The sequence below is a fragment of the Mycetocola sp. TRD_SC_2 genome, from assembly GCF_055361225.1.
Genome location: NZ_CM143954.1, coordinates 57672 through 111822, shown reverse-complemented (window position 1 = coordinate 111822; position 54151 = coordinate 57672). Strand labels below are relative to the sequence as shown.

At 66.7% G+C, this 54151-nt stretch carries 60 protein-coding genes; 29 read left to right on the top strand and 31 right to left on the bottom strand.

Annotated elements, in window-relative coordinates:
* Positions 1-87 precede the first annotated feature (87 nt).
* The 4 genes from ACWA1Q_RS00620 to ACWA1Q_RS00605 form a co-directional block, all read right to left on the bottom strand.
* The gene (locus ACWA1Q_RS00620) at positions 88-915 is read right to left on the bottom strand and encodes an SDR family oxidoreductase (protein ID WP_463758680.1); all 828 of its coding nucleotides are present in this window, start codon (positions 913-915) and stop codon (positions 88-90) included.
* 157 nt (positions 916-1072) lie between these two features.
* On the bottom strand, positions 1073-1846 hold the full coding sequence (locus tag ACWA1Q_RS00615) for an enoyl-CoA hydratase/isomerase family protein (RefSeq protein ID WP_463758678.1): 774 nt from the start codon (positions 1844-1846) through the stop codon (positions 1073-1075).
* A gap of 84 nt (positions 1847-1930) precedes the next feature.
* The gene (locus ACWA1Q_RS00610) at positions 1931-2695 is read right to left on the bottom strand and encodes a 3-hydroxyacyl-CoA dehydrogenase (RefSeq protein ID WP_463758677.1); all 765 of its coding nucleotides are present in this window, start codon (positions 2693-2695) and stop codon (positions 1931-1933) included.
* 145 nt (positions 2696-2840) lie between these two features.
* Positions 2841-4034, bottom strand: coding sequence for a thiolase family protein (locus ACWA1Q_RS00605; RefSeq protein ID WP_463758675.1), 1194 nt, complete (start codon positions 4032-4034; stop codon positions 2841-2843).
* A 132-nt stretch (positions 4035-4166) separates the two neighbouring features.
* Here ACWA1Q_RS00605 and ACWA1Q_RS00600 point away from each other — a divergent pair, with 132 nt between their 5' ends.
* Together ACWA1Q_RS00600 and trhO are read left to right on the top strand one after the other, a co-directional pair.
* Complete coding sequence (locus tag ACWA1Q_RS00600; protein ID WP_463758673.1) at positions 4167-4730, top strand: dihydrofolate reductase family protein; 564 nt, start codon at positions 4167-4169, stop codon at positions 4728-4730.
* Between the two features lie 66 nt (positions 4731-4796).
* Positions 4797-5702 (top strand): oxygen-dependent tRNA uridine(34) hydroxylase TrhO, encoded by a 906-nt coding sequence (gene trhO, locus ACWA1Q_RS00595; protein ID WP_463758671.1) that lies wholly within the window; start codon positions 4797-4799, stop codon positions 5700-5702.
* Positions 5703-5711: 9 nt separating this feature from the next.
* Here the strand turns inward: trhO and ACWA1Q_RS00590 are convergent, their stop codons facing one another.
* Positions 5712-5963 (bottom strand): hypothetical protein, encoded by a 252-nt coding sequence (locus ACWA1Q_RS00590; protein WP_463758670.1) that lies wholly within the window; start codon positions 5961-5963, stop codon positions 5712-5714.
* Positions 5964-6305: 342 nt separating this feature from the next.
* On the opposite strand from ACWA1Q_RS00590, the gene ACWA1Q_RS00585 reads away from it, so the two are divergent.
* Positions 6306-6593 carry a hypothetical protein gene (locus tag ACWA1Q_RS00585; protein ID WP_463758668.1) on the top strand — a complete coding sequence of 96 codons (288 nt, stop codon included), beginning with the start codon at positions 6306-6308 and terminating at the stop codon, positions 6591-6593.
* A gap of 16 nt (positions 6594-6609) precedes the next feature.
* Here ACWA1Q_RS00585 and ACWA1Q_RS00580 read toward each other — a convergent pair whose 3' ends face one another.
* Entirely contained in the window at positions 6610-7335 is a 726-nt protein-coding gene (locus tag ACWA1Q_RS00580) for an SAM-dependent methyltransferase (protein WP_463758667.1), read from the bottom strand.
* 41 nt (positions 7336-7376) lie between these two features.
* Between ACWA1Q_RS00580 and ACWA1Q_RS00575 the strand changes: the two genes are divergently transcribed.
* Together ACWA1Q_RS00575 and acuI are read left to right on the top strand one after the other, a co-directional pair.
* Positions 7377-7997, top strand: a complete 621-nt coding sequence (locus tag ACWA1Q_RS00575; RefSeq protein WP_463758666.1) for a helix-turn-helix domain-containing protein — start codon at positions 7377-7379, stop codon at positions 7995-7997.
* Complete coding sequence (gene acuI / locus ACWA1Q_RS00570) at positions 7994-9004, top strand: acrylyl-CoA reductase (NADPH) (RefSeq protein ID WP_463758664.1); 1011 nt, start codon at positions 7994-7996, stop codon at positions 9002-9004. The genes ACWA1Q_RS00575 and acuI overlap by 4 nt, the downstream gene beginning before the upstream one ends.
* 25 nt (positions 9005-9029) lie before the next feature.
* Here acuI and ACWA1Q_RS00565 read toward each other — a convergent pair whose 3' ends face one another.
* The 13 genes from ACWA1Q_RS00565 to ACWA1Q_RS00505 form a co-directional block, all read right to left on the bottom strand.
* Positions 9030-9833 (bottom strand): hypothetical protein, encoded by an 804-nt coding sequence (locus tag ACWA1Q_RS00565; protein WP_463758663.1) that lies wholly within the window; start codon positions 9831-9833, stop codon positions 9030-9032.
* Between the two features lie 101 nt (positions 9834-9934).
* Positions 9935-11266: a glutamate-1-semialdehyde 2,1-aminomutase gene (gene hemL, locus ACWA1Q_RS00560; protein ID WP_463758661.1), complete on the bottom strand. Its 1332-nt coding sequence runs from the start codon at positions 11264-11266 to the stop codon at positions 9935-9937.
* Complete coding sequence (hemB, locus tag ACWA1Q_RS00555) at positions 11254-12180, bottom strand: porphobilinogen synthase (protein WP_463760891.1); 927 nt, start codon at positions 12178-12180, stop codon at positions 11254-11256. The genes hemL and hemB overlap by 13 nt, the downstream gene beginning before the upstream one ends.
* 101 nt (positions 12181-12281) lie before the next feature.
* Positions 12282-13076 carry a uroporphyrinogen-III synthase gene (locus tag ACWA1Q_RS00550; protein ID WP_463758660.1) on the bottom strand — a complete coding sequence of 265 codons (795 nt, stop codon included), beginning with the start codon at positions 13074-13076 and terminating at the stop codon, positions 12282-12284.
* 11 nt (positions 13077-13087) lie between these two features.
* Positions 13088-14047 (bottom strand): hydroxymethylbilane synthase, encoded by a 960-nt coding sequence (gene hemC / locus ACWA1Q_RS00545; protein ID WP_463758659.1) that lies wholly within the window; start codon positions 14045-14047, stop codon positions 13088-13090.
* Positions 14044-15225: a ferrochelatase gene (locus ACWA1Q_RS00540; protein ID WP_463758657.1), complete on the bottom strand. Its 1182-nt coding sequence runs from the start codon at positions 15223-15225 to the stop codon at positions 14044-14046. The genes hemC and ACWA1Q_RS00540 overlap by 4 nt, the downstream gene beginning before the upstream one ends.
* Positions 15222-15944 carry a hydrogen peroxide-dependent heme synthase gene (gene hemQ, locus ACWA1Q_RS00535; RefSeq protein ID WP_463758656.1) on the bottom strand — a complete coding sequence of 241 codons (723 nt, stop codon included), beginning with the start codon at positions 15942-15944 and terminating at the stop codon, positions 15222-15224. The genes ACWA1Q_RS00540 and hemQ overlap by 4 nt, the downstream gene beginning before the upstream one ends.
* 332 nt (positions 15945-16276) lie before the next feature.
* Positions 16277-16516 (bottom strand): DUF3618 domain-containing protein, encoded by a 240-nt coding sequence (locus tag ACWA1Q_RS00530; protein WP_463758655.1) that lies wholly within the window; start codon positions 16514-16516, stop codon positions 16277-16279.
* Positions 16503-16916, bottom strand: a complete 414-nt coding sequence (locus ACWA1Q_RS00525) for a phage holin family protein (RefSeq protein ID WP_463758653.1) — start codon at positions 16914-16916, stop codon at positions 16503-16505. Before ACWA1Q_RS00525 ends, ACWA1Q_RS00530 begins: the two co-directional genes overlap by 14 nt.
* A gap of 18 nt (positions 16917-16934) precedes the next feature.
* Positions 16935-17291, bottom strand: coding sequence for a hypothetical protein (locus tag ACWA1Q_RS00520; RefSeq protein ID WP_463758652.1), 357 nt, complete (start codon positions 17289-17291; stop codon positions 16935-16937).
* A gap of 44 nt (positions 17292-17335) precedes the next feature.
* Positions 17336-18964, bottom strand: coding sequence for a protoporphyrinogen/coproporphyrinogen oxidase (locus tag ACWA1Q_RS00515; RefSeq protein WP_463758650.1), 1629 nt, complete (start codon positions 18962-18964; stop codon positions 17336-17338).
* Complete coding sequence (hemE, locus tag ACWA1Q_RS00510) at positions 18961-20076, bottom strand: uroporphyrinogen decarboxylase (protein WP_463758648.1); 1116 nt, start codon at positions 20074-20076, stop codon at positions 18961-18963. The genes ACWA1Q_RS00515 and hemE overlap by 4 nt, the downstream gene beginning before the upstream one ends.
* A gap of 75 nt (positions 20077-20151) precedes the next feature.
* Entirely contained in the window at positions 20152-20577 is a 426-nt protein-coding gene (locus ACWA1Q_RS00505; RefSeq protein ID WP_463758646.1) for a hypothetical protein, read from the bottom strand.
* 99 nt (positions 20578-20676) lie between these two features.
* On the opposite strand from ACWA1Q_RS00505, the gene ACWA1Q_RS00500 reads away from it, so the two are divergent.
* Positions 20677-22152, top strand: a complete 1476-nt coding sequence (locus tag ACWA1Q_RS00500) for an SDR family oxidoreductase (protein WP_463758644.1) — start codon at positions 20677-20679, stop codon at positions 22150-22152.
* Between the two features lie 10 nt (positions 22153-22162).
* Here the strand turns inward: ACWA1Q_RS00500 and ACWA1Q_RS00495 are convergent, their stop codons facing one another.
* Positions 22163-22762, bottom strand: a complete 600-nt coding sequence (locus ACWA1Q_RS00495; RefSeq protein WP_463758643.1) for a thermonuclease family protein — start codon at positions 22760-22762, stop codon at positions 22163-22165.
* A gap of 31 nt (positions 22763-22793) precedes the next feature.
* Positions 22794-23339: a MarR family winged helix-turn-helix transcriptional regulator gene (locus ACWA1Q_RS00490; RefSeq protein ID WP_463758641.1), complete on the bottom strand. Its 546-nt coding sequence runs from the start codon at positions 23337-23339 to the stop codon at positions 22794-22796.
* Between the two features lie 72 nt (positions 23340-23411).
* Here ACWA1Q_RS00490 and idi point away from each other — a divergent pair, with 72 nt between their 5' ends.
* The 8 genes from idi (at position 23412) to ACWA1Q_RS00450 (ending at position 30443) form a co-directional block, all read left to right on the top strand.
* Positions 23412-23969, top strand: coding sequence for an isopentenyl-diphosphate Delta-isomerase (idi, locus tag ACWA1Q_RS00485; RefSeq protein WP_463758640.1), 558 nt, complete (start codon positions 23412-23414; stop codon positions 23967-23969).
* Positions 23966-25036 (top strand): polyprenyl synthetase family protein, encoded by a 1071-nt coding sequence (locus tag ACWA1Q_RS00480; protein WP_463758639.1) that lies wholly within the window; start codon positions 23966-23968, stop codon positions 25034-25036. The genes idi and ACWA1Q_RS00480 overlap by 4 nt, the downstream gene beginning before the upstream one ends.
* Positions 25036-25920 (top strand): phytoene/squalene synthase family protein, encoded by an 885-nt coding sequence (locus ACWA1Q_RS00475; RefSeq protein WP_463760889.1) that lies wholly within the window; start codon positions 25036-25038, stop codon positions 25918-25920. The genes ACWA1Q_RS00480 and ACWA1Q_RS00475 overlap by 1 nt, the downstream gene beginning before the upstream one ends.
* Positions 25917-27491, top strand: a complete 1575-nt coding sequence (gene crtI / locus ACWA1Q_RS00470; protein ID WP_463758637.1) for a phytoene desaturase family protein — start codon at positions 25917-25919, stop codon at positions 27489-27491. Before ACWA1Q_RS00475 ends, crtI begins: the two co-directional genes overlap by 4 nt.
* Entirely contained in the window at positions 27488-27814 is a 327-nt protein-coding gene (locus ACWA1Q_RS00465) for a lycopene cyclase domain-containing protein (protein WP_463758636.1), read from the top strand. The genes crtI and ACWA1Q_RS00465 overlap by 4 nt, the downstream gene beginning before the upstream one ends.
* Entirely contained in the window at positions 27811-28140 is a 330-nt protein-coding gene (locus tag ACWA1Q_RS00460) for a lycopene cyclase domain-containing protein (RefSeq protein WP_463758635.1), read from the top strand. The genes ACWA1Q_RS00465 and ACWA1Q_RS00460 overlap by 4 nt, the downstream gene beginning before the upstream one ends.
* Positions 28133-29011: a prenyltransferase gene (locus tag ACWA1Q_RS00455; protein ID WP_463758633.1), complete on the top strand. Its 879-nt coding sequence runs from the start codon at positions 28133-28135 to the stop codon at positions 29009-29011. The genes ACWA1Q_RS00460 and ACWA1Q_RS00455 overlap by 8 nt, the downstream gene beginning before the upstream one ends.
* A 106-nt stretch (positions 29012-29117) precedes the next feature.
* A complete protein-coding gene (locus ACWA1Q_RS00450; protein ID WP_463758632.1) occupies positions 29118-30443 on the top strand; it encodes a glutamyl-tRNA reductase in 1326 nt (441 codons plus the stop codon).
* Between the two features lie 203 nt (positions 30444-30646).
* Here ACWA1Q_RS00450 and ACWA1Q_RS00445 read toward each other — a convergent pair whose 3' ends face one another.
* The 3 genes from ACWA1Q_RS00445 to ACWA1Q_RS00435 all read right to left on the bottom strand — a co-directional run bounded on the left by ACWA1Q_RS00445 (position 30647) and on the right by ACWA1Q_RS00435 (position 32858).
* Entirely contained in the window at positions 30647-31045 is a 399-nt protein-coding gene (locus tag ACWA1Q_RS00445) for a DUF4190 domain-containing protein (RefSeq protein WP_463758631.1), read from the bottom strand.
* A gap of 118 nt (positions 31046-31163) precedes the next feature.
* A complete protein-coding gene (locus ACWA1Q_RS00440; protein WP_463758630.1) occupies positions 31164-31364 on the bottom strand; it encodes a hypothetical protein in 201 nt (66 codons plus the stop codon).
* Between the two features lie 108 nt (positions 31365-31472).
* Positions 31473-32858, bottom strand: coding sequence for a glycine--tRNA ligase (locus ACWA1Q_RS00435; protein WP_463758628.1), 1386 nt, complete (start codon positions 32856-32858; stop codon positions 31473-31475).
* A 187-nt stretch (positions 32859-33045) separates the two neighbouring features.
* Here ACWA1Q_RS00435 and ACWA1Q_RS00430 point away from each other — a divergent pair, with 187 nt between their 5' ends.
* From ACWA1Q_RS00430 to ACWA1Q_RS00420, 3 genes are read left to right on the top strand one after another with little or no spacing between them, the layout of a single operon-like run.
* Entirely contained in the window at positions 33046-33795 is a 750-nt protein-coding gene (locus tag ACWA1Q_RS00430) for an alpha/beta fold hydrolase (protein ID WP_463758626.1), read from the top strand.
* A complete protein-coding gene (locus ACWA1Q_RS00425) occupies positions 33792-34571 on the top strand; it encodes an esterase/lipase family protein (RefSeq protein ID WP_463758625.1) in 780 nt (259 codons plus the stop codon). The genes ACWA1Q_RS00430 and ACWA1Q_RS00425 overlap by 4 nt, the downstream gene beginning before the upstream one ends.
* Positions 34568-34975, top strand: coding sequence for an NUDIX hydrolase (locus ACWA1Q_RS00420; protein WP_463758623.1), 408 nt, complete (start codon positions 34568-34570; stop codon positions 34973-34975). The genes ACWA1Q_RS00425 and ACWA1Q_RS00420 overlap by 4 nt, the downstream gene beginning before the upstream one ends.
* A gap of 130 nt (positions 34976-35105) precedes the next feature.
* Here ACWA1Q_RS00420 and ACWA1Q_RS00415 read toward each other — a convergent pair whose 3' ends face one another.
* The gene (locus ACWA1Q_RS00415) at positions 35106-35507 is read right to left on the bottom strand and encodes a VOC family protein (RefSeq protein ID WP_463758622.1); all 402 of its coding nucleotides are present in this window, start codon (positions 35505-35507) and stop codon (positions 35106-35108) included.
* A gap of 95 nt (positions 35508-35602) precedes the next feature.
* Between ACWA1Q_RS00415 and ACWA1Q_RS00410 the strand changes: the two genes are divergently transcribed.
* Entirely contained in the window at positions 35603-35992 is a 390-nt protein-coding gene (locus ACWA1Q_RS00410) for an HNH endonuclease (RefSeq protein ID WP_463758620.1), read from the top strand.
* 114 nt (positions 35993-36106) lie between these two features.
* Here ACWA1Q_RS00410 and ACWA1Q_RS00405 read toward each other — a convergent pair whose 3' ends face one another.
* The 5 genes from ACWA1Q_RS00405 to ACWA1Q_RS00385 all read right to left on the bottom strand — a co-directional run bounded on the left by ACWA1Q_RS00405 (position 36107) and on the right by ACWA1Q_RS00385 (position 42266).
* A complete protein-coding gene (locus ACWA1Q_RS00405; protein ID WP_463758618.1) occupies positions 36107-37033 on the bottom strand; it encodes a serine hydrolase in 927 nt (308 codons plus the stop codon).
* Positions 37034-37205: 172 nt separating this feature from the next.
* Positions 37206-39242 carry a M13 family metallopeptidase gene (locus tag ACWA1Q_RS00400; protein WP_463758616.1) on the bottom strand — a complete coding sequence of 679 codons (2037 nt, stop codon included), beginning with the start codon at positions 39240-39242 and terminating at the stop codon, positions 37206-37208.
* 45 nt (positions 39243-39287) lie between these two features.
* Positions 39288-40901 (bottom strand): ABC transporter permease, encoded by a 1614-nt coding sequence (locus tag ACWA1Q_RS00395; RefSeq protein ID WP_463758615.1) that lies wholly within the window; start codon positions 40899-40901, stop codon positions 39288-39290.
* Positions 40898-41854 (bottom strand): ABC transporter ATP-binding protein, encoded by a 957-nt coding sequence (locus ACWA1Q_RS00390; RefSeq protein WP_463758613.1) that lies wholly within the window; start codon positions 41852-41854, stop codon positions 40898-40900. Before ACWA1Q_RS00390 ends, ACWA1Q_RS00395 begins: the two co-directional genes overlap by 4 nt.
* Positions 41855-41897: 43 nt before the next feature.
* Positions 41898-42266, bottom strand: coding sequence for a VOC family protein (locus ACWA1Q_RS00385; RefSeq protein WP_463758612.1), 369 nt, complete (start codon positions 42264-42266; stop codon positions 41898-41900).
* A gap of 177 nt (positions 42267-42443) precedes the next feature.
* On the opposite strand from ACWA1Q_RS00385, the gene ACWA1Q_RS00380 reads away from it, so the two are divergent.
* The 9 genes from ACWA1Q_RS00380 (at position 42444) to ACWA1Q_RS00340 (ending at position 50914) form a co-directional block, all read left to right on the top strand.
* Positions 42444-43757 (top strand): MATE family efflux transporter, encoded by a 1314-nt coding sequence (locus ACWA1Q_RS00380; protein ID WP_463758610.1) that lies wholly within the window; start codon positions 42444-42446, stop codon positions 43755-43757.
* Between the two features lie 21 nt (positions 43758-43778).
* Entirely contained in the window at positions 43779-44339 is a 561-nt protein-coding gene (locus ACWA1Q_RS00375) for an RBBP9/YdeN family alpha/beta hydrolase (RefSeq protein ID WP_463758608.1), read from the top strand.
* A gap of 128 nt (positions 44340-44467) precedes the next feature.
* The gene (locus ACWA1Q_RS00370) at positions 44468-45364 is read left to right on the top strand and encodes a glucose 1-dehydrogenase (protein WP_463758606.1); all 897 of its coding nucleotides are present in this window, start codon (positions 44468-44470) and stop codon (positions 45362-45364) included.
* 177 nt (positions 45365-45541) lie between these two features.
* Positions 45542-46453 carry an ABC transporter ATP-binding protein gene (locus tag ACWA1Q_RS00365; protein ID WP_463758604.1) on the top strand — a complete coding sequence of 304 codons (912 nt, stop codon included), beginning with the start codon at positions 45542-45544 and terminating at the stop codon, positions 46451-46453.
* Positions 46446-47318 carry an ABC transporter permease gene (locus ACWA1Q_RS00360; RefSeq protein ID WP_463758603.1) on the top strand — a complete coding sequence of 291 codons (873 nt, stop codon included), beginning with the start codon at positions 46446-46448 and terminating at the stop codon, positions 47316-47318. Before ACWA1Q_RS00365 ends, ACWA1Q_RS00360 begins: the two co-directional genes overlap by 8 nt.
* Positions 47319-47365: 47 nt before the next feature.
* Complete coding sequence (locus ACWA1Q_RS00355; RefSeq protein ID WP_463758601.1) at positions 47366-48544, top strand: sensor histidine kinase; 1179 nt, start codon at positions 47366-47368, stop codon at positions 48542-48544.
* Positions 48541-49188: a response regulator gene (locus ACWA1Q_RS00350; protein ID WP_463758600.1), complete on the top strand. Its 648-nt coding sequence runs from the start codon at positions 48541-48543 to the stop codon at positions 49186-49188. Before ACWA1Q_RS00355 ends, ACWA1Q_RS00350 begins: the two co-directional genes overlap by 4 nt.
* Positions 49189-49214: 26 nt before the next feature.
* Positions 49215-49781 (top strand): GNAT family N-acetyltransferase, encoded by a 567-nt coding sequence (locus ACWA1Q_RS00345; protein WP_463758599.1) that lies wholly within the window; start codon positions 49215-49217, stop codon positions 49779-49781.
* Between the two features lie 173 nt (positions 49782-49954).
* Positions 49955-50914, top strand: a complete 960-nt coding sequence (locus ACWA1Q_RS00340) for an FUSC family protein (RefSeq protein WP_463758597.1) — start codon at positions 49955-49957, stop codon at positions 50912-50914.
* A 6-nt stretch (positions 50915-50920) separates the two neighbouring features.
* Here ACWA1Q_RS00340 and ACWA1Q_RS00335 read toward each other — a convergent pair whose 3' ends face one another.
* The gene (locus ACWA1Q_RS00335; protein WP_463758596.1) at positions 50921-51997 is read right to left on the bottom strand and encodes a LacI family DNA-binding transcriptional regulator; all 1077 of its coding nucleotides are present in this window, start codon (positions 51995-51997) and stop codon (positions 50921-50923) included.
* Positions 51998-52129: 132 nt separating this feature from the next.
* Between ACWA1Q_RS00335 and ACWA1Q_RS00330 the strand changes: the two genes are divergently transcribed.
* Together ACWA1Q_RS00330 and nucS are read left to right on the top strand one after the other, a co-directional pair.
* Positions 52130-53380, top strand: coding sequence for an MFS transporter (locus tag ACWA1Q_RS00330; RefSeq protein ID WP_463758595.1), 1251 nt, complete (start codon positions 52130-52132; stop codon positions 53378-53380).
* A 53-nt stretch (positions 53381-53433) separates the two neighbouring features.
* Positions 53434-54129: an endonuclease NucS gene (gene nucS / locus ACWA1Q_RS00325; RefSeq protein WP_463758594.1), complete on the top strand. Its 696-nt coding sequence runs from the start codon at positions 53434-53436 to the stop codon at positions 54127-54129.
* Positions 54130-54151 lie beyond the last annotated feature (22 nt).

Here is a 54151-nt window from a genome sequence, read left to right as displayed (position 1 = left end):
GACGGAATTACCCGGTACGTCGCGTGAAGCTGACCGGACCGAGTGAAAACGCTGCGAGCGGATGCCGCGGGTTGCGTCCGCGGGCCGCTACAGGAAGATGTCCGGGAACAGGTCCTCTTCGGCAACGCCGGGTGAGTACTGCGAGAAGTCGGTCACCCCGGCGGCGATCAGAACGTCTTCGACGATGAGGGATTGGCCCGTGTACTCGCGTGCCGGTTTGACGAGGACTTCGTAGGCGGCATCCGCGTAGATCTCCGGGGTGCGGCTCTTCGCGAGAAGCGCCTCGCCGCCGAGGATGTTGCCGACCGCGGCCGTCTTGATCGTCGTGCGCGGCCACAGGGTGTTGGCGGCGATGCCGTCGCGGGCGAATTCGGCGGCGAAACCGAGCGTCGCCATCGACATGCCGTATTTGGCGAGGGTGTAGCCGGTGTGCGCGCCGAGCCACTTCGGGTCGAGGTTGATCGGCGGGCTCAGCGACAGGATGTGCGCATTGTCGGCCTGCTTGAGGTGCGGGATCGCGGCGCGCGAGAGCATGAACGTTCCGCGCATGTTGACGTCCTGCATGAGGTCGAAGCGCTTCGGCTCGAGCTCGAGGGTGCGAGCGAGGCTGATGACGCTCGCGTTGTTGACGACGATGTCGATGCCGCCGAATGTGTCGACGGCCTGGGCGACGGCGTCGGCGATGGACGCGTCGTCGCGAACGTCTCCGACAACGGCGAGCGCCTGGCCGCCGGCGTCGCGAACCGCGTCAGCCGCGGTGTGGATGGTGCCCTCGAGACGCGGGTCCGGGGTGTCGGTCTTGGCGAGCATCACAATGTTGGCGCCGTCGCGTGCGGCGCGGAGGGCGATGGCGAGGCCGATACCTCGGCTCCCGCCGGACATCAGGATGGTCTTGCCTGCGAGTGGTGCTGTCATGGGTCTCTTTCGTTTCGAGTTTCGGGGGCGGATGCCGCGGGGCCGGGTGCGTATTCACTTGTCGCGGACGAATTCACCCGGCGTAGCGCGTGTTTCGGTCCGGAGTGGGTGAATCCGCGCGGCTGGCGGGCTTGGCGGCGGGGGCGACGAGCGGATGCTAGCGGCGGGCCGAGCGGGCGACGAACGCGGCGATGCGGGCCCTGGCGTCATCGGTTCCCGCTGCTCGGGCGATGGTGCGGGCTTCGTCGTCGTACGAGGTCGCGAGCTCGCGGCGGACGCCGGAGCGGAGCAGCCGCTTCGCCTGCCCGAAGGCCGCGGTCGCACCGGTGAGCCAGCGTTCCGCGACCGCGCGAGCGCGGGCATCCGTCTCACCGGGAGCGGTGACCTCGGTGATGAGGCCCCAGTCGAGCGCTTCGGCGGCGGTGAGTGAGGTGTCGCTGAGGGTGAGCTGCAGCGCACGGCGCAGGCCGACGGCTTCGGGGAGGAGCGTCGAGACGCCGCAGTCAGGGGTGAGGCCGATGTCGGCATACTTCGAGACGAAGCGGGCGTTCTCGGAGGCGACGATGTAGTCGGCGACGAGCATGAAGCCGAGACCACCGCCGGCGACAGCGCCCTGAACGGCGGCCACGATTGGCTTCGGCGTCGCGGTGAGAATCTGGTGCCCCTCGTGGATGACGTCGGCAAGCTCGCCGATGGTGGCGGAGGTCTCGCCGTCCATCGCGCTCATCTCGGCGACGTCGCCGCCCGCACAGAATGCTGGCCCGGCGGCATCGAAGAGCACCGCGCGGATGTCGTCGCGGTCGGAAACCTGACGCGCGATGTCGAGCCAGGCGTTGGCGGCGTCGTCGTTGATCGCGTTGAGCCTGGCAGGGCGGTTGAGAGTGATGTGGGCGAGGCCGTCGTCGACGGTGAAGAGGATGCTGTCGGTCATGCGGTTCCTTTGATTGAAAGTTGAGAGGTGCTGCGGGTATCCGCCGGGGCTTCAGCCCGGAAGTGATGACTCGGCGAGCATGAGCTACTTCGGCGCCATCCTGATGGCGCCGTCGAGGCGGATCGTTTCACCGTTGAGGTACGAGTTCTCGGCGATGTGCTGCACGAGCGCCGCGTACTCCTCCGGGCGGCCGAGGCGCGAGGGGAACGGCACCTGCTCGCCGAGCGAGTCCTGCGCCGCCTGCGGAAGGCCCTTGAGCATCGGGGTTTCCATGATTCCCGGCGCGATGGTGGCAACGCGGATGCCGTGCCGCGCGAGTTCACGCGCAAGCGGGAGCGTCATGGCAGCGACGCCGCCCTTCGACGCGGCGTAGGCGGGCTGGCCGATCTGCCCGTCGAACGCGGCCACGCTGGCGGTGTTGACGATCACGCCCCGCTCACCGTCGGCGTCCGGCTCGGATTCCGCCATCGCGGCGGCGGCGAGCCGCACGACGTTGAAGGTTCCGACCAGGTTCACCTGGAGCACGCGGCTGAAGGTGTCGAGGGGCAGGATGCCGTCGCGACCGAGAACCTTGCCCGGTGTGGCAACGCCGGCACAATTGACGACGATGCGGAGGGGAGCCAGCGCGACAGCCGCGTCGACGGCTGTCTGAATCTCTTTCTCGTTCGACACATCGGCCGGAACGAAACGGGCGTTCTCGCCCAGCCGCGCCGCGGCATCCGCCCCGGGAGACGAGGGCAGGTCGACGATCACGACCGAGACTCCCGCCGCTGCGAGCCGGGTGGCCGTGGCGTTGCCGAGCCCTGAGGCGCCACCGGTGATGAGGGCGGATGCTCCGTCAAGCTTCATTGCTGGATCCTCTCGGTCCTGAGTGGGTGTGCTGCGAGCCTAGGGGTGCCAGCTGCTGCACTCCACCCGCGTTGTCGGCGGCGACGCTCCGCGGCGGCGTTGCCTCACCGGCGCGTTGTGCCGTCCCTACAACGCCGGGACTCGATCAGATCCGCTCGATCAGGGTGGCGTTGGCCATGCCGCCGCCCTCGCACATGGTCTGCAGGCCGTAGCGCCCGCCGCCCGTCGTGAGCGCGTTGACGAGGGTCGCGAGGATGCGGGTTCCGGATGCTCCGAGCGGGTGGCCGAGCGCGATTGCGCCGCCCCACGGGTTGAGCCTCGAGGCGTCGACGTCGAACTCGCGCTGCCACGCGAGGGGCACAGACGCGAATGCTTCGTTGACCTCGAACACGTCGATGTCGTCGATCGGAACCCCGGTGCGCTCGAGCAGGCGGCGGGTCGCGGGGATGACGCCGGTGAGCATCTCGATCGGGTCGCTGCCGACCTGGGCGAAGCCAACGAAGCGCGCGAGCGGCGTGAGACCGAGCTGCTCGGCCTTTTCCTCGCTCATGATGAGCGCGGCGGATGCGCCGTCCGTGAGCGGCGACGCGTTGCCCGCGGTGATGTTCCAGCCGATCTCGGGAAAGCGCTCGGCATACTCGTCGGTGCGGAAAGCGGGCGACACCCCCGCGAGTCCGTCGGCGGTGGTGCCACGGCGCACCGTTTCATCGACCCCGAAGCGGGCGCTGTTGCCGTCAGCGCCGGGCACAGTGATCGGGACGACTTCGGGCAGGAACAGTCCGCGATCGATGGCGGATGCCGCGCGGCGGTGTGACTGCGCGGCGTACGCGTCGAGTTCGCCCCGGCTGAGCTTCCAGCGTGCGGCGATGAGCTCGGCCGAGATGCCCTGGTGAACGAGCCCATCGGGGTACCGTTCGCGCATTCCCGGGCCGTAGGCATCCTCACCGAGTGTGGCGTAACCGATCGGCTGGCGACTCATCTGCTCGACCCCGCACGCGATCACGATGTCACTCGTGCCGGCGAGAATCGCCTGCGCCGCGAATTGCGCCGCCTGCTGGCTCGATCCACACTGCCGATCGACCGTCGTGCCGGGAACGCTTTCGGGAAAACCGGCGGCGAGCACGGCGTTGCGGGCGATGTTGACCGATTGCCGGCCGGCCTGGGTGACGCAGCCGGCGATGACGTCATCGATCAGGGCGGGGTCGATCCCGGTGCGCTCGACGAGATGCTGGAGCGTCTGGGCAAGGAGGTCGACCGGGTGGATCTCGCTCAGTCCCCCGCCGGGTTTCCCCCGTCCGGATGGCGTACGGATGGCGTCGATGATGACAGCGCGTGACATGGTGCTCCGATCGGTCGGTTCACGTCGAGCGTACGACGGATGCCTGAACCCGGCCACCGGCATCCCCCCTTCCGTCTCCCGCTCGCTGGTGGCAGCGTGGGGAACGCTCAGAACGGTGAGAGGAGACATTTCATGGGCAGGATTCTCGTGCAGCAACTCGTTACGCTGGATGGGTTCGCGGCGGACTCCGCCGGAAACCTCGACTTCTTCGAGTCGGTTTCGGACTGGAGCGAAGCGGATGCCGACCAGTTGCGGTCGCTCGATTCGATCTCGGTGATGGCGCTCGGGAGCACGACGTACCGAATGTTCGCGAGCTATTGGCCGACGGACCAGTCACGCGACGAACTCATCGCTGACAGGCTCAACAGTCTCGACAAGGTCGTGTTCTCCCGCTCGCTCGATGAAGCGCCGTGGGGCGATTATTCACCGGCGACGATCGTCGCCGGGGATGCCGCGACAACGCTTCGCAGGATCGCCGACGACGCCACGGGTGACGTCATCGTCTGGGGCAGCCTGTCACTCGCCGACCAGTTGTTCCGGGAGGGTGGCGTCGACGAGGTGTGGCTGCAGATCTGTCCCGTCCTCCTCGGGGAAGGCCGGCGCCTGTTCCCTGACGGGTTCGCGTCGAAGCTCGACCTCGTCGAGAGCACGGCGTATGACTCGGGGCTCCTCCGCGTGAGCTACGCGCTGGCCTGATCTTCGGTGCCCGGCATGCCGCGCAGGCCGGGCGAGCATTCAGCCGGCTGGCCTAAAATGGGGATCGTGGCCATCTCGAAGATCCTTCTCTATTACGTCTTCACGCCACTTGCCGACCCCGATGCGATTCGGCTGTGGCAGCGTGACCTCGCCGAATCCCTCAACCTGCGGGGGCGCATCCTGCTCTCGAAGGACGGCCTCAACGGCACGATCGGCGGCGAACTGGGCGCCGTGAAGAAGTACCTGCGCAAGACGCGCGAGTACCCGGCGTTCAAGAACCTCGACGTGAAATGGTCGGAGGGCACGGGTCTCGACGCGAACGGAGCGAGCCTCGATTTTCCGCGGCTCGTCGTGAAGGTTCGCGACGAAATCGTTTCGTTCGGTGCACCAGGCGAGCTTCGAGTCGATGATGCCGGTGTCGTCGGTGGCGGCATGAAGCTCCAGCCGGACGAACTGCACGAGCTCGTCGCCGAGCGCGGAGACGACGTGGTGTTTTTCGACGGACGTAACGCTTTCGAGGCCGAGATCGGCCGGTTCAAGGATGCCGTGGTGCCGGATGTCTCAAACACGCGCGAATTTGTCGCCGAGCTCGAGAGCGGAAAGTATGACCACCTCAAGGACAAGCCGGTCGTCACGTACTGCACCGGCGGCATCCGTTGCGAGGTTCTCTCCGGATTGATGAAGAGCCGCGGTTTCGGTGAGGTGTACCAGCTCGACGGCGGGGTCGTCCGCTACGGCGAGACGTTCGGTGACGACGGCCTCTGGGAGGGTTCGCTCTACGTCTTCGACAACCGCATGTCGATGGACTTCTCCGACCACGCTGCCGTCATCGGCTCGTGCGCGATCTGTGGTGTGCCGTCGAAGCACATGCAGAACTGTGCGGATGCCTCCTGCCGCACCCAGCTGGTTCTGTGTGAAACGCACGCGACCGCGGCGCCCCTCTGTGGGACACACGCGGCCGTCGCGGAGTAGCGGAGCTGTCTAGCCGTCGGTGCGACCGTCGATCTGGTCGTTGAGGATCTCGTCAGCCGCGTCGGGATCGGCGTCGTCGGTGTTGTAGTGCTCCTTGAGCACTTCGTTGTCGCCTTCGTAGTCCGATCCGCGCACGCCCGGTGAGGAGACGATGTCTTCGCTGTAACCCTGCTCGACGAACTGGGCGTCGACGACCTCCGGTGTTGCGGCGAGGCCGTCAGGAAGTGCGTTCTTGGGTGAGCCGTTCTCGATGTCACTCATGGTGTTCCTCTCGTTGCGGTCCTCCGACGGTAGTTCCGCCGCCGAGCCGTCGGCAAGGCCCTTGCGCCCCGCGCGCCGCGCCTGCAACGAAGACGCAAAACAGGAGATCGCACGTTTAGCAGGAGAGAATCCCCGAAAGCATCCTGTAAATCGTGCAATCTCCTGTAAACCCGCCGGCCGCTGTGTGCCGAGGGTGTGGTCGGGCGCCTGGCTGAGGCGGGCGACGGCATCGAGTGCCCAGGGTGTGGTCGGGCGCCCATGGGCGCGGGTGCTCGATGCCGCCGCGCGCCGTCGTATCGAATCGCCGCCCGCCGTTGTTCGACCCCCCGATACAGTTGCTGCATGAAACGCATCGACTACTACGGCCGCTCCTTCACCGTCTCGGATACCTACGCCGATGCCCTCGTTGGTCACATCAACCACCTGATCATCTCGGGTCTCCCCCAGGGCCAGTTCTTCACCATGCGGTGTTACACAACGGACCCGACCGAGGTCGTCGAGGTGACCGCCCAGCTCGTCGCGGGTGTGCCGCTGCTCGTCTACCCCGCGGATGCCGCCTTCGACGGCGCCGACGAGATCGTCGACGACCCCGACACGATCGCACACCTCACGGCGTACAAAACGGTCTGACCGCCGAAGCGCCCGGTTACCGCTCCCGCCGCACCCGGACCACGGTGTCCTGGATCGCCAGGTCCGTGCCGTCCTTCCACGGAACCGTGCGGTCGTAGAGTCCATCGGTTTCGATCACCCAGCCGTCCGGCAGCTCGAGCGCCGCGAGTACCTCGGCGGTGGACGGCAGCGGCGGACCGTGTTGCTCGTGCTCGCCCAGCTCGGAGCCGGGCGGGAAAGCCGCGTGCCCGACGATGAGCAGTCGCCCGCCGGGTGCGACGGCCGAGGCCGCCCGCCGCAGGATCTCCTCACGCTCGAGCTCGACCGGGGAGTGGAAGAACGCGGCGGTCACGAGGTCGTATTCCGCAGACGGATGCCACGTGGCCAGGTCCGCCTGCACCCACTCGATCCGATCGGTGAGCCCTCGCTCCGTCGCCCTCTCCGCGGCGACGGCGAGCGCGTTCGCCGAGATATCGATTGCTGTGACGCGCCAGCCCTGAGCCGCGAGCCACAGAGCATCCGCCCCCTCGCCACTTCCGAGTTCGAGAGCGGTTCCCGGCGTCAGACCGGTCACTTCGTGCTCGACGGCCGCGTTCACGCGACCGCTCCAGATCTGCCCACTCTCACCTCGGTGGGTGACATATCGTGCCTCCCAGAACTCGGCCGGGTCGGAGCTGTCTGCTGCGCCGGTGTCGTGGACGTTGTGTTCGGGCGCTCCATGGACGTGAGCTGCTGCGCCGGAGGAATGGTCGTGGGAAGTCATGACTCAAGCGTGCCCGGATGCTACCGTAAGAGCAACTATCGATGCCGAATCAGCAAGAACGGAACGCCGTGCAGAACGACTCTCTCACCCTCATCGGTCCGCGGCTCAAGAGCTGGCGTGAAAAGCGCAGCATGACGCTCGCGGAGCTGTCTGAAACCACGGGCATCTCGTCGAGCACCCTCTCCCGGCTCGAGGCGGGCAAACGTGCCCCCAATCTCGAGCTCGTCGTGCCCATCGCCCGGGCCCTGCGGCTCGAACTCGACGACATCGTGCCGCGCACGGCGCTCGACCCGCGGGTGTCGCGCACGACCAAGCGCGTCGGGGAGATCCAGTACGAGACGCTGTCGCCCGAGTCGAGCCCGGTGCAGACCTACAAGGTGACGTTCCCGGCGAACCCCGCCGGAGTCGCCGCGGTTCCCGACCCGAAGGTGCATGACGGCCACGAGTGGCTCTACGTGCTTTCAGGCCGCCTGCGGCTGGTGCTCGGCGAGCAGGAAGTCACGCTCGGCCCAGGCGAAGCTGCCGAGTTCGACACGCGCATCCCGCACTGGCTCTCCGCCACGGGCGCTGGCCCGGTCGAGATGCTGTCGATCTTCAGCAAGGAGGGCAAGCGCATCCACCTCCGTGCCCGCCCAGCCGCCACCCCTCGGCTGGACGCATGACAACGACGTTCTCGGCCTGGCAGGTATCGAAACAGGCGGATGCCTCCGGTAAAGAAACGCAGACGGCGGCCCTTCGCGAACTGAGCGACGACGACCTCATGCCCGGCGACACCGTCGTTTCGGTGTTGTATTCGAGCATCAACTACAAGGACGGGCTCGCGTTGTGCGGCCGGCCGGGAGTGGTCCGCAACTGGCCGCTCATCCCCGGTATCGACCTTGTCGGAACCGTCGAGTCGTCGGAATCCGGCGCGTGGTCGGCCGAAGACGTCGTGCTGCTCAACGGTGCAGGTATCGGCGAGGGCCACGATGGTGGGCTCGCGCAGCGGGCTCGCGTCGACGGCGACTTCCTCGTCCGGGTGCCCGATGCGCTCGGGGCCAAGAAGGCCGCGGCGATCGGCACGGCGGGCTTCACCGCGATGCTCTCCGTCCTTGCCGTCGAAAAACACGGCGTTACGCCTGCGGACGGACCGGTGCTCGTGACCGGCGCCGCCGGCGGTGTCGGCTCGGTTGCCGTCGCGCTGCTCTCGCGGCTCGGTTTCGAGGTCGTCGCCTCGACCGGCCGAGGAGAGAAGGAGGGCGAGTACCTGCGCGCACTCGGCGCCTCAGAGGTGATCGACCGCTCGACCCTGTCCGAACCGGGAAAGCCGATGCAGTCCCAGCGCTACGCCGCTGTTGTCGACGCCGTCGGAAGCCACACCCTCGTCAACGCGATCGCCCAGCTCAAATACGGTGGCGTCGCCACCGCGTGCGGGCTGGCCCAGGGCGCCGATCTCCCGGCAACGGTCCTTCCGTTCATCCTCCGTGGTGTCAGCCTCGCCGGCATCAACTCCGTCGACGCCCCGCTGCCCGTTCGCCAGGAAGCGTGGGACCGGCTCGCCCGCGATCTCGACGTCGGATTGCTCGACTCGATGACCGAGGAGATTCCGCTCGCTGCTGCTCAGGAGCGGGCAGAGAGCATCCTCGACGGTGGCGTTCGCGGCAGGACCGTCGTCGACGTTCACGCCTGAGGAACCGAGCGCCCGCTGACGCGGATCAGACGGTGTCCGGCTGATCCGTTGTCGGGTCGGCTGCTGGCTTTGCGGGGTCAGCAGCGTCAGTCTGCGGCTCGACAGGCGGTACTGTCGGAGCACGCGGCGTCTTCGCCGTTGGAGCCTTGGGCTCTTTCACCGACTTCGTGGGTTTGGGCGCTGGCGGCCGCACGGACTTCGCGGGTGCCTCCGGCTTCTGCTCGGCCGGCGAGACAACCGCCTCATCGGCGACCTTCGCCGCAGCAGCTTTGGCCGCAGCAGCCTTGGTCGGCGTCTTGCGGGGCGCACGAGCTTTGGCCGCTGCCACGGCGGTGTCCGGGGTGACGACGGCGAGGCCCTCTGTGGGAGATGTCGTACCAGCGCCGGCTGGAGCGTCAGCATCCGTCTTCGGGGTCCGCTTGGGCTTGGGCATCACCTGCGGCGTCGCCTTACGAACGCGCGGTGACTTCTTCGCCGGCTTGACGTCGACCTGGAGCTTCGAGACGAGTTCCATGCCGTGCTTCGTCGTGATGATGAGGCGCGAGAACTCCTCGTCGGCGACGTCGATGACGACGGACGGTTTCGTGCCCTTGAGCACGAGGAAGTCCTTGCCTCCGTGGAACTTCCACTGCCCGACCGCGAGCGTCAGGGGGATCGCGGTTCCTGGCGCACGGATCCCACGCACCCAGATCCACGGATCATCGGTGAGCGTGGCGGAGCGGATCGACGAACGCGGCACCACGATGTTCTCCCGTCGCAGCGACAGGGTCTTTTCAGCGGTCGACAGAATCACTTCAAGACGGTCGGGATGCAGCAGGAGTCGAGCCATCCCCCTAGTCTGCCGGGAACCGATCGGAAAACCGGTGGTGACACCTCACAAAGACATAACGTCCCCGTTGGAATCGGTTCGACCATCAGGCAGTTCGCCGATCAAACCGGCTTCGTCGCCCCGGCTGCGGCGCGAGCGGCCGCGGGAAGAACGTCGACGATTTGCGAGATCACGTTCTCGTCGTGCGCGGCGGAAACGAACCACGCCTCGAAGACGCTCGGCGGCAGAGACACCCCGCCATCGAGCATGGCGTGGAAGAACGGGGCATAGCGCCACGCCTCCTGCGCCTGCGCTTCGGCGTAGTTGCGTGGGCGCTCCTCGGCGAACATGAAGCTGAACAGGTTACCCGCACGCTGCACGACATGGGCGACACCCTCGTGGGTCAAGGCATCGGACACGGCACTCGACAGTACGGCGGATACCTCGTCGAGGCGCGCGTATACGGCAGGGGTGGCGCGCTCGAGGGTTGCTATTCCGGCGGCGACGGCGACGGGGTTACCGCTCAGCGTTCCGGCCTGGTACACCGGACCGGCCGGCGCGAGGAAGTCCATGACGTCCGCACGCCCACCCAATGCCGCGAGCGGCATACCTCCACCGATGACCTTGCCAAAGGTGAAGAGGTCGGGGGTGTAGACCGGGCCGTCGGCGAGCGAGAGGCCCCAGAAACCGGAAGGGCTGACGCGGAAGCCCGTGAGCACCTCGTCGAGAATGACGAGTGCGCCGTGCTCGTGCGCGAGCTCGGTGAGCGCCGCGTTGAAGCCGCGATCCGGTGCGAGCACACCCATGTTGGCCGCGGCGGCCTCGGTGACCACGGCCGCGATCTGGTCGCCACGCTCGGCGAACACGGCGCGCAGGGCGTCGAGGTCGTTGTACGGCAGAACGAGCGTCTGTGCGGCGATGGCAGCCGGGACACCCGCGGAGGCCGGCATGGCGAGCGTCGCGAGCCCCGAGCCGGCCTCGGCGAGAAGTCCGTCGGAGTGACCGTGGTAGTGCCCGGCGAACTTGACGAGCAGGTCCCGACCCGTGAAACCACGGGCGAGACGGATCGCCGTCATGGTGGCTTCGGTACCCGTGGAGACAAGCCGCAGCTTCTCGATCGGAGCGACGCCGACAGCAGAGACGCGCTCTTTGACTAGTTCGGCCAGTTCAGTTTCCCCGGGTGTCGATGCGCCGAAGGACAGTCCCCGGGTGGCGGCGTCCTGGACAGCCCGCACCACGTCGGGGTGGGCGTGACCGAGGATCGCGGGACCCCACGAGCCGACGAGATCCAGATATTCGGTGCCGTCGGCATCCGTCACCGTCGCTCCCGACGCCTTCACGAGGAAGCGGGGAGTACCGCCGACAGAGCCGAACGCGCGCACCGGCGAGTTCACCCCACCGGGAATGGAGAGCTTGGCGCGGTCGAAGAGGTCGTCGTTGTTCATTTGAGCCATCCTGCCAGTTCTGTCGCCCAGTAGGTCAGAACGGTGTCGGCACCGGCCCTCCTGATGCTGATCACCGACTCCTCGATCGCGCGGCGACGATCGATCCAGCCGTTTGCCGCCGCTGCCTCGACCATCGCGTACTCGCCGGAGACCTGGTATGCCCAGACAGGAATGTCGCTCATCGCCGCGACATCGGCGAGCACGTCGAGGTAGCTGCCCGCCGGCTTCACCATGACGATGTCCGCGCCCTCGGACATGTCGAGGGTGGACTCACGCATTCCCTCGCGCCGGTTGCCGGGGTCGAGCTGGTAACTCCGTCGGTCTCCGGAGAGCTGCGAGTCGACGGCTTCACGGAATGGTCCGTAGAACGCTGATGCGTACTTTGCAGAGTAGGCGAGGATCGCGGTATCGACGAAACCCTCTTCGTCGAGAGCCGAGCGAACGGCGTCGACCTGGCCGTCCATCATGCCGCTGAGACCCAATATGCTCGATCCGGCATCCGCCTGGACCAGCGCCATGTCGACGTACCGCTCAAGTGTGGCGTCATTGTCGACCCGTCCGCGATCGTCGAGGACGCCGCAGTGGCCGTGGTCGGTGAACTCATCGAGGCACAGGTCGGTCTGAACGACGAGTGCGTCGCCGACTTCGGCGGCGACGGCGGCCGTCGCCACGTTCAGGATGCCGCGGGGATCCGTTGCCTGCGAGCCCGTGGCGTCGCGGACGGCGGGAACACCGAAGAGCATGACCCCACCGACACCCGCTTCTGCAGCTTCGGCTGCGGCCCGCTTGAGCGAGTCGAGGGTGTGCTGAGACACACCGGGCATCGAACTGATCGGTACGGCCTCGTCGACACCCTCGCGGACGAAGAGTGGAAGGACGAGTTCGGCCGGATGCAGCCGCGTCTCAGAAACGAGGCGGCGCATGGCGGGAGTCTGGCGGAGACGGCGGGGACGAATCACAGGTACGTTCACCCGTTCAGCCTACGCTCCGGCGGCTGAACCCCTGCCGAGCGTCAGGAGCGCCGTCAGTTGCTGGGGGCTCCCGGTGCACGGCCCGCCTCAACGAGCGCGACCATGCTGTCGAGCAGGGCCGACACGGTCTGGTGGCGGGAGACGACGTGGACAGCGAGACCGAAGCCGGCGGCATCCTTCGCTGTTCGTGGACCAATGGCCGCGACGAGGGTCGACGAGGGAAGTTCGCCGAACTGGTCGACGACTTGCTGCGCCACGCTGCCGCTTGTGACGACGATGCCGTTGATGCGTCCTGACCGGACGTCGGTGATGATCTTCTCTGAGACCGGCTCACCGATGGTCCGGTAGGCGACAACGGATTCGACGTCATGACCTGCGGCGATCAGGCCCTGGGTGAGCAGGGGTTTGGCGATCTCGGAGCGGAGGGTGAGGAAGCGCTTGGGCTTGGGTTCCAGCTGGGTGAGCTCGGAGAGCATCCCCTTCGCCGAGTTGTCTTTGGCCGGCACGAGATCAACCCGGTAACCGACGGCCTGAAGTGCGGTCGCCGTGGTCTCGCCGACAGCGGCAACGCGCGTGCGCTCGGGGATGGTGACGCCCTGCGAGTACATGACGTCGACGGTGGTCGCGCTCGTGACGGTGAGCCAGTCGAAGGCGCCGTCCGCGAGCGCCGCGAGCGCCGTCGTGAGGCGTGCCGGGTCTGCCGTTGGCGCGAAGTTGATCATCGGGGCGACGACGGGAGTCGCTCCCCGAGCACGCAGGTCCGCAGCGACGCTGTCACCCCAGGGTCCACCGCGCGGCACAAGAATGCGCCAGCCTTTCAGCGGTTTCGACGGAGCGGGTGTGGACATTGTGACTGCCTTCAGTTCTGCCTGAGGGGCGCGAGCGTTGCTGCGCCCTGGGCGAGGAGGTCGTCGGCGAGGGTGTTACCGACGGACTCTGCCGTTGCTGTGTTCTCGTGTCGGGTGGCGGCCGCGAAAACGGCCTTTCGAGTGAGCCTGAGCGTACCGGATCCGTCGGGTGCGTAAACGGCGCCGGTGACACTGACTCCTTCTGGGGTGACGATAGCCGTCGCACCGATGGGTGCGGCGCAACCGGCCTCGAGCCGCGCAAGGATGGCACGCTCGGCGGTCACGGCTGTGCGGGTCTCTGGGTGCTCGATCGCGTCGAGCGCTGCAAGGATGTCGCCGAAACGCGCTGGGTCGTCGAAGATCGCGGTACGGACTTCGATCGCGAGCGCACCCTGGGCAGGAGCGGTCGGCCAGTCGTCGAGGTCGAAGTAATCGGTGACGGCGTCGAGTCGGCCGAGGCGACCGAGGCCGGCCGCGGCGAGGACGACGGCGTCGAGCTCGCCGGAGGTGACGAATCCGAGTCGCGTCTCGACGTTGCCACGGATATCGAGAACCGTGAGGTCCGGGCGAACAGCGGCGAGCTGGGCGGCACGACGCGGTGACCCTGTTCCCACCCGGGCGCCATCAGGAAGCGCCGAGAGGGTGAGGCCATCACGCGCGCACAGGACGTCGCGCGCGTCAGCGCGCGCGGGAACAGCGCCGACCCTCAAGCCGGCATAGGCGGCGGTCGGGAGATCCTTCATCGAGTGCACGACGAGGTCGCATTCGCCGCGAAGGAGGAATTCGCGAAGCGCCGACGCGAACACACCGGTTCCGCCGAGGCTCGACAGCGACTCACGCGATATATCTCCGTGGGTGGTGACGGGAACGAGTTCCGTCTCCACTCCGGTCGCCGCCGTGATGGCGCGCGCAATGTCCCCGGTCTGGGCCATCGCAAGTGCGCTGCCCCTGGTACCGATGAGAAGGGTCATGGCTGCAGCCCGGACAGCGCCGGTTTGAATCCCAGACGCACGTTCTCACAGCAGCCGGGGCGGCACACGTCGTACCAGGGCCCAAGGTCGGTCATCGCCGGACGTTCCTCGACCGGAACACCGTCGCGCCGTTCGAGCACGAGGTCGATGAGTCCGGTGACGTAGGCCGCGTGAGTTCCCGGGGTAGGCACACGAACCGAGTAGAGCTTGTTCTCCTCCGCCGATTCCGTCGCCTCGTTGTCGAGGTCCCAGAGCACTTCCATGTGGTCGCTCACAAAACCGAGCGGAACAATGACGACGGCACGGATGCCACGGCCCGGCAATTCCGCGATGGCATCATTGATGTCCGGCTCGAGCCACGGCATGCTCGGGGGGCCTGACCGCGACTGGTAGACGAGCTGCCAGGCGAGTTCACCATCGAGGGCGAGTTCACGCTTCACCGATTCGATGACGACCTCGGCGACGGCACGGTGCTGGGCGGCGTACGCGCCACCCTCACCGAAGCCGCGTTCTGCGGGGCCGGACTTGGCGGCATCCGTTGACGGAATGGAGTGCGTCGAGAAGAGGATCTCGACCTCGGAGAAGAGATCGATGCCCGGATTGTCAGCGAGGACCTTCTTGAGGCCGTCACGCACACCGTCGATGAACGGCGTGACGAAACCGGGGTGGTCGAAGAACTGGCGCACCTTGTCGATCGCGATGTGCCCGAACAGGCTTGTCTCGTCGAGGGCGATCGCGAAGTCCTCGCGATACTGGCGGCAGCTCGAGTACGACGAGTACGCGCTCGTGGCGATCGCAATGAGCTTGGTGTAGCCGCGTTCGTTGGCCTCGACGAGCGCGTCACGCAGGTACGGGTCCCAGTTGCGGTTGCCCCAGAGCACGGGAAGGTCGATGCCGCGCGCCGCAAGCTCGGCCTCCATGGCGGCCTTGAGCTGCCGGTTCTGGTCGTTGATCGGGCTCACGCCGCCGAAGTGGCGGTAGTGGTGGGCGACCTCTTCGAGGCGCTCCTCCGGGATGCCACGCCCACGCGTGACGTTGCGCAGGAACGGGATGACGTCGTCCTGTCCCTCTGGTCCGCCGAAGCCGGCGAGCAGGATCGCGTCGTACGCGACCGGTTCAACGATGTGCGGTTCGCCGGATGCCGCGGCTTCCGTCGCGCCGAGAACTGCGTCACTCACTGCAGGACCTCCGGGATATCGGTTGTTGGGATACGTCGACCCGTGTAGAACGGGACTTCCTCGCGGACGTGCCTGCGGGCATCCGTCGCCCGGAGATCACGCATGAGGTCGACGAGCTCGAGGAGGTCGTCAGATTCGATCGGCAGGATCCACTCGTAGTCGCCGAGCGCGAACGCCGAGACCGTGTTCGCGATCGCGCCGCGGAAGGCTGCCCCCTTGCGGCCGTGGTCGGCGAGCATTTTGCTGCGCTCGTCGTCGGGGAGCAGGTACCACTCGTAGCTGCGCACGAACGGGTAGACGGTGAGCCAGCCCTTGGGCTCGACGCCGCGGAGGAAACCGGGAACGTGGCGCTTGTTGAACTCCGCCTCACGGTGAACACCCATGGCGTTCCAGGTGGGGAGCATCGACCGAAGGATGCTGGTGCGGCGGAGAACCCGGAGGGCACGCTGCAGGCCGTCGGCGGTGTCGCCGTGCAGCCAGATCATGAGGTCGGCGTCCGATCGGAGGCCAGAGACGTCGTAGAAGCCGCGAACGGTCACGCCGTCAGCGGTGATGCGCGAGACGGCGCCGTCGAGCTCGAAGACGGCGTGGTCACTCAGCGGCGCCCGGTGATCGGGGTCGCGGCGCAGGACTGCCCACAGGGCGAATCCGGTCGGGTTCTCTTCAGGTTCGGGATTGTGCAGGGTCGATGGTGCCTCGGCAGAGGCCGGGTGAGTCATACCTAACATCATCACCCTTTCTTGTGCGCTACCCAAATTGCTTTCCCGTGGATGCGAAGCATTCACAGGAAAGCAGATCGCCCTTCGACGAGCTCAGGAACCAGACGGCGGCACGCTTGCCGCGTTGTATCGAAATCAAAGAGGCGAGCTTGCGCGGCATTCACAGCAAGCCCAGAAACGCCGACCAAATTCAGGAGTTCCGGAAGACCGTACGGCGTGTCGCAGGGTTTTGCCCGGCGTGTCGCGAAGATCTCCTGAATTTGGAGTACGTCGGTTAGCAAAGTGCCCGCCGCAACAAGACGAACGGATGCCGCGGGTGGCTCAGCGCGGAGCTAGCGGACGACGATCGCCCGCGTGATCGCCCAGACCGCGGTACCCGCGACAACAGCGACGGCGGCTATTCCGCTGAAGAACGCCGCAGGGTTCTGTCGCTGCAGCCGCGCAGCCTCGACCTTGCCCTGCGAGACAGCCCTCGACACCTTACGGGGAACGTTGAGCTTGTCCTCGATGGCGTTGAGGGTGGAGACGAGTTCCAGCCGGGCGTGCTCGGTCGACGGATTAGTACCGGTCATATTCGCCCTCCCCCTTCACAGCGCGGAGATCCTTTTTAACGCTCTCGATCGGGTTCGGGTCAGCACCGATCTTCTTGAAGAAGCTGAGGGCGATGAGCGCCATGACGACGGCGATCAGCAGGAATGCGACAAACACAATCAGCGCAGCCAGCCACGCGGGCAGAATCAGCGCGAGCGCCAGAATTGCCACGGCGACGAGTGTGCCGATTGCGAAGAACAGGAAGATCAGCGCAAGCACCACAAAAATGGCGCCCTTGCCGGCATAGCTCCCGAGATGGGCAGCCTTGGTCTTGAGCTGGTCGATCTCAGCCTTGATCAGGTTGGTCACCAAAGAAGGAAGGTTCCCGATCAGGGTGGCCAGAGATTCCCGGTTCTTGTCGTTCACGGTGCGATCCGTCATGAAAGAACTCCCGACGTGTTAGTAGGTGGCGCTGGAGGACGAACCGGGCTTAGAGCTCTCCGGCTTGACCTTCTCGACGACGTCGTCGACGGCATCCTTGGTCTTGGCGATCGTCGCGTCGAGCTTCTGCCCGGGCGTTCCGTTGCCACCGATACCGGAGGACACCTTCTTCACTCCGGCGAAGAGCGCCTTGGGCAGCTCGCTCGCGCGGGTCTTGGCGAAGTCTTCGACGAGTTCGACCTTCTGCTGAACGGCGTCGGTCTCCCACACCTTAAGCCAGTTCTTCTTGATCTGCTCGTAGCGCGCACGTCCCGCACGCGATCCGAGTACGTACCCGGTGGCCAGACCGGCTACAAAAATCAGCTTGCCCCTCATGTTCACTCCGTTTCGTCGCGCTTCCAGCTTGTCTAGCGTAGACCCTACGGGGTCGTGATGTCCGGGCTGGCTTTGTCTATACCGGGTCTGGTATGCCCGGCATCTGTTGTTCCCGACGGCCGGTAGGAGGCCGCGACGAGGTGCCGGATGCGACGGGATGCCGCGAGCGCGTCCGGGATGACGGATGCGAGCCCGGTGCCGGCGAGCCAGGCACCGGTGACGTCGAGATTCCCGATTCCGAGTGCGGCAGCGCGCAGCGCTTCAGCGCGTTCCCGCTGTCCGATCGCCGCGCCAGGAAGCGTTCCGTTCCACGCGGTTCGAGCGAAGCCGACCACCGCCGAGTCGTCGAGCGAAATGCCGAGGAGCTCGGCCGCGTCGCGGAGAGCGAGCGCCCTTACCGCGGCGTCGTCGAGGCCGATCGTGGGAGTGGCGGCACCGTGCCTCCCGTAGGAGAGACGGACGACGTGCCGGTGGGCGTACCCGGTGCTGGCTTCGTCTCGGAGCCACTGCCATTTGGCGGAGGAGTGCGTCAGTGCCTTGGCTGTAACGGTCGACCCCGGCGACTCCGCGACGAGCACTCCACTGCCGCGCGGTGCTGCGTCGAGCGCGGGCGCGTCGAGCACAAGGGTGACCAGCTCGATGGCTGGCGCGTCGACCGGGCTCTCCGCGGCGACTTCCGCCGAGAACGGGGAGAGCAACCGGAGCGCTTCGGCCTCTGGCGCAGCGACGATCACGAAATCCGCCTCGAGCAGGGTTCCGTTCTCGAGGACGACCTCCCAACGGGCGGCGGGTGCTTCACCCTCGGCGTCGACCGCGGCAGTCCCGGGCGTGTCGGTCATCGCGTCGTCGGCGGGGACGTCGACGGAGACGTCGTCGGGGCCCACACCGTCAGAGGGAACATTCGCTTCCTCCGCTTCAACGACTCGCGACACCGCGCTGGCACCCGTACCGAGCACCAGGGTTGCGCCCCGATCCGCGAGGTCGGCGGTGAGAGCGGTGACAAGAGTGGACATGCCGCCGCGGAGCCCTTCGACCGCTGAACCCGCTGGTGCGTTGCTGCGGAGGATGGCGACCGCTCCGGAGAGCGACCCGGCTGCAGTGAGCGCCCGGTTGAGCCCGGGAGCGGCACGGGTGACGTCGAGGTCGAACGGATCGGCGGAATACACCCCGCGGGTCACCGGAGCGACGAGGGACTCCAGGACAGCGGATCCCATCCGCCGCCGGACCAGATCGCCGAGGTTGCGTTCGGTACCGATGGTCAGCACCGGGCGGATCCGGTCGAGATACGCGCGAAAAGCCCCGCGCCAGCCGATCACCCGCCGCACGTCGTCAGCGAGGGGGCTCGATGGGATGCCGAGCAGCCCGGCCTTCGGCAGAGGAAGGGAACGTCCGTCTGCCAGGCGAACCCAGGCGCCTGCAGGAACCGGTCGGACGACCGCGTCGGCAAGGCCAAGGTCATCGACGAGTTCCCGCACCGTGCCACCACGGGTGGCGTAGCTCTCGGCACCGGTGTCGACACGGATACCGGCGACGGTTTGGGTGGCAACGGCGCCTCCGGGCGCGTCAGCACGCTCCACAACGGTGACGTGGATTCCGGCCTTCGCGCAGTCCCGCGCCGCGACGAGCCCGGCGATCCCGCCACCGATCACCACAACGGAACGGGGCGTGGTCATTGCGCGTGAACGAACTCGACGAGACGGGTGAGCACGGCGGGATCGGTCTCAGGTGGAACGCCGTGACCGAGGTTGACGACGTGGCTGGGAGCGCTTGCCCCACGCTCGAGAACGTCGCGAACGTGCGCTTCGAGTACTGGCCACGGTGCGGCCAGCAGGGCGGGATCGATGTTGCCCTGAACAGGTACCACTCCACCCAGCCGACGGGACGCCTCGTCGAGCGGCACGCGGTAATCCACCCCGACGACGTCAGCGCCGATGTCATGCATCGCCTTGAGCAGCTCACCGGTGCCAACACCGAAGTGCACGATCGGCACGGTTCGTGTGACGGCGTGCGCACCCGGCTCGACGGGCGCGATGCTGTAGCTGAGGTCCCGCACGTGCTCGAGGGCGCGAGCGGATGCCGGGGCGACGTAACGCACGTAATCGTCGAGTGAGAGCGCGCCCGCCCACGAATCGAACAACTGCGCTGCGGATGCCCCGGCGAGCACCTGGGCGCGGAGGAACCGGCCGGTGACCTCGGCAACCCATTCCATCAGGCGAGCCCAGGCCTCCGGCTCGGCGTGCATGAGGGTACGTGCGTGGATGTGATCCTTCGACGGGCCACCCTCGACGAGATACGCGGCGAGGGTGAACGGAGCGCCGGCGAAACCGATGAGCGGGGTGCGGCCGAGTTCGGCGACGGTGAGCTGCACGGCCTCGATGACCGGAGCGAGGGTTTCGTCGAGAACGGCCGGGTCGAGCGCGACGAGCTCGTCGACGTCTGCCGCCGTCCGGACTGCCTTACCGAGCACGGGCCCCTTGCCGGGAACGATCTCGACCTCGACGCCGACCTGCTTGAGCGGAACGACGATGTCGCTGAAGAAGATGCCCGCATCGACGCCGTGCCTGCGCACCGGCTGCAGGGTGATTTCACTCGCGAGTTCGGGAGTGAGGCACGCGTCGAGCATGGCGTTTCCAACCCGGAGTTCGCGGTACTCGGGCAGCGAGCGTCCGGCCTGCCGCATGAACCACACCGGTGAAACGTCCGGCCGGGTGCCCCCATAGGCGGTGATCAACCGGGAGTCGTGGGTGAGTCCTGCCTCGAGCGGGTGGTTCTGAGAAAGCTGCACCCTCTCATTGTGTCAAAGTCGCGGCGTTCCGGCAGCGGGCGCCGCGAGAACTCGAGTGAGGCGCGGGCAGCCTCGTCAGAGCCGGGTGGCGCCCACGACGATGACGATGATTCCCACCGCTGCGATCAGATACGGCCAGAAGCGCATGGGAACGAAGAAGAAGGTCGAACGTCGTTCCTGCCATATCTGCTGCCCGGTTTCGGGATGCACGACAGGCACCGGTCGATGCGTCACCTTCGATCCGTTGGATTGCGTGGCAGGCTCTGCAAGTTTCTCGTACACGAAGACCGGCTTCGACGCGTCGAGCTTCGGAAGCGCAAATGTGCAGAACGCCCACAGTGCGGCGGCACCGACGAGGAAGGCGGTGCCGATGAAAAAGTTCATCTCGGGGGCGTTCGAGTCGAGTCCGGGTGCCAGCAACCCCTTCAGCAAGAACCCCAGGCCGACGGACAGTCCAAAGAAAACGAAGACGAGAATGCCCCAACGGCTCCAGATGATCATGGGGCAATGCTATGGACAGGACCGATTTCGGGCGATGGGCAGAACTGCCCCCTGGCAGCGATGCCCGGTTTCTCCCGGGAAGAAGCGTATGGTCACCCCATGACAGCGAAACGAATCCTCGTAACGGGCTCGACCGGTTACGTCGGCGGTCGGCTTGTGCCGCGCCTTCTCGACGCCGGCCACGACGTGCGGGTGCTCGTGCGTTCGCCCGAGAAACTCAAGGACGTGCCGTGGGCGGGCCAGGTCGATGTGGTCGAGGGGACGCTGCAGGACCGGGATGCAATGACGCGCGCCGCAGAGGGAATCGACGTTCTCTACTACCTGGTCCACTCCATGACCGGCAGGGGCGATTTCGAGACCGAGGAGCGCGCAGCCGCCGAGAGCGTCGCATCCGCCGCCCGAAGCGCCGGAGTCAAACGCATCATCTACCTGGGCGGGCTCCATCCCGAAGCCGACGAACTTTCGCGCCACCTCCGCTCCCGTGTGCTCGTCGGCCAGACCCTCCTCGACTCGGGAGTACCGACCATCGCGTTCCAGGCGGGTGTGATCATCGGCTCAGGGTCGACCTCGTTCGAGATGATCCGCCACCTCACCGAGGTTTTGCCATACATGCCCGCGCCGAAGTGGGTTCGGAACCACATCCAGCCGATCGCGATCCGCGACGTGCTCCACTACCTCGTTGCCGCGATCGATCTGTCGCAGGAGATCAACAGAACCTTCGACATCGGCGGGCCCGACATCCTCCGCTACGGCCAGATGATGAACGGCTATGCCGTCGAAGCCGGGCTCCCGCAGCGCGCCATTGCGGCACTCCCCGTGCTCACGCCGTGGCTCGCCTCGCAATGGGTCAACCTCGTCACGCCGATTCCGCGGGCGATCGCCGTGCCCATCGTCGAGTCACTCCAATTCGACTGCGTGCAGCGAGAGCACGACATCGACGCAGTGCTCCCACCGCCAGAGGGCGGCCTCACCGGCTACCGGCGCGCAGTGCGCCTCGCTCTCACGAAGATGCGCGACGGCGACGTCGAGACGAGCTGGCAAAACGCGTCGGTCGAGGGCGCACCGAGCGACCCGCTGCCGAGCGACCCGCAGTGGGCCGGCCACACTGTTTTCACGGATCTCAAAATTCGCGAAACGGATGCCTCGCCCGCGCAGCTCTGGACGGTCATCGAGGGAATCGGTGGTGAGAACGGCTGGTACTCGTTCCCGCTCGCGTGGGCGCTGCGCGGCTGGATGGACAAGCTCGTCGGTGGTGTCGGGCTTCGCCGGGGACGGCGGCACGCGCAGGAGCTACAGACCGGGGATGCCCTCGACTTCTGGCGCGTCGAGGCGATCGAGCACGAACGCCGATTGCGGCTCCGCGCCGAAATGCGGGTTCCGGGAAAGGCGTGGCTTGAGATGGAGATCGAGCCGCGAGAAAACGGCGGCTCGCGTTACCGCCAGCGCGCCGTCTTCTTTCCCATGGGGCTGTCCGGCCGGTTGTACTGGTTCGCGATCCTGCCCTTCCACGGCGTCATCTTCAACGGCATGGCCAACCGGATCACGTTCGAGGCCGAGCAGCGGCCTGTCGCCTGACAACCGGCGGTCAGGAGCATGCGCCCCACAGGCCGCGGCGGTTCGCCTGGGCCTCGGCGGCGAGCGCGTCGAATCCCGCCTTGCGCTCGTGCACGTCGCGGTACGGCTCGGCGTAGCCGCCGGAGAGCAGGAGCGCTTCGACAGACGACCAGGTGCCGTCGCCGGATGCCACCCAGACGTAGCGAAGAAGCCGGTCGTAACGATCGGTGTCACCTTGCCCCGGGTCGAGGTCGAGACTCACCGCCTCGCCGCTGAGCAGCTCGGTGAGATAGGCCGATGCCTCGGGGCCGAAACACTCGACCGGAGCGTTGGGTTGAACAGTCTCCGGGGTGTCGACCCCGATGAGGCGCAGTCGCTCGGTGCCGTTTCCGCGGTCGACGATGAGGGTGTCACCGTCGACCACTCTCACCACGGTCGCCGTTTCGCTCGCCGAACCGGGCGCCGTTGGCAGCCCGGGCGCGGCCGGTGCGGGATCCGCCGGAGGCATCATCGGCGCGGAGGCACCGGGAGATGGCGAGAGCCCGAGGATGTCGCCGTCCGAAACGTACGCGAGCAACCCGCCGATGGCGAGCACACCGACGACGAGAATCACGGTCAGTCTGCGGAGCATCGTTCCTCCTTCGACTGCCTGCTTCGCGAGCCTACTGCTTCCGGACGCGCTCACTGAGGTCGGTGAGGAACCGGACGACGACGTCGCGTTCGTCACGACTGAGTCTCGCCACCGCTTCGAATCGGCGGGCGTGAACCCGGCCGACGCTCTCCCGCGCGTCTGTGCGCGTGGCATCCGTGATGGTAATGGCCAGGGCTCGCCGATCACTCGGGTGGGGCGAGCGGAGAACGTGGCCGGCGCGCTCCAGCCGGTCGAGGAGCTTCGTCGTTGACGCTGACGAGATCTTCAGGGTCTCGGCGAGAAGACCGGGCGTCACAACCGCCCCGATGTTGCGCGACGCCATGAGAAACCGAAGCGCCTTCATGTCTGTGGCATTGAGCTTCATGTGTTTTCGCGACTCTTCGCTCATTGCCTGCTCCGCTTCGCGCCAGGTGCGCAGAGCGGCGAGGACGTCTACGATCGAGTCCACCTCGTCGTCGTCCATGGCGGAGCGCTTCACGAGCTCTTCGCCCGGGTCGATGACGCGGGGATCGAGCATCCACGCCGCTGAAGCGGGAATCGATCCGTCGGAGGTCATCCTCCCAGTGTACGAATAAAACGCATGCTAATCTAATAATTCACCTGGCTAGCTAAATGTGGGGACCCGACGATGCACCTTCAGGAGACGACCGAGCGCGTCGTACTTCTCGATGCCCGAGGCCTCCCCATCGGCACCGACCTCAAGTCCACTGTCCACACCGAGGACACCCCGCTTCACCTTGCGTTCTCGTGCCACGTGGTGAACAGCGACAGGCAGGTCCTCGTCACCCGCCGCGCTCTCTCGAAGAAAACCTGGCCTGGCGTCTGGACGAATTCGTTCTGCGGGCATCCGCAGCCCGATGAAGCATCCGAGGATTCCGTCGCCCGCCGTGCCAGCCATGAGCTGGGCCTCGACATCACGGGCCTGGAACTCGTCCTCCCCGACTTCCGTTACCGCGCCGTCGACGCGTCAGGCATCGTCGAGAACGAAGTGTGCCCCGTCTACCTCGCGAGGGCCGTCGGAGATCCACTGCCCAACCCGAGCGAGGTCATGGACACCGCGTGGGTCGACCCCGTCACCCTCGGGCAGTCGGTGAAACGTACACCGTGGGCGTTCAGCCCCTGGCTCGTGCTCCAGGCCGACCAGCTCGAACTCCTCGGTGGATCGCTGGGATCGGCACGCGCGTGACCGGGGTGCTGACCGATTTTGCGGGTGTTGGAGTCCACGAAGCGGTCCAGCAGCGCCTCGAAGACTTCTTCGCCGACCGGATCAGCCTCGCATCCGCCTATGGCGACAACTACCGCCTCCTCTGGGAGGCCGCCCGTTCGGCCTCGAGCGGCGGCAAGATGTTCCGCCCCGCGCTTGTCGCCGGGGTGTACCGCGATCTCGGCGGAACCGACGACGATTCAGCCCTCCGCATCGCCACGGCGTTCGAACTGCTGCACACCGCTTTCCTCCTTCATGACGACGTGATCGACCGTGACCTCGTCCGACGCGGAGTGCCGAACCTCGCCGGGTCATTCGCAGCGGATGCCGCCGCACGCGGGGCCACGGAGGCTGCGGCCGCCACGTGGGGACAGGCATCCGCCATTCTCGCCGGCGACCTTCTCATCCAGGCGGCGCAGGGATTCATCGCCAGGCTCGACATTCCTGTGACGATTCGCGGTGACCTCCTCGACCTGTTCGACGGCAGCATCTTCGTCACCGCAGCGGGAGAACTCGCCGACGTCTCCTTCAGCGCGGGAGTGCGCCTGCCGTCGCTCCTCGACGTCATGGCCATGACGGAACAAAAGACGGCCAGCTATTCGTTCGAGGCGCCGCTCAAGGCGGGCGCCATCCTCGCCGGTGCAGACCAGAGCACCCTCACCATCCTCGGTGAATTCGGGCGGCTCGTCGGGGTGGCGTTCCAGCTCCGCGACGACCAGCTCGGCGTGTTCGGCGATGAGGGCATCACCGGCAAGAGTGTTCTCAACGACCTTCGCAACGGCAAGGAGACCCCTCTCATCGCGCACGCCCGCTCCACCTCTCGGTGGAATGAAATCGCCGCGGTGCTCGGCGACCCCGACCTGTCGGAGACGGACGGCCGGCTCGTTCGGACGGTGCTTGAAGAGTGCGGTGCCCGCACCTTCGTCGACGGTCTCATCGCCGACCACGTCTTGCGCGCCGAAGCACTGCTCTCGGCGAGCACATTGCCCGACTCCCTGTCCTCGCATCTGCGCGACGTCGCCCGGCACGCTGTGGTGCGTGCCGCGTGATGGCCAAACGCGTCGTGCTGAGCGACCTCTCCCTGTACTCCTCTGTCGCCCACCGGAGCTCGTCACGGATCATCCGTGACTACTCCACGTCGTTCGGCCTTGCCTCGCGACTGCTCTCCGCCGGCATCCGTACGCGCGTCGAAGACATCTATGCCCTCGTGCGCGTCGCGGACGAGGTCGTCGACGGCGCCGCCGAGCAGGCTGGACTCGGGCTCGACCGCCAGCGCGCATTGCTCGATGCCCTTGAGGCCGAGACGAACGCCGCGCTCGAGGACGGGTACAGCACAAACCTTGTCGTGCACGCCTTCGCGATCACCGCTCGCGACAGCGGATTCGGCACCGAGCTCACCGCGCCGTTCTTCGCGTCGATGCGCCGGGACCTCAGCCCGCTCGACTTCACTGATGCACAGGAACTCGCGGACTATATCTACGGCTCCGCCGAGGTTGTCGGGCTGATGTGTCTCGCCGTGTTCCTGCGCGACCAGCCCGTTTCGGATACTGAGCGCCTCCGGTTCGAAGCCGGCGCCCGTCGCCTCGGCGCAGCGTTTCAGAAGATCAATTTCCTCCGCGACCTCGCCACCGACTGGACCACCCTCGGCCGCAGCTACTTCCCCGGCGTCGACCCGGCCACCCTGACCGAGGAGCAGAAACTTGCCCTCGTCGCCGACATCGAGGCCGACCTCGACGCCGCCGGTTCGGTCATCCCGGATCTTCCCGCCGGCTGCCGCCGGGCCGTCGCGGCCGCACACGGGCTCTTCAGCGTGCTGACCGAGCGCGTGAAGGCCACTCCCGCCGCCGAGCTTCTTTCCACCAGGGTCCGGGTCTCCACCCGCACCAAACTTGCGGTTCTTGCCCGCTCGATGATGCCGGCGCGCGCCCTGTGACCGGCCAGAAGTCGCCCGGGACGGCGATCGTCATCGGTGCTGGCATCGCCGGCCTCGCGACGGCCGGCCTGCTCGCGAAAGAGGGCTACTCCGTCACCGTGCTCGAATCCCGGAGCGAGATCGGTGGCCGCGCCGGGTTGTGGGAGAAGGATGGCTTCCGGTTCGACACCGGCCCCAGCTGGTACCTCATGCCGGAGGTGTTCGATCACTTCTTCAAACTCATGGGCAGCTCGGCCGATCGGGAACTCAGTCTCGAGAAGCTCGACCCCGGCTACCGGGTGTTCTTCGAAAAGCACGATGAACCGATCGACATCGCCGCCGACCGCGAAACCAATCTCGACACCTTCGAGAGGGTGCAACCGGGCGCGAGAGCAGCGCTCACGCGCTACCTGGCATCCGCTCGCGACACCTACGAGATCGCGCTCAAGCGGTTCCTCTACAGCACCTTCCAGTCCTACCGCACGGCGATCACCGGCGACGTACTCGGCCGCGGCCGCACTCTCGCGCGGCTCCTCCTCGAACCCCTCGACACCCTGACGTCGCGCACGTTCTCCGACCCGCGCCTGCGCCAGATCCTCGGCTACCCCGCCGTCTTCCTCGGCTCATCGCCGTTCGTCGCCCCGAGCCTGTACCACCTGATGAGCCACCTCGATCTCGAGGACGGCGTCTACTACCCGCAGGGTGGCTTCACCGACATCATCACGCGCATCGCTTCCCTCGCGACGGACGCCGGGGTGACGGTCACGACGGATGCCACGGTGACGGCCATCACGACGGCCGGCGGCAAGCGTGCGCGGGCGACGGGCGTTCGCTACACCGACGCCGACGGTGTCGGCCACCGCCTCGCCGCCGACGTGATCGTGTCTGCAGCCGATCTCCACCACACCGAAACGACGCTCCTCCCGCGGGCGTTGCAGTCGTACCCGGAGAGCTGGTGGCAGAAGCGAGTGCCAGGGCCAGGCGCCGTGCTCCTCATGCTCGGCGTCACCGGCGACCTGCCGGAGCTCGCCCACCACAGCCTGTTCTTCACCGAGGACTGGCACGACAACTTCGACCGCATCTTCGGCAAGGAGACCTCGATTCCCCGCCCGGCGTCGATCTACGTCTGCCGCCCGAGCGCAACCGACGAGTCCGCTGCGCCTGCCGGCATGGAAAACCTGTTCGTGCTCGTTCCCGTACCGTCGGATCCCGGCATCGGTGGCGGCGGCGAGGACGGCAGCGGTTCGCCGATCGTCGAAGAGGTCGCTGACGAGGTCATCGCCCAGATCGCGACCTGGGCGAACATCCCCGATCTCGCGGACAGGATCGTCGTGCGCAAAACCGTCGGCCCACAGGACTTCCGCGACGATTTGAACTCCTGGCGCGGAACCTCGCTCGGCCCTGCGCACACGCTCAAGCAGAGCGCGTTCTTCCGCGGCAAGAACGTGTCGTCCAAGGTCGACGGGCTCTACTACGCGGGCGGCACGACGGTTCCGGGCATCGGGCTGCCGATGTGCCTCATCAGCGCCGAACTCGTGATCAAGCGTCTTCGGGGCGATATCAGCACCGGCCCCCTCCCCGAGCCGCGATGAGCATCATCTACTTTCTCGTTCTGCTCGCTTCGATCGGCTGCATGATGCTGCTCGACCACCGGTTCACACTGTTCTTCTGGCGAGACGCGCGCCGCGCCACGCTGGTCGTCCTCGCCGGCCTCCTCTTCTTCGTGCTCTGGGACCTGTTCGGCATCGGACTGGGAATCTTCTACCGCGGTGAGACCGAGTTCATGACCGGGATCGTCGTTGCTCCGGAACTGCCCGTGGAGGAACTGTTCTTTCTCGCGTTCCTCAGCTACCTGACGATGGTCCTCATCACGGGCGCCGACGTTCTGCTCCGGGCCCGGAGGTCGGAGCGATGACCTACGTCACACTCAGCATCGTCTTCGTCGCGGTCGCGTTCGCCGTCCTCGCGATCGCTCTCGGAACATCCGTTCATCGCCGTGAACTCGTTGCGCGCTGGTGGCTGCCCGTCGTCTGCGCCGGAATCGCCCTCACCGTGCTCACCGCCGTGTTCGACAACGTCATGATTGCCACGGGGCTCATGGTCTACGAACCCGGCCACCTCGCCGGGATCATGATCGGCCAGGCCCCGCTCGAGGACTTCGCCTACCCGTTCGCCGGGCTGATCCTCCTGCCGGCGGTCTGGTTGCTGCTCGGCCGGCGACGAAAGGCGCCGCGTGAATAGCCCCGCCCGTGTCGCTGGTGCGCTCTTCGTGTCCTCACGTCCACTGAGCTGGATCAACACGGCGTTCCCATTCGCCGCCGCCTATTTACTCACGACCGGCCGGATCGACGTCGCGCTCGTCGTCGGAACACTGTTCTTCCTTGTGCCGTACAACCTCGCGATGTACGGCATCAACGACGTGTTCGACTACGAGTCCGACCTCAAGAACCCGCGCAAGGGTGGGGTCGAGGGCGCCCTGCTCGACCGGGGGATGCACCGCGTGACACTCGTCGCCGCCGCGGTCAGTTGCATCCCCTTCGTCGTCGTTCTCGCCATCCTCGGCGGCCCGGCGTCGTGGCTCGTACTCGCTGTCAGCCTGTTCGCGGTCGTCGCCTATTCGGCGCCGGGACTGCGCTTCAAGGAGCGGCCATTCCTCGACTCGATCACGTCGAGCACCCACTTCGTCAGCCCGGCGGTATACGGGCTCGTGCTCGCCGGAGCGACGTTCACGCCGCAGCTGATCGCCGTGCTCGCCGCGTTCTTCCTCTGGGGAATGGCGAGCCACGCTTTTGGCGCGGTGCAGGATGTTCTTCCCGACCGTGAAGGCGGAATCGGGTCGATCGCCACCGTGCTGGGAGCAGCGACGACGGTGCGGCTCGCGCTCGGAGCGTGGACGACAGCCGGTGTGCTCATGCTGTTCACCGAGTGGCCCGGTCCTCTCGGGGCCCTGTTCGTCGTGCCATACCTGCTCGCCGTTTTTCCGTATCGATCCGTATCAGATTCCGATTCCGAGCGGGCGAACCGCGGCTGGAAACACTTTCTCTGGCTCAACTTTCTCGTCGGGTTCCTCGTCACGATGCTCATGATCGCCTGGACGTTTTTGCGGGGCTGAGGCCGGAGCATCCGGCTTTTCGCCGAAGCGGAGTCCGCCCTGAGCGGACGTGCAGCCCCGATGGACAGGAGCACTCAGATGGGCCGGGTATCCTAGGTGGGTGCTCATGTGTCTGACGGCGAGTCACAAAAACGCCTCCTTCGACCTCCTCGAGCGTCTCTCCGGGGGCGCCGGGGCCGTTGCGCAACGCATCACAGACCACTCCGAGTGCGTCACAGGGGCCGTCGTCATCTCGACCTGCAACCGGTTCGAGGCCTACATCGACCTCGATGACCCGATCACCGCCGGCCACCAGGTCGGCGTCGAGGCGGCGACGGATGCCATCAGCGCCGCGTCCGGGATCCCCGCAGACGAATTGCGCGCAACCTGGAACATCCACACCGACGAAGACGCCGCCCGTCACCTTTTCGCCGTGTCTGCCGGGCTGGAATCGGTCATCGTCGGCGAGGGTGAAATCGCCGGACAGGTGCGCCGCTCGCTCGAGACCGCTCGCGAAGCCGGAACCACCACAAGCGACCTGGAACGACTGTTTCAGCGCGCATCGCAGACGTCTCGCGGTGTGAAAAACAACACACCTCTTGGCCGCGCCGGCCGTTCGATCGTGCGCCTCGCCCTCGACCTCGCCGAGAGCCGCATCATCGACTGGTCCACCGTCCGCGTTCTCCTCATCGGCACCGGCGCATACGCAGGGGCGAGCCTCGCCGCGCTCCGTGACCGCGGCGTCACCGATGTCGCCGTCTACTCACCGTCCGGCCGAGCCGCCAAGTTCGCCGCGAGCCACGCCATTCGCGCCGTCGAGCAGGATGCGTTCGCCCGCGAAGCCGCGACCGCGACCATGATCGTGACGTGCACGACAGCATCCGGTTTCGTGCTCGATGCCGCCGCGCTGACGGCCGGCCGCCTCGCTGCTCTGCCCGCATTCGAGCAGGATGACACCCCCGGCTGCCCGGTACACGCCGAAGCTGGCCAGCTCGTGATCGACCTCGGGCTCCCGCGCAACGTCGACCCCGACGTCGGGGCAGTGCGCGGCGTCGACCTGCTCGACCTCGAGACGATCCGTATCCACGCGCCGCTCGAAGAACTCCAGGCCACCGACCACGCACACGCGATCGTCGATCGGGCCGCGCGCAAGTTCGTCTCTGTCACGCACGAACAGAGCCTTGCGCCTGCCGTCGTCGCACTCCGCAAGCACGCGCACGAACTTCTCGAGTCCGAGATCGCCCGGGTCGCTCCGCGTGACCCGAACGGCGTCGCCGAACAGGCGCTCCGCCACATGATGGGTCGCCTGCTGCACGCACCGACAGTCCGCGCCCGCGACCTGGCCCGCGCCGGCGACGCCCAGCGGTACCTCGACGCACTCGATGCGCTGCTCGGCCTTGCCGTGGAGCCGGACGAGGTCGTCGGCCTCGAGGCCGACGAAGCAGCATCCTGACCTGACGCTCGGGCGCGGACATCCGCTACCGCGTTGCGTCGCGTTGCCACTTTTGGCTGATCAGCGTGCTGCGTTGCCACTTTTGGCTGATCAAGGTTCCGACTTTCAGCCAATATCGCCCACGCAAGCGCGTCGCGCTTCACCCGGAATGCACAACGCCCGCCCCACGAAATGCATGGGGCGGGCGTTTGTGCGTGAAGCGCTTAGAGGTTGTCGTAGCTCGACAGCCCGCTGTTGAGCGCTGCGAAGAACACCACGAGGCTGATGATGATGATCACCAGCGACAGGATGCCGAGGACGATCGCGATGATCGCGAGGACCTTGCCCTGCTCACCGGTCTTCTTGATCTGGTTGAGCGCGATGAAGCCGAGAATTGCGGCGATGATGTTGAAGCCGAGAACGGCGCCGGCGATCGAGACGATCGAGAGCACGTTCCACTTCTGGCTCTGCTGGCCAGGCTGGCCGTAACCCGCTGCGCCGTACTGCGGTGCCTGCTGTGGGGCGTTGTACTGGGGGGCTCCGTACTGCGGAGCCTGCTGGCCCTGGCCGTAGGGCTGGTTTGAGCCGGCCGGGGGTACTGATGGGGTGTTGTTGTCAGTCATAGTGCTCCTTCGTAAGCCGGGTTCCAGACTGGCAGCGACCTGTACGGGTGTCAATTACATCCGGGGTGTGTGGCATGGGCAGAACTACCCGCTTTTTTCGGGTATAGAGCGGCGGGAGTTAGAAGTTCTGTCCGTCGTCTCGCGCGAACCGGGCAGCGACGGCGTGGGCCTCGCCCTCGACCCGGTCCCTGGGCATGGTGCTCGAGCCGGGCAGAGAGTCGTACTTTCGTTCGCGGGCGTCACGGACGCCGAGCATCACGAGGAGAGCGGCGATGCCCACACCTGCCGCGATGAGACTGATCACGATGACAAGGTCCATGCTGACTCCTTCGTTGTGGCCACCCTAGGGGCTGGAAGTCGTCAGTGGAAGCGCGAAGGCCGCCCCCGCGCGAGCGGGGGCGGCCTATGCCACAAGAAGCGACCGACGCTATGCGCCCTTGAGTCGCTCAGCGAGGTAGAGGTAGAGCTTGTCGATCGACACGCGCTCCTGCGCCATGGTGTCGCGATCACGCACGGTGACCGCGTGGTCCTCGAGCGAGTCGAAGTCGACCGTGACGCAGTACGGTGTGCCGACTTCATCCTGGCGACGGTACCGGCGGCCAATGGCTCCGGCGTCGTCGAAGTCGATGTTCCACGACTCGCGCAGCTCGGCCGCGATCTTCTTCGCGATCGGCGACAGGGCTTCGTTACGGCTGAGCGGAAGGACCGCCGCCTTCACCGGTGCGAGGCGAGGGTCGAGCTTGAGCACGGTGCGCTTGTCGGTGCCGCCCTTCGCGTTCGGCACTTCCTCCTCGTGGTACGCGTCGACGAGGAACGCCATGAGCGAGCGGGTGAGCCCGGCCGCAGGTTCGATGACGTACGGAACCCAGCGCTCGTTCTTGCCCTGGTCGAAGAACGACAGGTCCTTGCCGGAGTGCTCCCCGTGAGTCGTGAGGTCGAAGTCGGTGCGGTTGGCGACGCCCTCGAGCTCGCCCCAGTCCCCGCCGGTGAAGCCGAACTTGTACTCGATGTCGACGGTGCGCTTCGAGTAGTGCGAAAGCTTCTCCTGCGGGTGCTCGAACAGACGCAGGTTCTTCGCGTCGATACCGAGGTCGGTGTACCAGTTGAACCGGTAGTCGATCCAGTACTGGTGCCACTCTTCATCCGAGCCGGGCTCGACGAAGAACTCGAGTTCCATCTGCTCGAACTCACGCGTGCGGAAGATGAAGTTCCCAGGAGTGATCTCGTTGCGGAAGCTCTTGCCGATCTGGCCGACACCGAAGGGCGGCTTGATGCGGGATGCCTGCAGCACGTTCGCGAAGTTGACGAAGATTCCCTGCGCGGTCTCGGGGCGCAGGTAATGCATGCCCGACTCGTCCTCGACCGGGCCGAGGTACGTCTTGAGCATCATGTTGAAGTCGCGGGGAGGAGTCCACTCACCTCGGGTACCGCAGTTGGGGCAGGCGATCTCGAGCATGCCGGTTTCGGGCGCGCGGCCCTTCTTCTCCTCGAAGGCCTCGAGCAGGTGGTCCTCACGGAACCGCTTGTGGCAGCTCAGGCACTCGACGAGGGGGTCGGTGAAGACACCGACGTGGCCGGATGCTTCCCAGACCTTCTTCGGCAGGATGACGCTCGAGTCCAGACCGACGACATCGTCGCGGCGGGTGACCATGTACTTCCACCACTGGCGCTTGATGTTCTCTTTGAGCTCGACACCGAGTGGCCCGTAGTCCCAGGCGGATCGCGACCCTCCGTAGATCTCACCGGCCTGGAAGACGAAGCCGCGGTGGCGGGCGAGGGCGATGACTGAGTCGAGACGGCTGGATGCTGCCACTGTGGCTCCAAATACGAAAAACGGCCCGTGCCGGCTGCACGGACTCCCCCAGCTTAGCCGCGACGTGCCTGCCGCCTGCCCACTGCTCCTGTGTTCCCGGAGCAGGCGCCCGGCGGCGTCAATGGGCATTGCTTCCCGTCGAATCAACCCTCCGGATGCCGTCATCCCGCGCACGTAGACTGGCCCAATGGCCGAAATGAGCACCTCTGAGTTCCGATCTCATGAGCGTGTGACCGTCGTCGCGGAGAGCGGCATCCGAACCGGGCCGGGCTTCATTCTTCTGCACGGGATCGGTATGGGCCGGCACTACTGGGGCGCGCTGACCGAGACGCTCGGCGAGCACGGGCGGGTCTACGCTCTCGACCTGCCCGGCTTCGGCGACGCCCCGGAACCGGAGTTTCCGCTCGAGATGCACCAGGCGGGTGACCTCATCGCTGAGCTCGTCCAGACCCTTGGCATCGAGAACCCGGTGCTCGTGGGCCATTCCATGGGGTCGCAGGTCGCCGTCGAGGCGGCGGCGCGGCATCCGGAGGTCTTCGAACGGGTGGTGCTCATCAGCCCGACGGTGAACCCGGAGGAGCGTGGAGCGCGGATCCAGGCGCTGCGCCTTGTGCAGGACCTGTGGGGCGCGCAGCTGCGGGTTCTCGGTTACGGGCTCGTTTACTACGTCAAGGCCGGGCCGCGCTGGTACTTCAAGACGTTGCGGAAGATGATGAACCACCGCGTCGAGGAGACGCTGCCGCACGTCCAGGCCGACACGCTCGTGATCCGTGGAAGCGACGACTTGCTGTGCCCGAGGGACTGGGTGGACCGGATCATGGCGGCGATTCCTCGAGCGAGGCTCGCGGAAGTCGCGGGAACAGGACATGAGGTCATGATGACCAACGGGCACGAGGTGGGGGCGCTCATCGCCCGCCACGCGGAAGGACGAGGATGAACGAACCGCTGCGGAAGCTTGGCGTCTGGGCTCTCGACTACGTCGACGCGGGAGTCGTGCACGTCCGGTCGGTGATTCGATGGCGTGTACCTGAGGAGTTCGCCACCGGTGACCCGGGAAAGCCGACCGTCGTGCTCATCCCCGGTGTCTATGAGCGCTGGGCGTTCCTCCGCCCGATTGCCGAACGCCTCAACGCCGCTGGCTATCCGGTGAGTGTCGTGCACGGCCTCGGCTACAACCGGCGCCCGGTTGTCGATACGTCGGAGCGTCTCGCGCGCGCCCTGTTGCGGGTGGCCGCGAACCCGGCGGGCCGGCTGATCGTCGCTCACAGCAAGGGCGGTCTCGTCGGTAAGCACCTGCTTGTCACCGAGGCCGATCGGCTCAACCTGCGCGGACTCGTCGCCGTGTGCACGCCGTTCGCGGGATCACGGTATGCCCGCTACGTGCTCGGGCAGACGCTGCGGGCGTTCAGCCCGACCAATGAAACCATCGTGAGCCTCGGCAGCAACTCGAGCGTCAACTCCCGGATCGTCTCGGTCTTCGGGGGGTTCGACCCGCACGTGCCAGACGGGTCGGTGCTCGCGGGCGCCACCAATGTGAAGTTGCCGGTCGACGGGCACTTCCGCATCCTGCACCAGCCCGAGACACTCGTCGCCGTCGCCGACGCTGTCGACCTGCTCGTGCGTTCCTCCGAGCCTGAGGCCATGCGAGGAGCCGACGACGCACCGGGTGCCGACGACGCCGCTGCGTCCTTCGGCAACGAACGCACCGCGTGAGCCCGCTCCCCGACATCCTCGTCGCGGCAGTCGCCTTGATCCGCGACCGGCGGATGCTCATGGTCACCGCCCGCGGACGCGACGTCGTCTATCTCCCCGGCGGCAAGCTCGATGCCGGTGAATCGCCAGAGGATGCTGCCGCTCGCGAAGCGCGCGAAGAGGTCGCGATCGAACTCGTTCCCGGCTCCGTGCGCGAGCTGTTCACCGTCGTGACGCAAGCGCACGGCGAACCAGACGGTCGCCAGGTGCGCATGGTCGTCTTCGCCGCCGACTCGGACGATGAGCCCCGGCCGAGCGCCGAGGTGAGTGAGGTGCACTGGGTCACGACGGCGGACCTCGACCGCTGCCCGCCCGCGGGTTCAGAGGTGCTGCGCCGGCTGGCGGAGCTGGACCTGATCGACTGAGCTCAAATCTCGATACGCGGCCTCGCAAGCTCGGTCGCTACTCGATCAGCGATTTCGTCGGTTGAGTAGCGCGGAAGGAACGATACGGTTTGGACGCGCGGTTCCTGAGCGAGGCCGCGTATCGAGATCGCTACGATGGCGGGTCGAGCTCCTGGAACACCGTGATCTGGATATCCGGCGCCTCGAGTCGCGCGTTCAGCGACCTCCACGGCGTCTCGGTGGGCGGCGCCACGAGTGTCGCTCCGGCTTCGGTGAGGTCATCGGTGGTGGCCGCGGCATCCGCCACTTCGAACGCGAGGCGGAACTTCGGCGCAACCGCGCGGCCCACCTCGACCTCGTCGATCATGCGCTTTTGAGCCGGGTTGATGATCTCAAGCGTCGCCCGCCCGGCATCGAGAATCATGACGCGCGCGTCACCGTCGCCCTCGAACGCAGCCTCCTCGTCGAGCCCGAGCGCATCGCGGTAGAACGCGACGGCTTCGTCGTAGTCCTCGGTCTCAATGACCAGTCGCATTTGCAGAACCTTGCCCATGGTGGATCCTTTCGCGATCACCGTACGATGCGGCCGCAAGCGGCCCTACTCGATCACCGTACGACACCGCGGGCGGATGTGCTTATGCTGGGCAGATGGCGGTCACTCACACGCGCAGGGCGAGAGCCGCGCGAAAGCGCAAACGCCGGATGGATCGGGTCGAACACGACCTCAGCGCCGAACAATGGGCCGCGCTCCAGGCGGCGTGGGGCGGTTGTGCGTACTGCGGCGCGATCGACAAACCACTGCAACGCGACTGCGTGCTCGCGCTGTCCCGCGGCGGGCGCTACACGCTCGACAACATCGCGCCGGCCTGCGGCTCATGCAACGCCAGCAAGTGCAACGAGGAAGTTACCCGCTGGCTGCGGCGCAAGCGGCTCGACGAGCGCGCGTTTCTCCTGAGGCACGTCGAGATCCGCGCGATGCTCGCCCTGCAGTTCGCCGCGGCACCCGCCACGGACGAGCCCCTCCTCGACTCCCCGTGAGCGGATGCCACGGCTTGCTCGGTCGGGAATGGTCGAATCGCACGCCGAACTCTCGCCATTTGTGACCGAGCAACGCAGCGAACGACCACTCGTGACCGAGCAACAAGGCTCAGCTCAGTGGATGTACTCCACCATGTCGAGGCCCAGCGTGTGCATCGCGTCATAGACGGCGAGCCGGGTGGAGAGGTCGGTGTCGGCGAACGACACAGCGACGGAGTACGCCACGCCCGCCCGCGGTCCACGCACGACACCGGCGTCGGCGCGCACGCCGGCATCCGCCCCGGTCTTGTTGAACATCTGGATGCCGTGATCCCCCGCGCGGTGCGCAAGCGGATCCATGCCGAAAGCAGACGCCACCATCGAAAGGTCGGTGTTGAGCGACAGCCAGCCCGCGACCCGCTGGCTCGTTGCCGCGTCGACGATTTCGCCGCGGGCGAGCGCCGAGAACAGCCAGGCGATCTCCTTCATCGACCCCACGGAGAGGTGCGGTGCGTCGTCTGGACCACGCTGGTCGCGCACCCGGTCGAGCAGGGCAGTGCGCTTGAGGCCGATCGACTCAGCGCGGCCGCGAACGGCGTCGAGACCGATAAGTCGCAAAAGCACGTTGGTGGCGAGGTTGTCACTCGTCGCACCGATGAGTGCTGCGAGGTCGGCGACGGGAAGCGACGGTGCCTGCAGGTGCTGCCAGATGCCGGAGTCGCCGACCGAGTCCTGTGATTCACGGTCGAGGATCGTGAGGGCGGCGAACTCTGTGTCATTCAGCCGCGCGGCGACTTCGACGAGGAGCAACACCTTGCCGATAGAGGCTGTCGGCATGACGACGTAGTCATCGACGCTCAGAAGCTCGGCACCGGTCGCGAGATCGGTCGCTCGTGCAGAAACCTGAACGCCGTTGCGGGCAAGGAACCCGAGCGCCTTGAGGCTCCGGGCGAACGTCTCAGCCGGCTCGGCCGACCGGTGCCTGGCACGTCGACGTTCCCGTTGCCGCGTGCGGCTGTACGAGGGCTGCGATGCAGCGGGTTGTTGCGTCGACGGTACCACTGGCCTGATCTCCGTAGAGTGACCGGTTGGTCCAGAAGAACTCGCCATACCGATCACAGATTGCTCTGGTCCGGCCGATTCTCGCGACGCCCTTTCTTTTCAGAAACGTACGGGCGGTTCGCGGTGGCCGTTCCTCCAGTATCGCAGACGAAACGCTCCGAAAACGAGGCTCCTACCAGATGGTGACGCGCTCTGACGGGTCGAGCCACAGAGCGTCATCGGCCGTGACGCCGAAGGTCTCGTAGAACTCGTCGATGTTGCGCACGATCTGGTTGCAGCGGAACTCGTTCGGTGAGTGCGGGTCGATCGCGAGCAGGCGGATCACCTCTTCATCACGGCCCTTCTGCTGCCACGCCTGTGCCCAGGAGAAGAAGAACCGCTCGGCACCCGTGAGCCCATCGATCACCGGCGGCTCCGCCGCTTGTCCTGAGCTTGCCGAAGGGTCAAGTGACAAGAGGTAGGCCTTCCACGCGATCGAAAGGCCACCGAGGTCGCCGATGTTCTCACCGACCGTGAGGGCACCGTTGACGTGGTGGTCGGGCACCTGGGCCGGAGCGAGCGCGTCGAACTGGGCGATGAGGTTCGCCGTCCGCTTCTCGAACGCTTCTCTGTCTTCGGCGGTCCACCAGTCGGTGAGCTTGCCGTCTCCGTCGTACTTCGAACCCTGGTCGTCGAAACCGTGCCCGATCTCGTGCCCGATGACCGCACCGATCGCGCCGTAGTTCGCCGCGGCATCCCGGCCCTCATCGAAGAAGGGGAACTGCAGGATCGCCGCAGGGAACACGATTTCGTTGAAGCCGGGGTTGTAGTACGCGTTGATCGTCTGGGGAGTCATGAACCACTCCTCGCGATCAAGCGGCTTGCCGATTTTGCCGAGTTCACGCGAGAACTCGAACAGGCTCGCGCGGCGCACGTTGCCGATGAGATCGGTGCGCTCGACATCGAGCGTTGAATAGTCGCGCCACTTCGACGGGAAACCGATTTTCGGCGTGAACTTCTCGAGCTTCTCGAGCGCCCGTGTGCGGGTGTCGTCCCCCATCCAGTCGAGGGTTGCGATCGACTGGCGGTACGCCTCGACGAGGTTGGCGACGAGAACATCCATCGCCTCTTTCGCCTGCGGCGGGAAGTGCCGCTCGACGTAGATCTTTCCGACGGCCTCGCCGAGCACGCCCTCAACGAGCGAGACACCGCGTTTCCAGCGATCACGAATCTCCGGGGTTCCCGAGAGGGTGCGCCCGTAGAAGTCAAAGTTGGATGCCACGAACTCATCGGACAGGTACGGAGCGGCTCCGTGAATCACCTTCCAGGCCAGCCAGTCCTTCCAGGCGTCGAGCTTCTCAGGCACGAGCAGCGGCGCGAGGTCGGAAAAGAAGCTGGGCTCGCGCACCACGATCTCGTCGAAAGCGCTCTCGGGGGCACCGAGATCCTCGAGCCATGCGTCGAGCAGCTCGCGGTCGCCGCCCGCGCTGGCGAAGAGCGCCGCCGCTTCGTCCCAGGTGTGCAGGTTGTAGGTGGCTTCGCTGTCGCGTGTGCGGACGTTGTCCCAGTGCACGGCGGCGATCGCCGTCTCGAGGTCGAACACCGACTGGGCACGGGCGGCCGAATCCCGGAACTCTGCGCCGCCGGGAACACCGTCGGCGACGAGCTCGAACAGCTCCTGCACGTGTGCGACATAGGCGGTGCGGATCGCCTGGAACCGCTCCTCGCGGTAATAGCTCTCGTCCGGCAGCGAGATACCGCCCTGCTCGACGAGAACGAGGTAGCGCTCGGGGTTGCCGGGGTCGTTGTCGACGTAGAGCTGGAAGAATCCGCTGACTCCGGCCCGGTCGAGCTGCGCCGTTGTGCGCACGAGCTGTTCGATCGACGTGATGCTCTCGATCGCAGCAAGCTGCCCGGCGATCGGCGTCGCGCCGAGCGCCTCGATCAGGTCTTCGTCCATGAAGCTCGCGTACAGGTCGCCGACCTTCCGCTGCTCCGGGTCGGCTGTGCCGTCATCGGGGGCATCCTGCGCCTCAAGAATGATCGCCTGCACGTTCTTCTCGGCTTCCTCAGCGAGCATGTGGAACGATCCCCACCGCGCCTTGTCTGCGGGAATCTCTGTGCGATCGAGCCACTGCCCGTTGACGTGGCGGTACAGATCGTCCTGCGGTCGAACCGCCGGGTCGAGTTCGCCACGCAGAATGCCGGAGGGAAGAGCAACGTCAGTCATGTTCCCACCCTAGGAGACAGGCGGGCGGTCGCGGGCGATCGACAGCTAACCCGAGGCCAGATCACGGCGACGGAAGAACACGGATGCCGAGGCGCCGGCGGCGAGCGCGAGCACGCCCATCACTATTCCCCCGGTCCAGTCGGTGTCTGCACCATCCGGCTCCGGGCTGTGCCGGAACGGGGAGAGGTCGACCGCCCAGTCCGGCAGACCGATCAGGGGCCCGAAAATTCCGAGGAACATGGCCAGGCCGAGCGCTCCCCACGCGATACCAGCGGTGAACCGGGGCACGAGCGCCCAGGCCAGGGCGACCGTTCCAAGGAAAAGCAGGGCTGCCGGCACCTGCACCGCAGCGGCCAGCGCGGCGTGGGGGATGTTCTCTCGCGCGTCCACGACGAACGAGGCGAGGACGGATGCCACGGCGCCAGCGCCGACGACGGCCAGGACGGCAATCGCACCAACGGTGAGATAGCTGCCGAGCCAGCCGAGACGGGACAGCGGTGTTGCCAGCAGCAGGGCACCGGTCTCACCCGCCTCCTCCTGCCGCAACCGAACGATCGCCTGGATTCCGCTCGCTGCCGCGAGAATTCCGACGAGCGAGAAGATCACCGTCGTGAACGCTTCGGCGAAATCGGTACTTCCCCCGAGTCGCGTCAATTCGTCGGCGATCACGCTCCCGCCGAGCGTTCCGTCGTCGATCGCCGGGGCGAGCGCACCGCTGAAGACCCCGAACACCGCCCCGCCTGCGCCCCACGCGACGATCGACGGCCACTGCAGACGCCAGGCCAGACCGACGGGTCCGGAGAGTGACGCCCGGGCATGGCTCCGGCCGATGCCGACCGAGACGACGCTCGCGCCGGCATCCCTCCTCGCGAGAAGAAGCGCCGCAACACTCAGAAGAACGGCGGTTGCCGCGAGGCTCACGAGAAGCGGGGCGAGCGTGTTCTCGGTGAAGGGCCGGGTGCGGTTCGCCCAGCCGATCGGCGACAACCAGGCCGGCCATGCGCTCTCGACCCGCAACCCGTCCGCCGATACCGCGCCGAAGGCGTCACCGAGCCCGCGCAGCAGATAGGAGATCAGCACGACCCCCACCCCGACGCTGTTCGCCGCCCTCGCGCTCGGCATCAGTTCGGATGCCACAAGGCCGACGGCAAGGAACGCCACCCCGGTCGCGGCGAGCGCCAGCCCGGCCACGAGCGAGCCGGAGAGGTCAAGGCCGGCGACGGCGAAACATCCGCTCACCGCGACGAAGAGAACGAGGTTGACTCCCAGCCCGTAGACGAGGGTCGAAAGAGCGGGCGTCCACCGCGCAGCCGGGGTCGCGGCGACGAGGGCGGCACGACCGCTGTCCTCCTCGGCGCGCGAGTGCCGAACCGCGAGGAAGGTGTTCATCAGCCCGACGAGGATGCCGAGAAAGGAGAACAGGGTGAAAATCAGGACGGCGTCGATGTCGGTGCCCTGAGGAGCTCCGCGCAGGAGCAGGATGCCGGGGTTCGCGGCTGCGAGGGCGACGAGGGCTGTGCGTTCAGCGACCGAGCCGAAGGCATCCTGCAGGCCGACGGCCGCGAGCAGGATGAGCCCGGCGATCGACACGATCCACGCCGGGGTCTGCACCCGGTCGCGGCGGAGGCGGTGCCGGACGAGGAGCCCGAGCGCGGTCATTGCCTCGCCTTGCCCAGCCGGGCCTGGCGCCTGGTCCGCGGCGCGGCATCCGGCTTCTCGTCGCCGTAGTGGCTGAGGAACAGTTCCTCGAGCGAGGGCGGGGTGATGGTGAGGCCGCGAACCCGGAGGGCGGCGAGAGCGGGGAGCACGTCGACGAGTTCGTCGCTGTCAGCCGTGAAGTGCGCCCGCGTTCCGTCGAGAACGAGGTCGGTGCTCCGGGGGATGGAGCGCAGGTCGCTCTCGTCGAGGCCCTTGAGCGCGAACGCGACGTCGGTGCGGGTCAGGTGTCGCAGGTCGGCGAGCGTTCCGGTCTCGACGATGCGCCCGGCGCGGATGATGCTCACCCGGTCGCACAACTTTTCGACCTCGCTGAGGATGTGGCTCGACAGGAGCACAGTGGATCCGGCAGCGACCGCCTCCTGCAGTTCGCGCCGGAACACCACCTCCATCACAGGGTCGAGCCCCGACGTCGGCTCATCGAGCAGGTACAGCCCGGCCGGAACGGCGAGCGCCGCAATCAGCGCGACCTTTTGCCGATTGCCGGTGGAATAGGTGTGTCCCTTGCGCGACGGGTCGAAGGAGAATGCGTCGATCAGGTGGGCCCGACGGGCGGCGTAGGCCTCATGGTCGCGGATGCCGCGGAGCCGGCAGAGCAGGTCGATCGCCTCCCCGCCGGTGAGGGTGGGCCAGGTCGGAACCCCGGCGGGGACGTACGCCATGCGAGTGTGGAGGGGAACGGCATCCGTCCAGGGGTCCCGGTCGTAGACCGTGACGGTGCCGGACGTCGCCCGGGCGAGGCCGAGCAGGATCTTGATCGTCGTCGACTTGCCCGCTCCGTTTGGTCCGAGGAAGCCGTGGATCTCACCGGCGGAGACCTCGAGGTCGAGCCCATCGAGCGCGTGGACGGACCCGTAGTTTTTACGCAGGTCGTGCGTGGAAATGACCGTGCTCATGGCACCGGACATTACCCCCGTGCTGTTCGGTTGGTAAGGGGGATCAGGCGTCCTCGTCGAGGATCACGAGACAGAACGGGTGCCCGGCCGGGTCGAGATACACGCGAAAATCGCTTTCGCGGTAGTCGGCGTCGGTCGCACCGATGGCGAGCACCTGTTTCTCGCCGAGGTCGAGGTCGTCGACTTTCACGTCGAGGTGCAGCTGCTGCGGCACGAGCTGGCCGGGCCACTGCGGCGGCGTGTACGGGTCGACGAGCTGGAAGGCGACGCTTGGCGCCCCGGATGCCGGGGCGATCGTCACCCAGTCGGCCTCGCTATCGACGCGCTCCATACCGAGCAACTCCTCGTAGAACGAAGCCAGGCGGTCAGGGTCAGGGCAATCCAAAACGATGCTGTGCAGTTCTCCGATCATGGCCGGAAGACTACTCGCGGCTCGGTGCGCTCGGGAACCCCGGCACCCGTGAAAAGCCACAATCTGCTTGAGTTGCGATCGAATCTCCACACTCTGTCGTTCACCGGCGAACGCAGGAGCATTCCGTGGTGATTCGATCACGTCGGCGCCGAACCGATCCGCGGCTAGGCTCGTCGAGTGAGATCCGTGAACCGCGACATCCTGCGCCTCGCGGTCCCGACCCTCGGCGCTCTGATCGCCGAACCGCTGTTCCTGCTCGCGGACTCCGCCATGGTCGGGCACCTCGGGATCCCCCAGCTCGCCGGCCTCGGCATCGCCAGCGTCGTGCTGCAGACGATCATCGGCCTCATGGTGTTTCTCGCCTACGCCACGACACCCGCCGTCGCCCGCAAACTCGGCGCCGGCGACGAACGCGGTGCGGTCTCGGTCGGGATCGACGGCATGTGGCTCGCGCTCGGCCTCGGTGCGCTGCTCGCGATCTGCGGTTGGCTCGCAACACCCACTCTCGTCGCACCGTTCGGGGCGTCTCCGGATGTCGCGGGCGAAGCATCCGTCTATCTCTCGATCTCGATGGCCGGGCTCCCCGCCATGCTTCTCGTCTTCGCCGCGACGGGACTGCTGCGCGGGCTGCAGGACACACGCACGCCGCTCGTGGTAGCCACGGTGGGCTTCGGCGCGAACATCGCACTCAACTACGCGCTCATCTACATTCTCGACTTCGGTATCGCCGGGGCTGCTCTCGGCACGGTGCTCGCGCAATGGGGGATGGCAGCGGTCTACCTCGCCGTCGTGCTGCGTCACGCCCGCCGGACTGGAGCGGGAATCCGGCCGCACCGCGAGGGCATCTCGGGCTCCGCGCTCTCCGGTGGCTGGTTGTTCGTGCGCACGGTGAGCCTGCGTGCAGCGATCCTGCTCGCGACGTTCGTCGCAACCGATATCGGTACGGCCGAGCTGGCCGGCTTCCAGATCGTGATGACGCTCTTCACCTTCACCGCGTTCGCACTCGATGCGCTCGCGATCGCCGCGCAAGCGCTCATCGGCAAGAGCCTCGGTGCGGCGGACACCGCGCTCGTCCGCATGGTGCTCACCCGATGCCTGCAGTGGGGTGTGGGGGCGGGGCTCGTGCTCGGACTCGTCGTTGCCGCCACCTCGGGCGTCACCGGTCTGCTGTTCACTGGCGATCCGGAACTCGCCAGGCTCCTCATGCCGAGCCTCGTGATCCTCGGGATCAGCACGCCGCTGGCCGGCTTCGTCTTCGTGCTCGACGGCGTGCTGATCGGGGCGGGTGACGCGCGCTATCTCGCGCTCACCGGCATCCTCAACGTCGCTGTCTTCGTTCCGCTCGCGCTGTCGGTCCTGCACTCTGCCCCTGCGGGAGCGAGCGGGCTCGCCTGGCTCACCGCTGCGTTCGCCCTCGGCTACCTCGCTGCCCGCGGCGTCACCCTCGGCCTCCGGGCCCGCACCACGGCCTGGATGCGCACCGGCGCGTAAACCCAGTGGCAGACTCGGGTCATGCCCGTTCGCATCGTCGTCGCCCACGGTTACCTCGCGTCGCCCGAGAAGCACTGGTTCCCGTGGCTGGTCGATCAGTTCGAGCCCGGCGTCGTGAGCGTTCCCGCCCTGCCGTCACCGAAGCATCCGAAACCAGGACCGTGGGTGAACACGCTCCGGGATGCCGTCGGCCCGGTCGACGACGACACGATCCTCGTCGCGCACAGCCTCGGTTCGATCACCACGCTCCGCATGCTCGCGGCACTGCCGCAGCCGTGGACGCTCCGCGGGCTCGTGATCGTCTCCGGGTTCGCGCAGCGGCTGCCCAACCTGCCCCAGCTCGACCCGTTCACCGCGGAGCCGGTTGACCTCGCTGCCATCGCCGGAAGTACCCGCTCGATCCATGTCTTCGGCTCCGACAACGACACCACGGTCGCGCCTCCGATCACGGCTGCACTCGCGAAAAAACTCGGCGCCCCGCTCACGATCCTCCCCGGGGGCGGGCACTTCGTCGAACGCCAGGGTTGCCGGTCCATTCCCGAGTTGTTGCCTGTGCTTCACGAAATAATCGCCAGCGGGTGAATCACCCGGCATAACCGAATCGTCGTTCAGAAGCAAGTGGATGCCGCATTTTGCGCGCCCCTGCGAGCATCGATACACACCGATTTCCGGTGGCTATCCGTGTCGACGACCAACAGGAGGACCAGCGCATGGCTGCAGACCAGTACGCATTCGAAGACCCGACCAAGAAGTACGCCGACATTGACACCCCCGAGCAGTACCAGGAGGGGTCCGGACTCGATGCCGACCTCGTCGAGAAGGCAGACCGGGGCGAGAAGTCCTACCGGGGCACCGGCCGGCTCGAGGGGCGCAAGGCGCTCATCACCGGCGCTGACTCCGGGATCGGCGCCGCCGTTGCCATCGCGTTCGCGCGCGAAGGTGCCGACGTCGCGATCTCGTACCTGCCCGAGGAGGAAGAGGACGCTCAGGAGATCGTCTCACTGATCGAGGAGGCCGGGCGCAAAGCTCTCGCGCTGCCTGGCGACCTCACGGACGTCGGTTACGCCAAGGGGATCGTCGATCGCACGGTCGAAGAGTTCGGCGGACTCGACATCCTCGTGAACAACGCGGGCAAGCAGCAATACGTCAACGACCTCGCCGACCTCAGCGACGAACAGTTCGATGAGACGTTCAAGACCAATGTCTACGCCATGTTCTGGACCACGAAGGCGGCGCTCCCGCACCTGAAGCCGGGCTCGACGATCATCAACACGTCGTCGATCCAGGCCTACTCACCGTCTGAGCACCTCGTCGACTACGCAACGACGAAGGCCTCGATCAACGCCTTCTCGAAGGCGCTCGCGCAGCAGCTCGCACCGAAGGGCATCCGCGTCAACGTTGTTGCACCGGGTCCGATCTGGACGCCACTGCAGACCGCGGGTGGCCAGCCCCAGGAGGCACTGCCTGAGTTCGGCGAGCAGACCCCGCTCGGCCGCGCCGGCCAGCCTGCCGAGCTCGCGCCCGCCTACGTGTTCCTCGCGTCGGGTGAATCGAGCTACGTCTCGGGCGAGACGCTCAACGTGAACGGCGGAATGCCGACGCCGTAGGTCTCGCGTTTTCACTCGATACGGACGAAGACACTCGGCACGCCGGGTGTCTTCGTCCGTTTCGCGTTTGGTGACTGCGAGCCGCCCGCGCGGCCGACGGCATCCACCGATCGGTTGATGCCGGGTTCAGTCGAACGTCCGCTACCGCCGGAGGCTCGGCAGGGGCACGCTGGAAGCATGAACTCCACCAGAGTGCCGCAAGGCGACAACATCGTCGAGGTCGAAAACCTCGGCAAGCGCTACGGCAGCCTCACCGCCGTCGACGACGTGAGTTTCGAGATCCGTCGCGGGGAGACGTTTGCGCTCCTCGGACCCAATGGCGCGGGCAAGTCCACCACGATCGAGATCCTCGAGGGCTACCGCGACCGTACGAGCGGATCGGTGCGCGTGCTCGGCGTCGACCCGCAGAAGGGCGGCCTCGCCTGGAAGGCGCAACTTGGTATCGTCCTCCAGTCCAGCGCCGAAGCCGCTCATGTCACCGTCCGTGAGCAGCTCGAGCAGTTCGCCGCGTATTACGACTCCCCGCGGGACGTCGACGAGGTTCTCACCGCCGTCGGCCTCACCGAGAAGGCGAAGACCCGCATCGCGAAGCTGTCCGGTGGGCAACGCCGCCGGGTCGACGTCGCCCTCGGCGTGATCGGCCGGCCCCAGCTGTTGTTCCTCGATGAGCCCACCACCGGGTTCGACCCCGAAGCGCGCCGCCAGTTCTGGGAGCTCATCCGCTCGCTCAAGGCCGACGGCACCACCATTCTCCTCACCACCCACTACCTCGATGAAGCGGCGCAACTCGCCGACCGGGTCGCCGTCATCGCCGGCGGCACGCTCGTCGAGATCGGGCCCGTGGACACGATCGGTGGAGCAGAAGCCCGGATCCCCGTCGTTCGCTGGCGCGACGACGCCGGGCTGCACGAAGAACGTACGCTCGAACCCGCCGCCTTCGCCGCCCGCCTCTTCTCGGCGACCGGACGGGAGCCGCGGGACCTGGAAATCCTGCGCCCGAGCCTCGAGGACGTCTACCTCGGACTCGTCGGCGCAAACGACCGGATGCCGCATCGCGCGGCTTCCGAAGGAGAACGCACCCATGTCTGAGACCACTCTCACCCGGCCGCCCGTTTCGTCGGGCGTCCCGCCCCTGTCCCGCGGCCGCGCCCTGCGGCTTGGGCTCAAGCGCATCGCCTACGAGGTCCGCGTCTACTTCCGTGTCGGCGACCAGGTGTTCTTCACCTTTCTCTTCCCCGTCGTCATGCTCTCGATCTTCGCGACGGCGTTCTCGACGAGCGGGAACGTCGGCGCAAATCCGGACGGAACCGGCGGGATCAGCCAGGGTGCGTACTTCCTGCCCGGGATGGCGGCGGCAGGCATCCTGCTCTCCGGAGTGCAAAACCTCGCCACCGACATCGCGATGGAGAAGAGCGACGGCACGCTCAAGCGACTGGGCGGTTCACCCCTGCCGGTGATCAGCTACTTCATCGGCAAGATGGGCCAGGTTTTCGTAACGTCGCTCGCTCAGCTGGTGCTGCTGTTCGCGGTCGCCCGGGTGTTGTTCGACGTCGATCTGCCGACCGAGCCCGAGAAATGGGCGACCTTTGCCTGGATCTACCTGCTCGGCATCATCACGTGTGCCGTTCTCGGCATTGCCCTCTCTGCTGTCCCTCGTTCGGGCAAGAGCGCGACGGCCGTCGTCATCCCGATCGTGCTCGTGCTGCAGTTCATCTCGGGCGTCTACCTGACCTTCACCATGCTGCCTGAGTGGCTGCAGAACCTCGCCAGCCTGTTTCCGCTCAAGTGGCTGGCTCAGGGAATGCGATCCGTCTTCCTGCCCGAAAGCTTCGCCACCCTCGAGCAGAACGGCAGTTGGGACCTGGGCCTCGTCGCGATCAACCTGGTCGCCTGGTGCCTCACCGGCCTGGTGCTGTGCCTCGTCACCTTCCGATGGATTCGCAAGGACTCCTGAAGCCTCACCGTTCGGCCCGATGTTGAGAAGTACGAGAGAGTAGTTCCGTGACCAGTCCGAAATGGTGGGACCTCGCCCTGCTGGCGACTGTCCTCATCGTTGGCATCACGGTCGCGTCGGTGAACGACGGCATCGGGCGCTGGGGGGCCTGGGCAGCCCTGGGCGCGCTCGTTGTCGTCTACATCGCCTTCGGCCGACGGCTCATCGGTGCCGAGGAACAAGACCCGCGGCCGTCACTCGCGGCATCCGTCTCTTTCCAGACCGCGCTCGCGCTCCTTGTCGCGGTCGGCGCGGCATTCGGGCCGAACATCATCACGGCACAGGCGTTCATCTTTCCGCTCCTTTGGATCGTCTCCCTCTCGACGAAGCAAGCCATACTCGCGAACGTCGGGGCGGCCGTCGTCATCACCGTGGGGTTCATCATCGGCCTGAACGAGGGCATCGACGGAGTCATTCAGGGACTGTTCGTCGGCGGTCTGTCGCTCGGCTTCAGCCTCGCCCTGGGGCTCTGGATCACCAAGATCGCCGAATATGGTGACGAACGCCAACGCCTGCTCGTGGATCTGCAGGCTGCCCAGGGTGAACTCGAACTGCTGAGTCGGGATGCCGGGGCAACTGCCGAGCGTGAACGCATCGCCCGCGAGATCCACGACACCATCGCGCAGAGCCTCACGAGCGTCGTGATGCTGGCTCAGCGCGCCCGCCTCGAACAGCCGACGGCGGAGTCGACGCTCGAGATGATCGAGTCCACGGCTCGCGAGGCGCTCAGCGAGGCTCGCGCTCTCGTCGCCGTGAACGCCGGACTTCCCGGCGACGACGCGTCGCTCGGCGAAACACTGCATCGGCTCGCCGAGCGGTTCCGGCGCGAGACGGGCGTGGTCGTCACCGCACACATCGACGCGATCACCCTGCCCCGCGATCTCGAAGTCGTTCTCCTCCGCTGCGCCCAGGAGGGCCTCGCAAACGTGCGCAAGCACGCGAACGCGGGCGCAGCATCCGTCACCATCGAGCAGCACGCGGATGCCGTCACCCTCACGATCGAGGACGACGGCCGCGGGCTGGGGGAGCTCCGCGACACGATCGAGCGCGGCTTCGGGCTCTCGGGCATGCGCGACCGGGTCGGGCTCGTCGGAGGGCAACTGACGATCTCCGACGCTGCATCCGGCTCGTCCTCGGGGACGCGGCTCGAGGTCACGATCCCGCTTGTGAAGGAGGAGTCGAGATGACGGGCATCCGTGTGATCGTGGCCGATGACCACCCGATCGTCCGATCGGGGATCGCCGGGCTGCTGTCGCTCGCTGATGACATCGACGTGGTCGCCGAGGCGTCGAACGGTCGAGAGGCGGTCGCGCTTGCCCAGGAGCTCAAGCCGGATCTCGTGCTGATGGACCTGCGGATGCCGGTGGCGAACGGCCCGGAATTCGACGGCGCCGCCGCGACCGCGCGCATCATCGAAACGGTGCCAGGAACTCGCGTTCTCATCCTCACGACGTACGAAACCGACGACCACATCCTCGGTGCGATCGAAGCCGGTGCAAGCGGGTACCTGCTCAAGGCGGCGCCGCAGGAAGAGATCCTCGCGGGTGTGAGGAGCGTCGTTGGGGGGCAGACTGTGCTCGCTCCGGCCATCGCCGCGAAACTCGTCTCGCGCATGCGGCAGGATGCAGCGGTTCCGCGGCCGCGCCTCAGCGAACGCGAACTCGATGTGCTGCGGCTCGTGGCGTCGGGCAACAGCAACGCCTCGGTGGCCAGCCGCCTCTTCATCAGCGAGGCAACCGTGAAAACCCACCTGCTGCACGTGTTCGAAAAGCTTGGCGTCTCCGACCGTACCCGCGCGGTGACCCTCGCGCTCGAACTCGGTCTGCTCTGAGTTCGGGTCCGGCCGTACCATGAGGCATGCGTGTCCTTGAGTTCCGCGAGCCGATCCTGACTGAGCGGCTGATGCTGCGCCTCGAGACCGCGGCAGACGTCGACGCCGTGCACTCGTGGCAATCGCGTGAGGATGTCTGCCGGTACCTTCTCTACGCCCCGCGCAACCGCGACACTGTCGCCGCCAAGATTGCGGAGAACGCCGGGCGAACCCGACTCGAGTCCAACGGCGACTATCTCCAGCTCGGTGTCCAGCCGCTGCAGGGCGGACCACTCATCGGGCAGATGTACATCACCGTCGACAACGCCGCGCTCTCCACCCTCGAGATCGGCTGGGTCTTCCACCCGGATGTCGCGGGCAGGGGGTACGCAACCGAAGCTGCCCGGGCTCTGCTCGTACTTGGGTTCGAGACGATGGGGGCACACCGGATCATCGCGTCGCTGGGGCCGGAGAACACGGCATCCGTTCGACTGTGCCTGCGCCTCGGCATGCGCGAAGAGGCGCACTTCGTCGAGGACATGCTCGTCAAGGGCGTCTGGGAAGACACGGGTGTTTACGCGATACTCGACCGGGAGTACGAACGTCACGAATAGGCTTCCGGTCGCTCGTTTGTGATGATGAGGTCATGTCACCAGCTCCACCAACGGCGGTCGTTCGCACGGGCACACGGCTGAAAGCCCTCCTTTTTCATCCCCGTCTGTTGCTTTCGGTCAAGACGGCCGTAGCAGTCGGGATCGCGTGGGTCGTGGCGCCACTCATACCTGGCGTGGCCGACAAATACCCGTATTACGCACCCCTTGGCGCGTTGATCAGCATGTCACCGACACTGATGAGTTCGGTCCGGCGCGGTGCCGAGACGCTCGCGGGGCTCGCCATCGGCATCCTTCTCGCCGGCGCTGTCATCATTTTCTCCTCGCCCAACGTCATCACGATCTCCCTCGTCGTGGGAGCAGGCATGCTCGTCGCCGGCAGCCGCTACCTCACGACGGGCGGCGAGTACGTTCCCGTCGCGGCGCTTTTCGTGCTGATCATCGGTGGGCAGAACGCCGACGAATATTCCGTCGGCTACCTCGTGCAGATGAGCGTCGGAATCGCCGTCGGTCTCCTCGTCAATATGCTTGTCCTCCCTCCCCTGAATTTCAGCGCAGCTGTGCTCCAGCTCACCCAGTTCCGCTCGTCGCTCGCCAACCACCTGGACGACATCAGCAACGCACTCATCGAGAGCTGGCCGCCCGAACACGAGGAGTGGGCCAACCGGGCCGGCACTCTGGCTGAGACGGCGAACCAGGTGCGTGAAGCCGTCGGCCACGCCGACGAGAGCCGCAAGTTCAATCCGCGCGCGAAGCTCCACCGCCGCGACCTCGAGAAGGACTACCAGGATCTTTCCGACCTCGAAACCATCACGTTCCATGTCCGCAGCCTGGGCAAGGTTCTCGCAGCGGCGATCTGGGACGGGCCGATCCCGGCCGAACTGCCCGAGTCTCTCCGGAAGCCCATGAGCGACACCATCCACGCCGTCGCCGAGGTTCTCCGGCTGCGCAACGCGGGCGACACCATCGACGAAGCGGTCAGCGCCGCGGACGATGCCTTGCGGGTGCTGCTCGAGACCCTCGACCAGCAGCGAGACCTCGAGCCGTCCTCACTCAGCCCGTCGGCATCCGCCGCCATGGATCTGCGTCGCATCCTCGCGATCATCGAAGAGTCAGCGGACGTCGCCCAGGAGTAACCGGCCTCAGGACGGGGCTGGCCCCGTCGTGTCACCGGGCTGAAAGCGCACATCGAAGGTCACCGGCTCAGGCACCCCGCCCGCGAGCATCTCCACGATCGCGCGCCCGGCCGCAGCGCCCTTGCCCTGCGACGGCTGCCACACCGTCGTCAGCGACCGTTCAAGACCTTCGACCCGGATGCCGTCGAATCCGACGACGCTGAGATCCTCCGGCACGCGAAGTCCCAGTTCCTCAGCAGCGGCGAGGACTCCGGCTGCAAGAAGATCGCTCTGGGCGAGAATCGCTGTCGGTCGATCGGCGGCGGGAACGTCGAGAAGTACGAGTGCGGCTTCGCGTCCGGCATCGCTCCTGCTGCCGGACGCGATCCGTCCGCCGATCCCGGGGAAGACACTCCTCGCACCAGCGATGCGCTCGACGGTGCTCCTGACCGTAGCGGCTGCCTCCCGCTCGGCGGTCAGTGGCCCGGGCGTGCGGTCCCGATCGATCGGGAGGGTAATGATCGCTGCTCGCGCGTGGCCCAGGTCTCTCAGATGCTCCGCGAGCATGCGGACTCCGCCCCGGTTGTCGACGCCGATGGTGTGGACCGCCGCACCTTCCTCGCCTTCGATCTGCACCATCGGGATGTTCCGGCGACGGAGCAGGTCGAGCATTGAGATCGAGTCGACGTTGCAACCCACGAGGACGACCGCGTCGACCGGGGCGTCTTTCACGCTGAGCTGTCCGTCGCTGACGTCGGGGATGAGCAGCAGGCCTGCGCCGATCGCGCTGATCTCCTCCGCAAGTCCGTCGAGGGTCTGGATCAGCACGGGGTCACGGAACGAAACACCGATACGCGCGGGAATGAGCGCGCCGATGATCCCACTGCGCCCCCTTCGCAGGGACTGTGCGAGCGGATCCGGCCCGCCATAACCGAGTTCAGCGGCGGCAGCGAGGACCTTCGCCCGGGTGTCATCCGATACCGGCCCGTGCCCGCTGAACGCGAGCGAGGCGGTCGATGGAGATACCCCGGCCCTGCTCGCGACGGCGGCAAGAGTGGGGCGGGCTTCCGTCCGGTCGCCGGATGCCGCTCGGTCGCGATTCATACGCTCCCCCGGTCTGGTGATCAGGGCGCTGCCGCCTTGACCGTTGTGGGTGGTCTCGGCTAGCTTAGCGACGTCGGCTCGAATCGATTCGACGTCTCTTTCGCTTTTCCGCGAACCGACATTCGAAGTGACATGACCTCTTCTCCCGCGCCCGCAGCATCCGCTCTCCGCCCTCGTCGTGAGCTCGTCGCCTGGCGTAACGCCATCTTCGTGATCTTCACACTCTCCGGGCTGAGCATCGCAACTTGGGCGGCGCGACTGCCGGAGATCAAGGCGAACCTCGACGTCACGACCGGGTCGATCGGCATCCTCATCCTGGGGATGAGTGCCGGGTCGATCCTCGGCCTGATGGCGTCGGCCTGGCTGATGGCCCGGATCGGTGCGCGCTCCGGCATGGTGCTCTCCCTGAGTTTCGTTGCAGCCGGGCTCGTGCTCATCGGGATCGGTGCTGGAATCGTGTTCTCGCCGGTGCTCGTCTTCGTCGGGCTCGCCCTGTTCGGCTTCGGCAACGGCAGCGTAGACGTGATGATGAATGTTGAGGGCGCCGCGGCTGAAACCGAGCTCGGCAAGACGGTGCTGCCGCTGATGCACGCGTGCTTCAGCCTCGGGACCGTTATCGGTGCCGGGATCGGTGCCGCGGCATCCGCCCTGCAGATCGGGGTGGTCTGGCACGCGATCGCCATGGCCGGGATCATCGCCGTCGCCGCCATCATCGCCGTGCGTTTCGTCCCCGTGCGTGAAGAGCTGGGCGACGAAACCCCGACGCACTCGAACAAGCCGGGCTGGCAGGCGCGCCTCAAGGCGAACCTGTCGGTGTGGGCCGACCTGCGGCTCATCCTCATCGGCGTGGTCATGCTCGGGATGGCATTCGCAGAGGGAAGCGCCAACGACTGGCTCGCCCTCGCCGCCGTCGAGGGTCACGGTCAGTCCGAGCCGACCGGCGCGATCGTGTTTGGTGTGTTCGTGTCAGCAATGACCGTCGGGCGCGTTGCCGGCGGTCCGCTCATCGATCGCTTCGGGCGCGTGCGCGTGCTGCAGGTTTCGGCGGTGTCTGCCGTTGCCGGTCTGTTGATCTTCATCCTCGGCACGGACCTCTGGCTCGTCATCCTCGGCACGGCGCTGTGGGGCCTCGGAAGTGCCCTCGGGTTCCCGCTCGGGATGTCGGCTGCCGCTGAAGGCAAGAACGCTGCGGCGCGCGTGAGCGCCGTCGCGATGATCGGATACCTGGCTTTTCTCGTCGGGCCGCCGCTGATCGGGCTCCTCGGCGATGCCGTTGGACTGCTCAACGCCCTGTTCGTCGTGCTCGTACTCGTGGTGCTGTCCGGGCTGGCCTCCCCCGCTGCGCGAGAGCGGAAAGCGAAGCTTTCCACTCTAGCGGATTAAGCGGCGCGGCACCTCGGCGTCGGCTCACAGGCATCCCGGGCTACACTCGTCGAGTGCGTTTGGTGATTGCGAAGTGTTCCGTTGACTATGCCGGTCGACTCTCGGCTCACCTACCCCTCGCCACCCGCCTGCTCATGCTCAAGAGCGACGGAAGCCTTCTGGTGCACTCCGACGGTGGCAGCTACAAGCCGCTCAACTGGATGAGCCCACCCTGCACGCTGAGCGTCGTCGAACCCGACGATGACCAGACGGATGCCGGCATCACGCAACTTTGGAAAGTCACCCATGCGAAAACGGGCGACCAGCTGATCGTGTCGGTGTACGAGGTCTTCTCAGATTCCGAGCACGAATTCGGCGTCGACCCCGGCCTTCAGAAGGACGGCGTCGAAGCCCACCTGCAGAAGCTCCTCGCCGAGCAGATCGACCTCCTGGGCATCGGGCATACTCTCGTGCGCCGCGAGTTCATGACCGCCATCGGGCCCGTCGATATCCTCGCGCGGGACGAAGCCGGGGCATCCGTCGCCGTAGAGCTGAAGCGCCGCGGCGACATCGACGGCGTCGAGCAGCTCACCCGGTACCTCGAGCTCATGAATCGTGACCCACACCTCGCCCCAGTTCGGGGTGTTTTCGCTGCCCAGGAGATCAAGCCCCAGGCGCGAACCCTCGCCGAAGATCGCGGCATCCGCTGCCTCGTGCTCGATTACGACGCAATGCGAGGCCTTGACAACGCAGACGGTCGACTGTTCTGATGAGTGCCCGGTTCGTCCGGGG

What these genes read in the sequence shown, in the direction of transcription:
- ACWA1Q_RS00425 (WP_463758625.1), top strand. Translation starts at nt 33,792, where the DNA reads ATGAACGAACCGCTGCGGAAGCTTGGCGTCTGGGCTCTCGACTACGTC.
- hemC (WP_463758659.1), bottom strand. Translation starts at nt 14,047, where the DNA reads ATGACCCTTCTCATCGGTACCAGGGGCAGCGCACTTGCGATGGCCCAG.
- ACWA1Q_RS00490 (WP_463758641.1), bottom strand. Translation starts at nt 23,339, where the DNA reads ATGACCTCCGACGGATCGATTCCCGCTTCAGCGGCGTGGATGCTCGAT.
- ACWA1Q_RS00550 (WP_463758660.1), bottom strand. Translation starts at nt 13,076, where the DNA reads ATGTCCACACCCGCTCCGTCGAAACCGCTGAAAGGCTGGCGCATTCTT.
- ACWA1Q_RS00400 (WP_463758616.1), bottom strand. Translation starts at nt 39,242, where the DNA reads ATGACTGACGTTGCTCTTCCCTCCGGCATTCTGCGTGGCGAACTCGAC.
- ACWA1Q_RS00350 (WP_463758600.1), top strand. Translation starts at nt 48,541, where the DNA reads ATGACGGGCATCCGTGTGATCGTGGCCGATGACCACCCGATCGTCCGA.
- ACWA1Q_RS00475 (WP_463760889.1), top strand. Translation starts at nt 25,036, where the DNA reads ATGGCCAAACGCGTCGTGCTGAGCGACCTCTCCCTGTACTCCTCTGTC.
- ACWA1Q_RS00335 (WP_463758596.1), bottom strand. Translation starts at nt 51,997, where the DNA reads ATGAATCGCGACCGAGCGGCATCCGGCGACCGGACGGAAGCCCGCCCC.
- ACWA1Q_RS00370 (WP_463758606.1), top strand. Translation starts at nt 44,468, where the DNA reads ATGGCTGCAGACCAGTACGCATTCGAAGACCCGACCAAGAAGTACGCC.
- hemQ (WP_463758656.1), bottom strand. Translation starts at nt 15,944, where the DNA reads ATGACTCACCCGGCCTCTGCCGAGGCACCATCGACCCTGCACAATCCC.
- ACWA1Q_RS00615 (WP_463758678.1), bottom strand. Translation starts at nt 1,846, where the DNA reads ATGACCGACAGCATCCTCTTCACCGTCGACGACGGCCTCGCCCACATC.
- ACWA1Q_RS00365 (WP_463758604.1), top strand. Translation starts at nt 45,542, where the DNA reads ATGAACTCCACCAGAGTGCCGCAAGGCGACAACATCGTCGAGGTCGAA.
- ACWA1Q_RS00495 (WP_463758643.1), bottom strand. Translation starts at nt 22,762, where the DNA reads ATGCTCCGCAGACTGACCGTGATTCTCGTCGTCGGTGTGCTCGCCATC.
- ACWA1Q_RS00530 (WP_463758655.1), bottom strand. Translation starts at nt 16,516, where the DNA reads ATGACCGGTACTAATCCGTCGACCGAGCACGCCCGGCTGGAACTCGTC.
- ACWA1Q_RS00505 (WP_463758646.1), bottom strand. Translation starts at nt 20,577, where the DNA reads ATGATCATCTGGAGCCGTTGGGGCATTCTCGTCTTCGTTTTCTTTGGA.
- ACWA1Q_RS00360 (WP_463758603.1), top strand. Translation starts at nt 46,446, where the DNA reads ATGTCTGAGACCACTCTCACCCGGCCGCCCGTTTCGTCGGGCGTCCCG.
- ACWA1Q_RS00445 (WP_463758631.1), bottom strand. Translation starts at nt 31,045, where the DNA reads ATGACTGACAACAACACCCCATCAGTACCCCCGGCCGGCTCAAACCAG.
- ACWA1Q_RS00410 (WP_463758620.1), top strand. Translation starts at nt 35,603, where the DNA reads ATGGCGGTCACTCACACGCGCAGGGCGAGAGCCGCGCGAAAGCGCAAA.
- ACWA1Q_RS00605 (WP_463758675.1), bottom strand. Translation starts at nt 4,034, where the DNA reads ATGTCACGCGCTGTCATCATCGACGCCATCCGTACGCCATCCGGACGG.
- ACWA1Q_RS00385 (WP_463758612.1), bottom strand. Translation starts at nt 42,266, where the DNA reads ATGATCGGAGAACTGCACAGCATCGTTTTGGATTGCCCTGACCCTGAC.
- ACWA1Q_RS00345 (WP_463758599.1), top strand. Translation starts at nt 49,215, where the DNA reads ATGCGTGTCCTTGAGTTCCGCGAGCCGATCCTGACTGAGCGGCTGATG.
- ACWA1Q_RS00520 (WP_463758652.1), bottom strand. Translation starts at nt 17,291, where the DNA reads ATGAGGGGCAAGCTGATTTTTGTAGCCGGTCTGGCCACCGGGTACGTA.
- ACWA1Q_RS00590 (WP_463758670.1), bottom strand. Translation starts at nt 5,963, where the DNA reads ATGAGTGACATCGAGAACGGCTCACCCAAGAACGCACTTCCTGACGGC.
- ACWA1Q_RS00450 (WP_463758632.1), top strand. Translation starts at nt 29,118, where the DNA reads ATGTGTCTGACGGCGAGTCACAAAAACGCCTCCTTCGACCTCCTCGAG.
- ACWA1Q_RS00585 (WP_463758668.1), top strand. Translation starts at nt 6,306, where the DNA reads ATGAAACGCATCGACTACTACGGCCGCTCCTTCACCGTCTCGGATACC.
- hemL (WP_463758661.1), bottom strand. Translation starts at nt 11,266, where the DNA reads ATGGCTCAAATGAACAACGACGACCTCTTCGACCGCGCCAAGCTCTCC.
- ACWA1Q_RS00395 (WP_463758615.1), bottom strand. Translation starts at nt 40,901, where the DNA reads ATGACCGCGCTCGGGCTCCTCGTCCGGCACCGCCTCCGCCGCGACCGG.
- ACWA1Q_RS00465 (WP_463758636.1), top strand. Translation starts at nt 27,488, where the DNA reads ATGAGCATCATCTACTTTCTCGTTCTGCTCGCTTCGATCGGCTGCATG.
- ACWA1Q_RS00415 (WP_463758622.1), bottom strand. Translation starts at nt 35,507, where the DNA reads ATGGGCAAGGTTCTGCAAATGCGACTGGTCATTGAGACCGAGGACTAC.
- ACWA1Q_RS00440 (WP_463758630.1), bottom strand. Translation starts at nt 31,364, where the DNA reads ATGGACCTTGTCATCGTGATCAGTCTCATCGCGGCAGGTGTGGGCATC.
- ACWA1Q_RS00565 (WP_463758663.1), bottom strand. Translation starts at nt 9,833, where the DNA reads ATGGCTCGACTCCTGCTGCATCCCGACCGTCTTGAAGTGATTCTGTCG.
- ACWA1Q_RS00430 (WP_463758626.1), top strand. Translation starts at nt 33,046, where the DNA reads ATGGCCGAAATGAGCACCTCTGAGTTCCGATCTCATGAGCGTGTGACC.
- ACWA1Q_RS00620 (WP_463758680.1), bottom strand. Translation starts at nt 915, where the DNA reads ATGACAGCACCACTCGCAGGCAAGACCATCCTGATGTCCGGCGGGAGC.
- ACWA1Q_RS00500 (WP_463758644.1), top strand. Translation starts at nt 20,677, where the DNA reads ATGACAGCGAAACGAATCCTCGTAACGGGCTCGACCGGTTACGTCGGC.
- ACWA1Q_RS00375 (WP_463758608.1), top strand. Translation starts at nt 43,779, where the DNA reads ATGCCCGTTCGCATCGTCGTCGCCCACGGTTACCTCGCGTCGCCCGAG.
- ACWA1Q_RS00525 (WP_463758653.1), bottom strand. Translation starts at nt 16,916, where the DNA reads ATGACGGATCGCACCGTGAACGACAAGAACCGGGAATCTCTGGCCACC.
- ACWA1Q_RS00515 (WP_463758650.1), bottom strand. Translation starts at nt 18,964, where the DNA reads ATGACCACGCCCCGTTCCGTTGTGGTGATCGGTGGCGGGATCGCCGGG.
- ACWA1Q_RS00610 (WP_463758677.1), bottom strand. Translation starts at nt 2,695, where the DNA reads ATGAAGCTTGACGGAGCATCCGCCCTCATCACCGGTGGCGCCTCAGGG.
- ACWA1Q_RS00580 (WP_463758667.1), bottom strand. Translation starts at nt 7,335, where the DNA reads ATGACTTCCCACGACCATTCCTCCGGCGCAGCAGCTCACGTCCATGGA.
- ACWA1Q_RS00575 (WP_463758666.1), top strand. Translation starts at nt 7,377, where the DNA reads ATGCCGAATCAGCAAGAACGGAACGCCGTGCAGAACGACTCTCTCACC.
- hemB (WP_463760891.1), bottom strand. Translation starts at nt 12,180, where the DNA reads ATGCGCCGCCTCGTTTCTGAGACGCGGCTGCATCCGGCCGAACTCGTC.
- acuI (WP_463758664.1), top strand. Translation starts at nt 7,994, where the DNA reads ATGACAACGACGTTCTCGGCCTGGCAGGTATCGAAACAGGCGGATGCC.
- ACWA1Q_RS00330 (WP_463758595.1), top strand. Translation starts at nt 52,130, where the DNA reads ATGACCTCTTCTCCCGCGCCCGCAGCATCCGCTCTCCGCCCTCGTCGT.
- ACWA1Q_RS00600 (WP_463758673.1), top strand. Translation starts at nt 4,167, where the DNA reads ATGGGCAGGATTCTCGTGCAGCAACTCGTTACGCTGGATGGGTTCGCG.
- ACWA1Q_RS00390 (WP_463758613.1), bottom strand. Translation starts at nt 41,854, where the DNA reads ATGAGCACGGTCATTTCCACGCACGACCTGCGTAAAAACTACGGGTCC.
- ACWA1Q_RS00460 (WP_463758635.1), top strand. Translation starts at nt 27,811, where the DNA reads ATGACCTACGTCACACTCAGCATCGTCTTCGTCGCGGTCGCGTTCGCC.
- idi (WP_463758640.1), top strand. Translation starts at nt 23,412, where the DNA reads ATGCACCTTCAGGAGACGACCGAGCGCGTCGTACTTCTCGATGCCCGA.